Origin of the sequence: Flavobacterium sp. M31R6, assembly GCF_013284035.1 — a bacterium.
Taxonomy (GTDB): Bacteria; Bacteroidota; Bacteroidia; order Flavobacteriales; family Flavobacteriaceae; genus Flavobacterium.
Window position 1 is genome coordinate 3,517,958 of sequence record NZ_CP054141.1, and the last position, 57,671, is coordinate 3,575,628.

Below are 57,671 nucleotides of genomic sequence, written 5' to 3' on the forward strand. Positions count from 1 at the left end.
TGGAAGTGAAAATCCTTGTAAGCCGGGGTTCGGCTTACAAGATTGTAGCGGACAGCGGGACTGAATATGTTTATTAAAATAGATTTTCTGCTCCTAAAAATCATAAAAATCTTCCCCAAAATCTACAATAAATGGAATACAAATTTGAATTAAGGCAGATGCAAAAAATGGCTCTTTTGAAAAAAAATTAAAAAAATATTGATTCTGAAACGCTTGTTTCAAAAATAGTTTTACATTTGCAAAATAATAATGAAGTCTTATGGCTCGATGTGTAGAATTTAACGAGGTCGAAAAAATTGAAAAAGCAATGAATGTCTTTTGGGAAAAAGGATATAATGCTACTTCTATGCAGGACTTAGTGGATGCTATGCAGATCAACAGAAGCAGTTTATACAACACCATTGGCGACAAGCATCAATTATTTATGAAATGCATTGGCAATTATTTCGATAATGCTATGCTGGAAATAAAAGAAAAAGTGGCTAAAGAAACATCAGCCAAAGCTGCACTGATTAAAATTATTACTGATAAGGCTGATTGGGTTGTATCCTGCGACAAAGGTTGTCTGGGTATGAAAACGATTTTCGAAATTGCTCCAGATGATTCCACTGTCCGAAACCAGATGAGTAAAAACAATGAAGTTTTCATCGAATTTATGGCAACAATAGTTCAAAAAGCTATGGATGATGGCGAAATGGACGATACAGAAGATGCTTCATTAATGGCTGAGTACATTGCGACTTCTTTTACTGGATGGAAGCAATCGTATATCCTTCATGGAAATCCTATCAAAATCAAAAAAATGTCAGAATTCCTGATTAAAAATATATTTAAATAAGCCCTTTTTTTTATCTACTTTCTGAAACGTTTATTTCAGAAAACAATACACAATGGCGCCTACAAATTTTTAAATTACAGCATTGATTCTGAAACGATTGTTTCAAAATTATGACTACAGCCAATTACTAACCTTTAAATAAAAAACACCATGAATTCTGAAACGTTTATTTCAAAAACAACTACCATATTTAAGACAAATTTAAAACTAACGCTAATCATGAAAAAAATCATCTTTTTAAGTTTAATGGCTGTATTTTTAATCAGCTGTTCTGATAAATCGCAGGCACCTGCCGCTGCGCCCGCTCCCCTCCTGCCCGTTATGGCAGTCACTACCGAAACCACTACCACTGATGCCGAATATCCTGCCGCCATACAAGGAACTGTGGATGTTGAAATTCGTCCTCAGGTAAGCGGTAACTTAGATCGCGTTTTGGTCGATGAAGGTGCTTATGTAACCAAAGGACAGACTCTATTCAAAATAAACGAACGCCCTTACCGCGAGCAATTAAATACTGCTTTGGCCAGTCTTCATGCTGCCGAAGCGTCATATATCAACGCACAACTTGAAGTTGATAAACTAACGCCGTTGGTTCAAAACAAAGTCGTTTCTGATTATCAATTGAAATCGGCTAAAGCTTCCCAAAAAATTGCCGCTGCCAATATCGAACAGGCGAAAGCAATTGCCGCATCAGCAAAAATCAATTTAGGATACACCAATATTACTGCTCCCGTAAATGGCTACATTGGAAGATTGCCAAAAAAACAAGGGAGCTTGGTTGCTGCAACAGATGTTGAGGCATTAACAACTCTTTCGGATGTTCAAGAAGTGTATGCTTATTTTTCGTTGAGTGAAACTGACTTCATCCAATTTAAATCAAAATATGCCGGAAACAGCATTGGTGACAAAATCAAAAATCTTCCTCCAGTAACTTTGATATTAGCTGATAACAGCGATTATCCGCAAACTGGAAAAATCGATATGGTCGATGGACAGTTTGACAAAACAACTGGTGCTATTACCGTTAGAGCAAAATTCTCCAATCCTAACAAAACATTACGTTCTGGAAACACAGGGAAAGTTCGTTTAGGAATGGAGCATGACGATGCGATTTTGGTACCGCAATCGGCTACAATAGAAATGCAGGATAAAGTTTTTGTCTTTACGGTAAGCAAAGAAAACAAGGTTACCAAAATGCCAATTACTGTTATCGGTAAAAGTGGTGCAAACTACCTCATCAAAGACGGTGTAAAAACAGGCGATCAAATTGTATTAAGCGGTATCGACAAACTTCAGGAAGGACAACTAATTCAACCTGAGAAATCAGCAACTAAACTTGCTCAAATCATTAACAAAAAATAATTTTTACAGATGTTCAAAATATTTATACAAAGACCCGTACTGGCAACCGTTATCTCCATTTTACTGGTGATATTAGGAATACTTGGTCTTACGAAATTGCCTTTACAACAGTTTCCTGACATTGCTCCTCCCTCGGTTCTGGTCACGGCGGTTTATCCGGGAGCCAACGCAGAGACGGTGTTGCGATCTGTTGCGCCATCGCTTGAAGAATCCATAAATGGTGTGGAGAATATGACTTATATGAGCTCCACCGCCAGTAATGATGGTACGTTAGCCATTACCGTTTTCTTTAAATTGGGTACCGATGCCGATCAGGCTGCGGTAAACGTTCAGAACCGAGTTGCTCAGGCTACAAGCCAATTGCCTGCAGAAGTGGTTCAGCAGGGAGTTATCACTGCCAAACAGCAAAACAGTTTTATCATGGCGATCGGTATGTTTACCGAAGATGAGTCCAAATACGATCAGACTTTTGTTGCCAATTATGCACAGATTAATATTATCCCTGAAATTAAGCGTATTCCGGGAGTTGGTGCTGCCAGTATTTTTGGAGGTGTAAAAGATTACTCTATGAGAGTTTGGCTGAATCCAACACAAATGTCCACTCATAATGTGACGCCAAATGAAGTTATGGCAGCGATTCAGGACAAAAGTTTGGAAGCTGCTCCGGGTAAATTTGGAGAAAGAAGTACCGAAGTTTTCGAATATGTGATTAAATACAAAGGAAAACTATCCAAACCCGAAGATTATCAAAATATTGCCATACGTTCCAATTCTGATGGTTCCATACTTCGATTAAAAGATGTCGCAAGAGTTGAACTTGGCGCCTACTCCTACAACAGTTTAACACGTTTGAATGGTAAAAAAGGAATCGTTATTGGTGTTATTCAGCTGGCGGGTTCTAATTCGAATGATATTCAGATTGCGATTAACAAATTGATGGTTAAAGCCTCCAAAGATTTTCCTGCCGGAATAAAACACAATATTTTCTACAGCACAAAAGTTTCTCTAGATCAGTCTATTGAGCAGGTGGAGCATACTTTACTTGAAGCTTTTATATTGGTATTTATCGTTGTATTTATCTTCCTTCAGGATTTTAGATCGACTTTAATTCCAGCAATTGCAGTACCTGTGGCTATTTTAGGAACGTTCTTCTTTATGCAGTTATTCGGATTTTCGATCAATCTTTTAACGCTTTTCGCTTTAATCTTGGCCATTGGTATTGTGGTCGATGATGCCATTGTCGTCGTCGAAGCCGTACATGCAAAAATGGAACACAAACATTTGTCTCCAAAAATAGCAACACACGAAGCGATGCACGAAATTACCGGTGCGATTATCTCGATTACGCTGGTAATGGCAGCGGTATTTCTGCCTGTCGGTTTTATGGAAGGTTCAACTGGGGTTTTCTATCGTCAGTTTGCTTTCACTATGGCAATTGCAATTGTAATTTCAGCAGTTAATGCTTTGACATTGAGCCCTGCCCTAGCCGCTTTGTTCTTAAAAGACAATCACGCTAACGGAGATACTCCTTATGAGAAAAAAGGATTTAAAGAGAAATTCTTTACTGGATTCAACAATAGTTTTGATTCATTAACAAATCGTTACGTTGGCGGATTAAAATTCTTAATTCGTAACAAATGGGTTAGTTTAGGCGGATTAGCTCTAATTACAATTGCAACAATTGTAATGGTAAAAACGACTCCTTCAGGATTTATTCCAACAGAAGATCAAGGATTTATTGCCATTGCAGTGAACACTCCTTCGGGAACTTCTTTAGACGGAACTCAAAAAGTAATGACTAAAGCCGAAAATACTTTAAGAGGTTTGGAATCTTCACGATTTGTAACTGCGATTTCAGGTTTCAATTTATTGACAAATTCTACAAGTCCGTCATCGGCAGTTGTTTTTGTATTGCTTAAACCAAATGAAGAACGTGGCAGCATTAAAAATATTGATGAAATAATGAATCAGGTTCGTGGCAAATTAGGCGCGATTTCAGATGGTAGTTTCTTTGTATTCAGTTTCCCAACTGTTCCCGGTTTTAGTAATGTTGAAGCTTTGGATTTAGTATTACAGGACAAAACGGGTGGCAAGCTAGATAAGTTTAGCGGTATTTCTCAAAACTTCATTGGTGAATTAATGAAACGCCCAGAAATTGCTGTTGCTTTTACCAGTTTCAAAGCTGATTATCCTCAATTGCAATTGGACATCAATGACGAGAAAGCCGATCAATTGGGTGTAAAAGTCAAAGATATTCTGCAGACTATGCAGGCGTATTTTGGTAGTGCACAAGCATCCGACTTTAACCGATTTGGGAAATATTACCGAGTGGTTGTCCAAGCAGATATTGCCGACAGAGCAGACCCAACGGCTATCGACCGTGTATTTGTAAAAAACAAAAACGGCGAAATGGTTCCAATAAATACTCTGGTAAAACTAAGCCGTATTTATGGTTCTGAAACAGCTTCGAGATACAATTTGTTTAATTCAATTTCGGTGAATGCGATTCCGAAACCTGGATTTAGTTCTGGAGATGCGATTAAAGCAATCGAGGAAGTTGCAGCGCAGCAATTACCCGCAGGCTACAGTTATGAATTCTCAGGGCAAACCCGCGAAGAGATTTCTTCGGGAGGACAATCAACTACGATTTTTCTATTGTGTCTGATATTTATTTACTTCCTGCTTGCAGCACAGTATGAAAGCTACATTTTGCCTTTGGCAGTAATTTTCTCTATTCCAGCTGGAATCTTTGGAGTATTTGTAGCGATTGGCTTGACCGGAATCGAAAATAACATTTATGTGCAGGTTGCCTTGGTAATGCTTATTGGTCTGCTCGCCAAGAATGCGATTCTGATTGTAGAGTTTGCTGTCCAAAAAAGAAAATCAGGACAGCCATTAGTCAAAGCTTCGATAGATGCAGCCAAACTGCGTTTGCGTCCAATTATCATGACATCGCTGGCTTTCGTTGTTGGATTAATTCCAATGATGTACGCCACAGGTCCATCGGCTCAAGGTAACCACTCCATCAGTATTGGTGCCGCCGGAGGAATGGTTTCGGGAGTAATTCTAGGGTTGTTGATCATCCCTGTTTTATTCATCGTATTCCAATATTTACAAGAAAAAGTTACTGGAAAACCAGTAGCTGTAACTCATAACTACGAAAACAAAAATGGAAAATTACATCACAACAATTCTGGTGACAATCATCATCAGCCTCACGTACATAGCGTATAAAGTGTCAAAAGATCTTGAAACAAAAAAAGATAGCTGTCCAGAAATTTAATTACGAAAAAGTAAAAATGAAAAAGTATATAACCAAAACCGTGATGATCGCCATTTTGATCACCACAATAATATCCTGTACTGTTTCGAAGGATATTGAAACTCCAAAAAATGCATTTCCTGAGAATTTCAGGAATGCATCGGTTTCAAAAGACACCGCAAGCATCGGTGATTTGGAGTGGAAAAATTTCTTCACAGAAAAAGATATTATTCAGCTTATTGACAGTGCCGTGGTCAGAAACAATGATTTGCAGATTGCGACTAAAAACATTGAAATTGCGCAATACAGATTCACGCAATCTAAATGGGGAAATGTACCGCAAGCCAATTTATTTGTGACTGCCAACACCAATAATCCTTCTGATAACAGTTTTACTGGAAGAACTCTGGATCAGGCTTTGGGCGCAAAACATATTGATGATTTCTCGACTGGCGTTTCACTTTCGTGGGAAGCAGATATTTGGGGTAAAATCAAAAACCAGAAGAAAGGAGCTTTTGCCAATTATCTTCAATCGGAAGAAGTAAAAAAAGCACTGCAGACTACTGTTGTGGCCAATGTTTCAAATGGATATTACAATCTTTTGATGCTGGACGCACAATTAGAAATCGCCAAGAAAAACGTGCAGTTAATTGACAGCACCACCACTATAATCAAATTGAAATTTGATGCCGGACAAGTAACTTCATTAGCCATTCAGCAATCGGAAGCGCAGAAATTAAATGCGGCGCAATTAGTTCCTTTATTGGAACAAAACATTGCGATTCAGGAAAATGCTTTGAGTGTTTTGACGGGTTCATTCCCTAATTCGAAAAAAAGAAGCATCGCTCTTAGTGCTGTTGAAGTGAAAAATAATGCTTCAATCGGGATTCCCTCTTCAATAATAAGTCGAAGACCTGATGTAAAAAGCGCTGAATTGGCTCTGAAATCTGCGAATGCAAATGTTGGAATCACAAAAGCCGATTTGTATCCTGTATTAAGAATTACAGCTCAAGGCGGATTAAATTCGTTTGAATCTAGTAACTGGTTCAACATTCCGGCTTCCTTATTTGGAACTGTTGCCGGAGGTCTAACACAGCCATTGCTGAATAATAAAAAACTAAAAACGCAATATAATATCGCTGTAGCCGAAAGAGAAAAAGCAGTTTTAAATTTCAGACAATCGGTTTTAGTAGCGGTTAGTGAAGTATCGGATGCTTTGGTGAAAGTGGAGAAATTGCACCAACAAGAATCGTTTTTGCAAGAGCGTGTGAAGACTTTGCAACTAGCCATTAAAAACGCAAAAATGTTATTCAAAAACGGAATGGCAGAATACCTTGAAGTACTTTCAGCACAGGCAAGTTTATTGCAAAGCGAACTGGAACTCGCCAACATAAAAAGAGAACAATTATCTGCTAATACCGAATTGTATCGTGCATTAGGTGGAGGCTGGAGATAATATTCCTCAATCTCCAACGGTTGAAACCTGCTATGCGTTATAATGGGACACGGATGAAACGGATCGAAAAGATTGACACGGATTCTTTTATGAAGAAAAGAGACCTATTTTATATTTTGCCTTTTGAATTTACCATAGCCAACGGTTTCAACCGTTGGATGCAATCGTTGCATTTTTAAAACGTTTCCCACGGTTGAAACCGCGGGCTATGGTTGAGATTCAGTCTTTTTTGAATGATTATAAAAATACCAAATGTTTTCTTTTAGCCCCGATAGTAGTGGAAATCCTTGTGAGCCGGGGTTCGGCTCACAAGATTGTAACGAATAGCGGGACAACTGTTGATGAAATATCAAATGTTCTGCTCCTAAAAATAAAAATTAATAACACCTAAATTATAAATAATATGAGTACAACTAATTTATTTACGCCTTTCAATCTGAAGACGCTAAATCTTAAAAATAGAATCGTAATGGCGCCAATGACGCGCTCCTTTTCTCCAAACGGAATTCCGACTGATGAAGTTGCTTCCTACTATCAAAAAAGAGCCGAAGGCGAAGTTGGTTTAATTTTGTCCGAAGGAACTGTTATCGACAGACCTTCGTCATCCAATGATGGAAATGTCCCTCACTTTTATGGCGATGAAGCACTAAAAGGATGGAAAAAAGTGATTGATAAAGTGCATACAGCCGGAGGTCAAATGGGGCCGCAGATCTGGCATATGGGAATTATGGACAATCACCATTCGGGCTGGGTTCCGCCGGTGCCTTTTGAAGGTCCGTCTGGATTGAATCGTCCTGATTTCAATAACGGAAATACAATGTCTGAAAAAGATATTGAGGACACCATTATTGCTTTCGGAAAAGCTGCTGCCGATGCCAAAAGATTGGGTTTTGACACTATCGAAATTCACGGTGCGCACGGTTATTTAATTGACCAGTTTTTTAGAGCGGAAACTAATTTACGCACTGATATTTATGGCGGAAAAACATTAAAGGAGCGCAGTCGATTTGCAATTGATGTCGTGAAAGAAATCAGACAACAAGTCGGAAATGATTTTGCGGTTATCATGCGTTTCTCTCAATTCAAACCTTCTGATTACAATTATAAACTGGCGAAAACACCGCAGGAATTAGACGCTTGGCTTACGCCTCTTGTGGATGCGGGAGTTGATATTCTGCATTGTTCACAACGCCGTTTCTGGGAACCCGAATTTGAAAAATCGGATCTGAATTTTGCAGGATGGGCTAAAAAAGTAACCGGAGCTCCAACCATTACTGTTGGTTCTGTTGGACTTTCTGGTGATTTCTTTGGTGCTTTTGCTGGCGAAAGTTCTCAGCCTGCCTCTTTGGATGAACTGACAAGACGTTTCGACAGAGGCGATTTTGATTTGGTTGCCGTTGGAAGGCCTTTACTTTCTGACCCAAATTGGACTGCAAAAATAAAATCTGGAAAAACTAATGAGCTTGTAGGATTCAGTAAAGAAGCGTTAGCCGAATTAATATTGTAATAAATTTGCAGACAAGTAAGCTGTGTCAGCAACTGAACAGCCCAGATAATACCCTTTTTTTATTATTTAATTTGATGAACGCTGTAAGACTTCGGTTTGACAGCGTTTTTTCATTTAATAAGGTTTCCAATTAGTAACAATAGTATAGGACACAATTGTTTAGGAATTGAATTATGCAACATTTAAAAATAATTATATAAAGAGTTTCAGTAAAATGTGAAATACATTTGAGTTTAACTTTAAAACTTCAATGTTATGCCATTAATTACCGTATTGCTCGTATTAATTGTTGTAGGTGTCCTTCTTTGGCTCGTTAACACTTATATCCCGATGGATTCTAAAATCAAAAATATCTTTAACATAGTCGTTGTAATCTTTGTTATTATCTGGCTGCTTAAAGTATTTGGGCTTTTTGATAATATAATGAATATACATGTGTAAAGTATAACTTGAAGCATGATATAAAAAATAAGAGGCATGAAAAAACAATCCTTTAAAAATCACATTCGATATTATACGCCGCATCATTTTATTTATTATCCGGTTGTAATGACATTGTTGGTTTTTAGTGTGTATTTCATTTTTACTTCAGAAGATCAATTGATTTGGACTTTTATCAGTGCTATTCTTATTGTGTTGTTTTTTCTAGCTTTTATGCTGCGTCAACATTATGCACTTACTTTACAAAATAGAATTGTACGCTTGGAACTCCGATATCGATATTTTTCTCTTACCGGAAAAAAAATGGAGAATTTCGAAAAACGATTAAAAGATAATCAGTTATTTGCTTTACGATTTGCTCCGGATGATGAATTTGTAAAACTGGTTGAAAAGACGCTTTATGAAAATCTTTCAGGAACTGAAATTAAAAAAGTAATTAAAAACTGGAAAGGGGATTACAATAGAGTTTAAATGCTAATAACTGCAGACAAACTTGTATAATCTAATTATTCAACTTCCCTAGCCCTTCACCATCATCTGCTTGGCTTACATTCTGAAAAAATGTATGCAGGCCTTTGGAAGACCTTCACTTTCTGATCCAAATTGGCAGTATAAAAAATAACTAATTCTTTTACCACAAATGGTAGTTTTAGGATACTGTTGAGTTAATTGTATGTACGAACGAGAAGCTCTTGCCAGTATGAAGCATAACAATACAATTGGCCAAAATTTTTATGAAAAACTAAATTCCTCGTTTAGCCCCGATGGAAACGGCATCTCCCGATTTAGAAAAACAAGGTTTTTTTGCCGTAGTTTTTTCTTAATCGGGAATATAGTAGACAGCGGGACTGAATATGTTTATGAAAATGGATTTTCTGCTCCTAAAAACCATGAAAAAACTTTTGTTAATTCTCACAATATGAAATAATTAACCAAAAACTCAGTATCTTTATGTGCCTTGAAATAACATATTTAAAAAAATAATTTAAAATCTAATCGAATGGAAACCACAAATGTAAAAGCTTACGGCACTGAGGCATCTGATGCTCCTTTAAAACAAATGGATATCCAACGCAGAAACGCAACTGCGAAAGATATTGAAATCGATATTTTGTATTGTGGCGTTTGCCACTCGGATTTACACACCGCCAGAAATGACTGGGGATTTACGACGTATCCGACTGTTGTTGGCCACGAAATTGTGGGGAAAGTGACTAAAGTAGGAAGCGAAGTCACCAAACTAAAAGTGGGTGATTTTGCCGCTGTCGGCTGTTTGGTCGGTTCTTGCCACACTTGCGATAACTGCAAACACGACTTAGAACAATATTGCTCTAATGGGTGGATTGGTACTTATAACAGTCCGGACAAATATTTGGGAGGTATGACTTATGGAGGCTATTCTGAAAAAATTGTGGTCGAAGAACACTTCGTTCTGAAAGTGCCTGCCAATCTTGACCTTGCCGCCACTGCGCCTTTGTTGTGTGCCGGTATTACGACTTGGTCACCACTTCGTCACTGGAAAGTTGGAAAAGGAAGTAAAGTTGCCGTTGTAGGTTTAGGCGGTTTGGGCCATATGGCCATAAAACTGGCCAAAGGTTTGGGTGCAGAAGTCACTTTATTTTCAAGAAGTCCAGGTAAAGAAAAAGACGCTTTGGACTTGGGTGCCGATGCTGTTATAATTTCAACTGAGGATGATCAAATGAGTGCTGTAGGCGGAAAATTCGATTTGATTATTGATACTGTTCCTTATGTTCACGATGTAAATCCTTATGTGGGGACTTTGAATACCAATGGAACTTTGGTTTTGGTAGGATACTTGGGCGGTCTGGAACCGTTTTTAAATACTGTTCCGATGATAATGGGAAGAAAATCGGTAGCGGGTTCTTTGATTGGCGGAATCGCTGAAACACAGGAAATGCTAGATTTTTGCGGTAAACACAACATTGTATCCGAAATTGAATTAATCAAAATGCAAGACATCAACGAAGCATACGAAAGAATGCTGAAAAGTGATGTACGCTACCGTTTTGTAATTGATATGGCTTCGCTTAAAGGATAATCTAAGATACTAAGTTTCTGAGATTCTAAGTTGCTAAGATTTTTTGACTCTTAGTAACTTAGAATCTTAGTGTCTTAGAAACTATAAAATAAAAAAATATGACCACAACAGATAAAATAGAACAAAACCATCTTTTCCCTCAGGGAGACAAAGCCAATCCTGATTATTTTACGGGAAATGCCTGGGTTAAATTATTGGTGAATGAAAATGAATTCAACAGTGTGATTGGTAACGTAACTTTTGAAGCGGGAGCCCGAAACAATTGGCACACCCATCCGGGAGGTCAAATCCTTATTGTAACTGATGGTATTGGATATTATCAGGAAAAAGGTAAACCGATTCAATTGATTCAGAGAGGCGATGTAATCAAAATACCTGCCGATATTAAACATTGGCATGGTGCTTCACGAGATCATGCACTAACTCATTTAGCCATTACTGCTGTTACTCCAAAAGGAGCTGTTGATTGGCTGGAGAGAGTAACCGATGAGGAATTCAATAGTTACAATCACTAAAAAAGGTAATTAATTCAAAATTCACACCTTCAAAAAACGGTATTACTCAAGACTTAAGTAATACCGTTTTTTTTGTATTTAAAGAACTAAAAAACTCATTCAATTACTTCATAGGTGTTTACGGATACCGATTTGTTTTTTAGAACATATTCACCATTTAGTTCACACTTAAAAGATTCTTTTACAGTATTAAAAACTGCTTCTGAAATAAGGATTTGACCTGGTTTGGCAACACTTTGCAACCTTTGTGCCGTATTTACTGCATCGCCGATAACGGTATAATCAAATCGCTTTAAAGATGCCGAACCAATATTTCCGGAAACCATTTCCCCAGAGTTGATACCAATTGAAATTTCCGGTTTGTATTTTTTATCTCCAACTGTTATTTCTTCTATGTTTTTGATTTGATTTTTTAAAGCAAGTCCTGCATCAATAGCCCTGTCCAGATGATATTTTCCTCTAAAAACAGCCATAACCGCATCGCCCATAAATTTATCTACATGGCCTTCCTGGGCAATAATTTCTTTTACGATTGTATCAAATAATCCGTTAAGTAAATTCACGATTGTATTTGCCGGGAATTGCTCTGTAATTGAAGTAAAACCACAGACATCTACAAAAAGTACCGTGGCTTCCAGCATTTCATTTTTAAGAAGACTGGTTTCAAACTCCTTATTGGTCATAAAATTTATTACATTTTCATCTACGTACATCTTAAGAATATTATTCTCCTTGATTGCTTTTATAGTTTCCTGCAATTGTTTGACATGCAATATGGTTTTCTCCATAGTTAAATCCAAGTCATCAAAATCAACGGGTTTACAGACAAAATCAAAAGCACCTCTATTCATTGCTGTCCTTATATTTTGCATATCGCCATAAGCAGACACCATAACCGCTTTCAGCATAGGATTGGCCTCGGGCAACCTGCTCAACAAAGTTAGTCCATCCATTATTGGCATATTAATATCACTCAATATGATATCCAAGTCTGGATGTTCCGAAACTTTCTGCAAAGCCTCTTCCCCATTCTGGGCAAAAATAAATTCGTAAACATTCTCCCGAATCTTTTTTCTAAACTTTTGCTTTACCAGAATCTCTAAATCTGCTTCGTCATCAACTACAAGTATCTTAGCCATTGTCCATGATTTTTTTTAGTTTCTCTTTTAATAGATTAAAATCCAGCGGTTTTGTCAAAAAATCATCCGCACCTTTTTCCATTGCCTGTTTGTAATTTTCTTCATCCCCATAAGCGGTAATCATCATCACAACCGGTGAGAAGTCTTTATAATCATGTCGGATTTTGCATAATAAATCAATACCGCTCATTCCTGGCATATTAATATCAGATAGAATTAGCACCACTTCCAAGCTATTACCATTAAGATATTCCACCGCTTCTTCACCCGAAAGAGCAAAGTCGAATTCGAAATCATGATGACGTAATTCTTTGCGAAAATGCTGCAAAAAAAGCGGCTGTATATCGGCTTCATCGTCTACTACTAATATCTTCATTTAAACTTATTTAAAATTATTATTATTTAAACAGCAACCCATAATCACTAACTATCAATCATTTAAGCACCATTAAATTTACAAATTTTATTATTTGAATATTTTACTTTTCTTCCATTGGAAGAAAAATTGTAAAGACAGTATAGTCATTTTCTCGACTATCAACAGTAATTCTACCACCATGCGCCTTAACAATAATATCATAACTCAGTGACAAACCTAAACCGGTTCCTTCCCCTGTTGGTTTGGTGGTAAAGAACGGTTGCATTATTTTATCTTTGATAGCTTTTGGAATTCCTATACCATTGTCTTTTACTGTTATCTCAATTCCTTTATCTTTTAGTACTGTCTTCACACTAACCATTGGTTTGTAGGTTTCTCCTGATTTCTTCTGCATTTGCTGTGTAGCATAGAAAGCATTTGTGAATAAATTCAGTAATACACGGCCAATTTCTTGTGTTAACACATTTATTTTAGGTAGGTTTTCATCGAAATCAGTAACTAGGTCAGCATTAAAACTTTTGTCTTTGGCTCGAAGTCCATGATAAGCAAGCCGCAGGTATTCATCGGCAAGTTTATTGATGTTTGTGGGTTCTTTTACATTATTCCCTATTCGGCTATGCTGCAACATTCCTTTTACAATACTATCAGCACGTTTGCCATGAAAATTGATTTTTTCTAAGTTTTTTTTGATGTCGCCAGCTATATTTTTTACTTCTTCAAAATCTCCTTTTTCAATTTCTTCATTCATTTCATCCAGAAGTTCACTACTCACTTCGCTAAAATTATTGACAAAGTTTAATGGGTTCTGGATTTCATGGGCAATACCTGCGGTGAGTTCACCAAGCGATGCCATTTTTTCAGATTGTATCAATTGTACTTGCGTAGTTTTGAGTTTATCAAGTGCCTTTTGCAATTTTTCTTTTTGACCAAGGATTTCAGCTGTACGCTCTGCTACTTGTTTTTCTAATTTTTCTTTTAAAATTTCAGACTGTTGAAACTCTTTTTCAAACTCAATGGCTTTTAACTGTTCTTTTTCCATTTCTTTTCGTTGTTTTCTGGTAATGAAAAACATGGCAAAAAACCAAACGATTGAAAAAAAGATTGCCGTATCAAAATAATTATTCCATTCATCATGAAAAGGAGAATTGATCAACTCAATACAATCTTCTATAAAATTTACAACTACAAAAGGTAATATGGAATAAATAAAAGACTTAACAGATTTAAATTCTTTTTGAGTAAGGCAAAAGTAGATTAGAGAAAATAACATTGCATGTGCTATCCAAGCAGTAATACCTTTCTGGGAATCTAAAATAAGTTGCGCAATCATAAGCGCAATCGAGAACCAAAAACCTATTGCCAAATATTTATCTATTTTCGGTAATAAAATTTTACTTTGCAATGCTCTTCGCAAATGACTAAAAACGATTAGTAATAGGATATAATCAAAGTTCATATTTAGTTTTTTTTTTAAGTTTCTAAGAAGCTAAGTCTCTAAGATTCTAAGTGTGTGTTTTTAGTGACTCAGAATCTTAGTTTATTAGCAACTTAGCATCTATTCAGTCTCCAATAATCTAAAAATCAAACAGGTAATGTTATAATAAAAGTGGCTCCACTGCCTTCTTCCGTTTCCACATTGATAGTGCCTCCATGTCCTTTCACAACAATATCATAGCTCAATGACAATCCCAAACCGGTTCCCTCCCCAGCAGGTTTTGTGGTAAAAAATGGTTGCATTATTTTATCTTTAATTGCATTTGGAATTCCTGTACCATTATCTTTTACCGTAATTTCGATAAAATTTCCTTTTTGAACTGTTGTCACACATAAAACTGGTTTGTATTCTTGCGTCGTCATTTTTTGTTTTTGGTGTGTGGAATAGAAAGCATTGGTAAACAAATTGAGTAAAACCCGACCTATATCCTGCGGAATTACATCAACCTTTGGAAGTTTTGCATCAAAATGAGTTTCAATTTCAGTATTGAAGCTTTTGTCTTTTGCTCGTAAACCATGATAAGCCAGTCTTAAATATTCATCGGCAAGTGCATTAATATCCGTCACTTCTTTTTGTCCCGAACTAACGCGGGAATGCTGTAACATCCCCTTTACAATTCCGTCGGCACGTTTGCCATGAAAGATTATTTTTTCTAAATTTTGTTTGAGGTCGATTGCTATTGTTTTGGCTTCCTCCGTTTCGCCTTTATCCATTTCATCATTCATTTCGTCAATCAGTTCCAAACTAACTTCGGAAAAATTATTGACAAAGTTCAATGGATTCTGGATCTCATGGGCAATCCCAGCAGTAAGCTCCCCAAGCGAAGCCATTTTTTCGGATTGAATGAGTTGAAGTTGGGTGGTTTTTAGTGTATTAAAGGCCTTTTCGATTTCACGAGCATGGGCAAGTTCTTTCTCTTTAGCCAAAGCATGCTCTTTTTCAAGAATTCTTTTTCGTTGGAAGCGGTCTATCAAAAATACAACTAACATAAAGAATACACCATATAACGCATACGCCCACCAAGTACGCCACCAAGGTGGAGTAATACTAAAGGCCACCGAGTCTCCTATTTTGTTCCAAACACCATTACTATTCGCCCCTTTTACTTTAAAAATATAGTTTCCTGGGGGCAGATCATAATAATAAGCCGTGCGAACATTCCCTACTTCACGCCAATTGTTATCATAATTCTCCAATTTATAGCTGAATTTATTTCTGCTAGGGTTAGCATAATGTATTCCTGTATAATTGACGGAAATACTGTTTTGATTGTACTTTAGAATAAAATCTTTGGGTAATGATCCTTTATATTTTTGAATAGAATCACTGCCATAATACATTGAAATATCACCAATTTTAAAATCGGTAATATATACTTTCGGTGGGGTTGAGTTTTTAGATACATTATTTGGATTAAAAACAGTGATACCATTACTACCACCAAAAAACATAAGGCCTCCAGATGTTTTAAGGCATGATCCATCGGCAAAAAGACGCCCTTGTATACCTTCTTCCATCGAAAAATTATTAAATTGTTTTTCTTCAATACTGAATCTGCTGATTCCATCAAAAGTACTAAGCCAAAGTGCTTTGTTTTTTTCGTCTGACAAAATACCTTGGACACCCATAGAGGGCAAACCATCTTTGGTACTATATGTTATAATTTTTCCTGTTTTGATATTGTATCTGCTAAGACCACCACCCCAAGTCCCAACCCAAACTATTCCTTCTTTATCAACGTAAAGCGAATTGATGTCTTGCGATTTTAAAACATCACCTTTCTTCTTATCAAATGCATGTCTTACTATTTTATCGGTATCATAATTATATAGAAATAATCCATTATTGGAAAGTAACCATATTCCCTGACCAGGGCTCTCATAAATATTGGCTACATCATTACTGTTATTACCAGATCCAAACGTCTTTGACAAATCAAAATGAATAAATACATGGCTATTTTTAGCTTTTAAAAAAACACCATTAACCGTGCAATACCATTGATTTCCCCTACTATCATTAAATAGACTGTAAATATGAAGCTTATACATTCTAGGATCCAGAATAGCTTTTTTACAAGTCTTTGTACTTGTATTAAAAAGAAAAAAACCAAGGTTCGTTTGGAAGAGAATTTCATCGGGAGAATTTAAACCAATACCAAAAAACCAAATTACCCCTGATTGTATTTTCGAAATCGGATAAGGTGTTACAGAATTGGTAACAGGATCAAAAAAATTAAAACCCCCATCGTTAGTCATCCAAATTTTACCATCCCCACTTTCAAATATTTTATTGACCCAGCCTTGAGTAATGGATTTTTTTTCATTTTTTTTATAGACATAGGATTTCAACACAACTCGATTAGTATATCTAAGTAATCCCTGAGCTTCTGTTCCGATCCAAAGATTATCGAAAGAATCCAAATGGAGACAAGTAAGAACATTTTTTGTCAATCTTTGATTTTGATCTTCATTCAACACTTCAAATTGCTCTTTTTTCAGATCAAAATATATTAAACCATAAGTAGTACCTAACCAGATATTCCCTTTTGAATCAAACTCTATTTCAGTAATAAAAAAATCATTATTCTTAATGAATGGTGCTTTAAAAGGATAGGATTTCACTTTACCTGTATTGGGATTCCAGACACTCAGAACTGAATAGACTTCACTACTTGAACTCATCCAGACATTCCCTTTATCATCGCATTTAATTGTGCTATAGTATTGATTACTCAGATACTCGGGTATTGGCCACTTCGCTTTATGAATATTTTTATTTTTGTCAATCCTAAAAAAACCATTATCCGCAAATACCCAGATATTGTCCAAATGGTCTGTAGCAGCTTTATAAACATTTTTTATTTCTTGATCATTGGGTGAATCAAAACGTTTGAGTGCATTACTTTTTTCATCTTTATAGAAAAGAGCATGAGTAGATTTTAAACCAACAAAAGAATCCACTCCAAAATAAATCCGCCCTCTCGAATCCCCATTTATAGTCATTATAGAGGGTTGTGAACCCAAAGGAAAATCCGTTAGCTTTAAAAAATCATAGTTTTTGAATGTTTTTGTAACGGGATTATATTCACTGAGTAGCTCTGTGCAGCCAATCCAAATATGGCCATCCTGAGCTTCAAAAAGTTTTTTGGTTAAAATGCTGCCCATTTTTTTGGGATCTTTGGGATCTACATCATAATGTTTAAATTCATATCCATCATATTGCACAAGTCCATTACTGGTTGTTATCCAGACTATCCCTTGCTTGTCAGTGATAATATCGGTGATAAAAGTGCCTCCCAAATCAGGATAAGCAGTGAAATTACTGGAAATAAGTTGTGCGGAAACTGAGGAATAAAATACCTGAAAACTGACTAATAAGATGATAAAAAAGTGCTTTTTCATAATCCAGCTATTTTTATTAATTTGTTTGAGTACAACCTCACTTACTAAATCTTCTTAGGCCTCTTTTTTCGATTATCAACATCTTTGCTTATTATGGCATAAGCCTAAGACATTCGAAAACCGATATTTTGCAGGATAGATTGGGTACCAAAAAATAAAAAAACTTAACTAAATCTATATCAACAGATTAAACGTCTTAAAATTACATAAAAATTAACAAACTTATTACTCCATTTTCAATTTTAAATGCAAACACGCTTATAAAGAGGAATTTCAGTACAGTACAAAAAATTAGATTATTGAATCAAATGAGTTCCATTTAATCCACAAAAAAAACCGTCACCTCTTAAGTATAAGTGGCGGCGGTTTCCCTTAAAAAAAAATTTATTTCTTTACTAATTCAAAACTATTTTTTTTCTAATTCTCGTATATAGTTGACCAATTTCCATCGTTGGTCGTCTGTTAAAAGTTCAAAGTAAGTAGCCATTGGAGCTTTCCCGTTGGTTATCTTCCAAAAAATAGCACCATCGGGTTGGTTTTTTACATTCAGAGCTAAAAAATTCGCAGGATGGGGTTGCAAAGTAAGTCCTGCTTCTCCATTTCCTTGTCCTTTTACACCATGGCATAATACACACATCTGATTGAATATTTCTTTTCCTTCATCGGTTGCCTTCTGATTTCCTACAAATGGATTTTTCAATGAGTTAGAATATTCTGGTGCAACCCAGCTTATTTCTTGCGCAATACATTTTGTCCCTGACACAATTAGTAAAGCTAATACTACGAAAATTTTGAATGCTACTTTCATGGCTTTGTGCTATTAAATTATACGTCAAATTTAAGAAAACGTTGTAGCAATAAAGCTGACATTTATCATGAAATCAGCACTTTTTTAAGTAAAAAGCAGAATAATTAGAAAAAATTAATAAATATCAGATATAATCAAAATTTACTGATTATTCCATAAATTATTTAACGGAGTAGCATCCATAAATATACCATTATCAATAGAAATTGATTTTATTGTTTTATTTGATTTTAAAGAAATTACTGTATTTTTTTGATTCGCTTGCCAAATGGCAGGGTTTTGATGTAAAACCTCTTTTGTATCATCCTTATACACAACAACAACATCAAAAGGAATGGCAAAACCACCTACATTTTTAACCCAAATTGTATTTTTTGAATTACCATTTTCCACTTTTTCAATCATTAAATCAATGTAGTTATTGGTAAAAAACCAATTGTTGAAAAACCAATTTAAATTTTTACCTGAACTAGTATTTATACAGTTGAAAAAGTCCCAAGGAATTGGATGTTTCCCATTCCATGTATCCATATAAAAATGCAGTGATTTTTTAAATTGCTCGTCTCCAAGCATGTCTTTCAAGGCCAGATAAGAAAGGGAAGCTTTACCGTATGAATTATTGCCGTAACCTGCATCCGATACTTGAGTTGACATCGAAATTATAGGCTGATCCTCCTCTGTTGAAGAATCATTGATGTAATAATTGACTCTGAACTCCTTATAAAATTTATCAGCTGCCTCTTTACCATGTTCAGCTATACCAATCAAATATTCAAAAGTAGTAGCCCAACCTTCGTCCATAAAAGCATATCGGGTTTCGTTTATTCCCATATAAAAAGGAAAATAGGTATGCGCGATTTCATGATCCTGAACCAATTGTGCAAAAACGGCATCTCCCGTTTGAGAATCATTAACCATCATAGGATACTCCATATCGGCAAATCCCTGAAAAGCGGTCATCTTAGAGAACGGATACGGCACACCAGGCCAATTATTGGAGAACCAAGACAACGCATAATTGTTATTTTTAACAGAGTTTATAAAATCGGTTCCTTTTACTAAATCATAAGCGGCTTGAGTACTGGTTCTACGATTGGTTTTGGTATCTACGATAACACTTCCGGCATCCCATACATAATGATTGCTTAAAGCAAAACAAACATCGGTAATGTTGTTAGCCTGAAATTTCCAGCTGTTCCAATCTTTCTGTTGAGTTACACGTCCTTCACTCATTTCTTTGTCATTGGCTACATGTATTACCTCATCTGTTGTGTATGATTTTTTTAAACGGGCAGCAAACTCAGGTTGCAAAACTTCGTCTGGGTTCAATAAATCACCTGTTCCATAAACAACATAATTTTTGGGTGCTTTTACCGTATAGGTATAGTCATTAAAGTCATTATAAAACTCTTGACGGTCAGTATGGGGCAATCTATCCCATCTATTGTAATCATCAAAAACAGATACTCTAGGATAGCTGTAAGCAACATAAAAAGTAGTTTCGTCAATTTGTCCCTCTCTACCGCTTTCTTTAGACAAAGGGTAATTCCATTCAATTTCAAGAGTTGCTTTGGATTTTGGAAGAATAGGCTTTTTCATCTTTACATTACCTACCGTTCCCCATTTTCTGGCATCTTCCTTATAAACTTCTCCATTTATTTTTAAAGAAGTAATCGTTAGTCCATTTGATAAAAAATCATCACTTACATTACCACTTCTGGGAGAAGACGGTTTGTGCAAATTATTTACAAAACGTATTGGCATATTCTTCAAAGTGTCCGTACTGTTATTTTCATACACAATAGTTTCTATTCCGCTTACTATTTTGGTAGTGGCGTCTACCGTAATATCCATGGTGTATTTACCGTGATTCTGCCAATAGTTTTTGCCAGGCAAACCATCCATAGAGCGGGTTCCTTTTGCATAAGCATCTTTGATGTTTCTAGGCATATAAAGTTCTTGTGCAAAACCGCTTTGCGCAAGAAATAGAAATGCTAATAATAATTTTAAGAAGGTTGGTTTTTTCATTTTTAGATTTTTGGTTTTGATGATTATTACAAATAATAACCAATAAGTCTAAAAATAAAGATTTTTGTAACAAATTTTTAAAGATTTTTTACCTCATTCGCCATTACAAATGATAAAACGCTTTTATCAAAAAGTTTATCAGTAAATACAAAATAGTAGCTACTAAAGCAAATGCTATAATAAAAGTGATAATATTAATTACAATATTAGGAATAAAGCTCAGTTTGGCATGCATATAATAAGGTTCACTATGCAAACGTTCATGAATACTTTTGGCTGCTATTTTTATTTTTCTTTTGATGGCAATTATTTTTAAAAATTTATAAGCAAGAGTTAAACTGCAGTTATCCAATAATCCACATTAAAAAATAGCATGTGTCTATTTATACAAATATAAACAATTTAAAGCCAAATTTTATAGACCATTATAAAACAAACAATTACAATAACACCATTCTCTTTTACGCTAAAAAAAAACGCCTCATTCCAAAAAATGAGACGCTTTTTAAATTGTATAAAAATTGATTACAAAATATAATCGGTATTGATGAAATTAGATTCTTTGCTATTCAACAATTCCTGCAAAATTTCATTGTTGTAGGCATTGTCTTTTGAAGCCACAAAAGTTCTAATTGAAAATGAACGTAAAGCATCATGAATACTCAATGTCCCAAAAGCGGAATCTTTTCTTCCTGTAAATGGAAAAACGTCTGGACCTCTCTGGCAGGAACTGTTCAAGTTTACTCTACAAACCAAATTCACCAAAGTATCGATAAGCGGCGCAATGGTTTTAATATTTTTACCGAACAAACTCACTTGTTGACCATAATTAGATTCGGCCATATCGTTTAATGGTTCTTGGATATCTTTGAAAGTCAAAACAGGTACCACTGGACCAAATTGTTCTTCATGATACACTCTCATCTCTTTATTTATAGGAAACAAAATGGCTGGGAATATAAAATTATCCGTGTGTTTCCCTCCTTTTGCATTAATCACTTTTGCACCTTTACTGGTAGCATCATCAATCAATTCCTGGATATAAGCCGGTTTTTCAGTTTCTGGAAGTGGAGTCAATGACACTCCTTTTTCCCAAGGATTTCCAAAAGCAAGAGCATCTACTTTTTCGGCAAAACGTTTGTTGAATTCAGCAGCTATATTTTCGTGTACATATATAATTTTCAATGCAGTACATCTTTGACCATTAAAAGATAAAGTTCCTGCAATACATTCTTGAATTGTCAAGTCCAAATCGGCATCCGGTAGAATAATCGCTGGATTCTTCGCTTCTAAACCTAATACCAAACGCAATCTGTTTTTGTTTGGATGTTGGTCTTGCAAAGCAATCGCCGATTTACTATTTCCAATCAAGGCCAAAATATCGATTTTTCCAGATTTCATTATTGGCGAAGCGATTTCACGCCCTCTACCATAAACAATGCTGATTACTCCTTTTGGGAAACTGCTTCTGAAAGCTTCCAACAATGGAGAAATTAATAGAACTCCATGTTTTGCCGGTTTGAAAATTACGGGATTCCCCATAATCAAAGCAGGAATAAGCAATGTAAAAGTTTCATTCAATGGATAATTGTACGGTCCAAGGCACAGCACCACTCCAATAGGTCCTCTACGCACCATCGCATTTATACCTTGCACTTTAGAAAAATGAGCCGAACGACTGTTCAATTCTTTATAGCTTTCGATAGTGTCTATAATATACTCTACCGTTCTGTCAAATTCTTTTTCGGAGTCACCAAGTGTTTTTCCAATTTCCCACATCAAAAGTTTTACCACTTCGGTACGGGTTTCTTTCATTTGGGCAACAAACTTTTCCATACACTTAATACGGTCAACAACTTTCATCGTTGGCCATAAACCTTGTCCGTTATTGAAAGCAGCTTTTGCAGACTCTGCCACTTCTAGCGCTTCTGCTTCTCCCATATAAGGAATTGAACCTAATAGAGTTGGTTCATATTTTTCGGTTGAAGAAATTGTAGAATAAACTTCAGTTGTTTTTCCTGTCCATTTTTTCAATTTTCCATTTACCAAATAAGTATCTTGAATAAGTGGTGCTGTAATTTGAAATTCTTGAGGTATTGTATTCATTCTGTGGTTATTTTGGTTGTTTTTTTAATAGATTTAAAAAAGAGGCTGAAGCCTCTTTTTTGTATTGTTTGTGATATTATACTATATCACCATTCCATTCTATGATACCACCAAGTAAATTATAGGCATTTTCTATCCCTAACTCGTTCATGATTTCACATGCTTTTGCACTTCTCATTCCTGAGCGGCAGTATACATAATAATTTTTGCTTTTATCCAACGCTGCAATAGCATCTATAAATTCCTGTCCTTTATGAATATCGATATTAATAGAACCTTCAATTATACCTTGATCGCATTCGTCTTCAGTTCTTACATCTAATATTACTGCATTTTCATCGGCTTCAAATTGAGAAACCCATTGCTCTTGTGTCAAATTCATAATATTTATTTTTTCGTAAAAATACAAGATTTTCCTCAAACAATACACCCCTTTTTTGTGAATTAATCAATAAACTAAAGAAAACGTTTTCGTAAAAATCAATATTCAACAAATGCAAACATCTGTTATTTATAGTTTAAAATCAGGACTTAATTATCCGATTCTTTTCTGTATTTCATAATTTATTACAGCTACTTCCCTTTTCATTTATCAAAGACTTCTCCTTTTTTATTACTTTTACAGTATTGGAATTAAAACTCATTTCAAAATAAAAATAAAAATGCCAGAGCAGCTCAAAAAAACATTCCCATCCTTTTCAAAAGAACTGATTCAAGATATAAAAGCAACTGAAATTATCAAAAATTTCAATTCGGGTGAAGTCATCATGCGTACTGGACAATATATCAAAAACACAATTCTGGTAACCAAGGGAACCATCAAAGTCTATCGTGAAGATGACGATGGTGGTGAATTTTTTATGTATTATTTACAGCCCGGACAAGCCTGTGCCTTATCTATGGTTTGTGCAGCTAAGAATGAAAAAAGCCAAATTATGGCTAAAGTGGTTGATGATGCCGAAGTAGTTATGGTTCCGTTGTCGCTTATGGACAAATGGATGATGCAGCATCGGTCTTGGTATGAATTTGTCATTGGCACTTATCGAAATCGTTTTGAAGAAGTACTGGAAGTTATAGACAGTATTGCATTTAGAGCTATGGATGAACGTCTGGAGTTTTACCTTAAACGACAGGTTGAAGCTTGTGGTTGCAAAGAACTTAAACTTTCCCATCAAGAAATCGGTTCTGATTTGAATACTTCCAGAGAAGTTATTTCGAGACTGCTCAAGAAAATGGAACAAAGAGGCTTGGTGGTTTTACATCGCAATCAGATTGAGATTTTGATGTAGTTGTCAGTCTTCTGTTATGAGTTATCTGTTATGAGTTATCTGAAAACCGATAACTGAAAACCGATAACCGATAACCGATAACTGAAAACTGAAAACTTTTTAAAAAGTGACAAAAGTTACAGTTTACAAAAAATAGTCTTCGCATCTTTGCTCCAAACAAAATATAAAACATGGAATACTTCGGTTATTTGGCATCTGTCATAATAGGTCTCTCTTTAGGTTTAATAGGCGGTGGAGGTTCTATTTTGACTATTCCCATATTGGTTTATTTATTCAAAATAGACCCAAAATTGGCCACTAGTTACTCTTTATTTATCGTCGGAATTACGGCTTTGTCCGGATGTTACACTCATTACCGAATGGGAAATCTCAAAATCAAATCGGCAATGTATTTTGCAGTTCCTTCTGTATTTTCAATATTGGTTATCCGAGAAGTAATCATTTTAAAGATTCCCAATATCATTTTTACGATAAATGATTTTCAGGTCACCAAGAACTTTCTGATTATGATCATTTTTGCAGTATTAATGATGGCGGCCTCATTTTCTATGATTAATAAAACTAATTCTCAAATACAATCTACTGGTACCAATTATCTGCAATTGGCAATAATTGGTTCTGTAGTTGGAATTGTAACTGGTTTTTTAGGTGCTGGCGGAGGATTTTTAATTATTCCTGCTCTTTTATTTTTTGCCAATTTACCCATGAAACAGGCTGTTGGAACTTCATTATTAATTATTTTTGTTAATTCCTCCATTGGTTTTATTGGCGATTTATATATTGGCACACCCATCGATTATCCTTTCTTATTAACTATTTCAGGCATGGCTTTTATCGGAATGATTATTGGCACACAATTGTCTAAAAAAATAGACGGCGACAAACTAAAACCCATTTTCGGTTGGTTTATTTTGGTAATGGGAATTTATATTTTTGTTAAGGAATTTTTTGCTATTTAGAATATTCAAAGCTACTAAGCCGATGAGATTCTAAGTTGCTGAGATTAAAAAAAGAAATATTCATCAAAATCTTAGAAACTTAGTGGCTTAGAATCTCAGTCACTCATTAAATTAAACTTACGTTAAAGTAATTTTTGTCACAGATAGTATCATAAAACAGAAGTAACTTTGTATCACATTAAAAATAAAAACACAATGCAAATAGAACAAATATATACAGGTTGTCTGGCACAAGGCGCATATTACATCACTTCCAATGGTGAAGCGGCCATAATTGACCCGCTGAGAGAAACACAACCTTATTTGGATCGAATCGAACGTGACGGAGTCAAGCTGAAGTATATTTTTGAAACCCATTTCCATGCCGATTTTGTTTCGGGACATTTGGATTTAAGCAAAGAAACAGGAGCTCCAATCGTTTATGGACCAACAGCCCAACCAGAATTTAAAGCCACCGTTGCGAAAGACAGCCAACTATTTGAAATAGGAAATATCAAAATAAAAGTACTGCATACTCCTGGTCACACCATGGAAAGTTCCACCTATTTATTAATAGACGAAAACGGAAAAGATTATGCTATTTTCTCCGGTGACACTTTGTTTATTGGTGATGTGGGAAGACCTGATCTTGCCCAAAAAGCAGCTTCGATGACACAGGAACAATTGGCTGGATTATTATATCATTCGTTAAGAGACAAAGTGATGACGTTGGCAGATGATGTCATTGTTTATCCTGCTCATGGTGCGGGTAGTGCCTGTGGCAAAAACATGAGCAAGGAAACTGTTTCTACCATCGGTAACCAAAAAGCAACCAATTATGCTTTGAGAGCCAATATGACCGAAACTGAATTCATCAAAGAAGTGACCGATGGACTACTGCCTCCCCCAGCCTATTTTGGAATGAATGTGGCTATGAATAAAAAAGGATATGCCAGTTTTGAAAATGTATTGGATCTAGGTATGAAAGGTTTATCCGCTAATGAATTTGAAACAATCGCAGAGGAAACGGGTGCTTTAATTTTAGACACAAGAAACAACGGCGATTTTGCAAAAGGCTTCATTCCGCAATCCATAAACATCGGAATCAATGGTGATTTTGCTCCTTGGGTGGGCGCTTTGATTGCCAATGTAAAACAGCCTATCATATTAGTGACCGAATTAGGACGAGAAAAAGAAACTGTGACACGTTTGAGCCGTGTGGGTTTTGACAATTTAGTGGGACATTTAGAAGGTGGTTTTGAGGCGTGGAAAAAAGCGGGCAAAGAAATTGATACCGTAAACCGAATCACTCCAGACCAATTCAAAGCGCAAGTGAAAATTGGCGAAAGCAAAATCATCGACATCCGTAAACAAAGTGAATACAGCGCTGAACATATCGAAGAAGCTTTCAGCAAACCGCTGTCAAACATCAACGATTGGATAAAAGACATTGACCCTAAAGAGCATTTCTTTATGCATTGCGCTGGTGGTTACCGCAGCATGATTGCAGCATCGATTTTGCAAGCCCGTGGTTTTAGAAATTTCAGTGAAATAGAGGGTGGATTTAACGCTATCGCCAAAACCGATATTCCAAGAACTGATTTTGTGTGCCAAAGTAAAATTCAATAGCAATTTCAATAGCAATGGCAATTTTAAAAAATACAATTCATTAACCAATAAATACTTTTATCATGAAAAAAAATATGGGTGCTACAGACAAGTTGATTCGTTCGATAATTGGAATTATCATTGCAATATTATACTATGCCGGTATTATAACTGGTACACTAGCCATTGTTTTATTAGCTTTTGCCATCATCTTTTTACTAACCAGCTTCATTAGTTTTTGCCCATTGTACACACTTTTAGGCATAAACACCAATAAAAAACAATAATATGGAAGAACTACAATGCTGCGTGGTGTCCTGTGAAAAACCTTTGGATAAAGTCTATTGGGACAACCAATATCAATCCAATACAACTGGTTGGGATTTGGGAGAAGTATCCCCTCCCATAAAAAGTTATATTGATACTTTAGAAGACAAAGCCATTCAAATTTTAATCCCTGGTTGTGGAAATACCTATGAAGCGGAATATCTTCTGGAACAGGGTTTTACAAACGTTACCGTAATTGACATTGCTCCAACATTAATAGAAAATCTAAAAACCAAATTCAAGAATAATTCCAATATCAATATCGTATTGGGAGACTTTTTTGAACATCAAGGTGAATATGATCTAATCATCGAACAGACATTCTTTTGTGCTTTGCCTCCTATAATGCGTCAAAAATACGTCTGGAAAATGCATCAGCTTTTGGCCAACAAAGGAAAAATTTCGGGATTATTATTCAACCGAACATTTGAAAGTGGCCCTCCTTTTGGCGGAAGCCAAGAAGAATATAATTTGCTTTTTCAACAGGCTTTTAATTTTCTAAAAATGGAAGTTTGCCAAAATTCTGCCACGCCGAGAGCTGGTTCCGAATTGTTTATCGAATTGCAAAAAAACAGTGAAGTGCTAGTCAATTTATACCCATTTGAAGGAATCACCTGCAATGGTTGCAAGAATACAGTTTCCGAGAAATTCTCGGCACTTGAAAGCGTTTTAAACGTAAGCATGAGCAGTAATTTTGCAGAAGTATTAATTGTAAGCAAAGTTGAAGTTGCATTGGAAATATTGCAAAAAGAAATCGCTTATGATGAAAAATATAAAATTAAACAAAAATTATAAAAATTTCCTCCAGCTGAAGCAGGAAGCAACTCAAATAAACTTTCTTAAACACAAAAAATGAAAGATTTACTATTTACCAACTGGCATATTATGCGAATTTTTCGATTGGCTTTTGCCGTATTTTTATTCGCACAAGCTTATTATACGAACGAATGGTTCTTCATCGCCTTCGGGTTATTTTTCTTTATTCAGGCTATTTTTAATACGGGTTGCGGACCAAAAGGCTGCACAATTCCTAAAAAATAAATACATAAAAAATGAGTACTTTCAACGATATCATTCAATCCGAAAAACCAGTCTTGGTTGATTTTTTTGCCACTTGGTGTGGGCCTTGCCAAACATTGGCTCCCATTCTGAAACAAGTAAAAGACAATTTAGGTGACCGTATATCCATCATCAAAATTGACGTCGATAAAAACCAGCAAATCGCTTCGCAATATCAAGTTCGAGGCGTTCCTACGATGATTCTTTTTCAAAACGGAAAACAATTGTGGAGACAATCTGGAGTTCTAAGCACCTCCGATTTAATCAAGGTTATTGTAGAAAAAAGTAACTCATGAACCGAAAAGCAATTATCATAACAAGCATCGGAATTGTCGTTGGGGCTATTTCCGGTTATTTATATTATCACTTTGTGGGTTGTGCTTCGGGCAGTTGCGCTATAACCTCAAAACCTGTAAACTCCACTCTTTATGGCAGTTTACTAGGGGGATTGTTGTTTAATATGTTTGTGAAAGAAGAGAAAAAGCAGAAATAAAACGTTAACTGCTAAATTAGAACGCAGGATCATAAAAATAAATCATAAGTATTTCAACCCGAAATACTTTTTTTATCTATCTTTGTTAACCAAACGGTTAAACCATACAGTTAGCACCAATGACTACCGAAGAAAAAATATTCAATGCCGCCAGAATAGTGTTCCAAAAAAAAGGATTCGCCGGGGCACGCATGCAAGAAATTGCAGATGAAGCAGGTATCAATAAAGCGATGCTGCATTATTGCTTCAAAAACAAACAATTGCTTTTTGAAGCAGTTTTTATGAATGCCTTCAGCCAATTGGCTCCGCAGATTAATGAGATCTTCAATTCGGATGCAACAGTTTTCGAAAAAATTAAAAAATTCACAAACAGTTATATTTCATTTGTCATTATCAACCCTTATTTGCCGTCGTTCGTAATTCAGGAAATGAATAACAATCCTGAATTTGTACTATCCTTTCTAAATCATAAAAACCGCCCCAATCCTACTCCATTATTAGCGCAAATCGAAAAAGAAATAGCAGAAGGAATCATTAAACCTATTCCTCCAAAACAGCTTTTATTAGATATTTTTTCGATGACGGTTTTTCCTTTTGCAGCCAAAACAATGGTAAAAGGAATCATTCAGCTTTCAGAAACTGAATTCAATGAAATGATGGAAGAACGAAAAACAAGCATAGCCGAAACTATTATTAATTCGATTAAAAAATGAGAACTTTAAAATATACTTTTAACATCCTTTTTTTATTCCCGCTTTTTGCTTTAGCGCAGCAAAAAATGACGCTTGAAAATTGTTATTCTTTAGTTCGGCAAAATTATCCAACCGCCAAACAAATTACTTTATTACAGCAAAAATCCGATTATGAAGTAAATGCTTTGCAAACCGGAAAATTGCCAAAAATAGATTTGAATGCCCAAGGAACCTACCAAAATCAAGTAACCGAAATTCCAAATCCTTTTATATCCCCACTAAATAAAGACCAATACAAAGCCTCATTAGACATTAATCAGTTGCTTTACAATGGAGGCTTGATTGATGCCAATACCAAACTCAAAGAAGCCCAAACCAAAACCCAACAGCAACAAGTAGAGGTCAATTTATACCAACTCAAATCTAGAATCAATCAGTTGTTTTTTTCTATTTTACTTTTGCAGGAGCGAAAAGACCTTTTGATTGCCAAACAAAAACAATTGGAATCCAAAATAAAAGAAGTCAAAACGGGAATTCAATTTGGTGCCATTTTACCTGCCTCCGAAAAAGTATTGGAAGCCGAAAACCTGAAAATCAAACAGCAGCTTTCGGAAATTCAATACGACAAGAAAAAGTTGTTTGAAAATCTTTCTTCCATAACATACTCCAACATTCCGGAAACAACAGAATTGGACAAACCAATTATTACAACACCAACAAATACAACTATAAACCGACCTGAAATACACTATTTCGAATTACAGGAACAGCAAATCGATGTTTCAAAAAGTATATTGACTAAAAACAATTTGCCTAAAATAAATGCCTTTGGAATAGCAGGTTACGGTAATCCGGGACTAAACATGATTGAAAATTCTTTTGAACCCATTTTTATGGTAGGATTGAAAGCCAATTGGAATGTATTTGATTGGAATAAAACTAAGAATGAAAAAGAAGCTTTAATTGTTTCTGCAAGCATTGTAAATACCGAAAAAGAAACTTTCTTACTCAATAACAAAATACAATTGCAAGAAATCAATGCCGAAATACAAAAAGCAGAAGCCAATATTGCAACCGATACCGATATAATTTCTTTACGTGAATATGTTGAAAAATCGGCCAGTTCACAATTAAAAAACGGAGTCATTACCGCCTCCGAATATTTGACCGAATTCACCAATTTGTACGAAGCCAAAAACAGTCAAAAAATTCACGAAATACAATTGGAACTCGCCAAGGCCAATTATCAAGTCTCTATCGGAATCAATTAGCAATCCTGTAAACCTTTAAACAAAATGAAAAACATATTTATACTAACACTCCTACTAAGCCTGCTTTCGTGCAGCAACAGCGACAACAAGGCAGATGGTTATGGCAATTTTGAAGCAACCGAAATCACTATTTCGGCAGAAGCCAATGGGAAACTGGAGTTTCTAAATCTTGAAGAAGGCGATATCATTGAGCCGAATACTTTGGTAGGATTGGTCGACACCATCCAATTGCATTTGAACAAACAGCAGCTCATCGCTTCAAAAGCGACGGTGTATTCCAAGTCAGAAAATGTGTTGTCTCAAATCAGTGTCTTACAGGCACAACTCAAAACCACACTTATCGAACAAAAAAGGATTCAGAATATGTTTGCCGAAAATGCAGCAACCAAACGCCAAGTAGATGAAATAGAAGGAAAAGTAGATGTCATTAAAGAACAAATAAAAGGAGTTCAAACCCAAAACGCACCTATTATAAATGAAATCGCTTCGATTGATGTTCAGATTAAAAAAATCAATGACCAAATCAAGAACAGCAAAATCATTAATCCGATAAAAGCAACCGTTTTGGCCAAGTATGCTGAACCCAATGAAATTGCTTCATTTGGAAAACCGCTTTATAAAATAGCCAATCTCAGCCTAATGACGCTGAGGGTTTATATAAGTGAAACCCAACTCCCACAAATAAAACTAAATCAAAAAGTAACCGTAAAAATTGACAATGGAACTGGAATGAAATCCTATCCTGGGACTATTTCCTGGATTTCATCGGTAGCAGAATTCACTCCAAAAATCATCCAAACAAAAGAAGAACGAGTAAATTTAGTTTATGCCGTGAAAGTGGATGTGAAAAATGACGGCAGTTTAAAAATAGGAATGCCTGCCGAAATGTGGTTGAAATAAACCAACGAAACTACAATTTTCAAATTGATTTTTACCATTAAAATTACCATTGAACATGAGTATAAAAGTCCAAAATATTTCTAAATCCTACAACAAAATAAAAGCTATTGAAGCCATTTCTTTTGAAGTAAATGAAGGTGAAATATTTGGTCTCATTGGACCTGATGGTGCAGGAAAAACAACGCTTTTCAGAATATTGACCACTTTGTTGTTTGCCGATGAAGGAACTGCCTCCGTTGCGGGTTTTGATGTTGTAAAAGAATTCAAATCCATACGAAACTGTGTGGGTTACATGCCCGGAAAATTCTCTTTATACCAGGATTTGTCCGTCGAAGAAAACCTAACTTTTTTTGCTACACTTTTTGGCACCACCATTGAGAAAAATTACGATTTAATCAAAGATATTTATATTCAAATAGAACCTTTTAAGACTCGAAGAGCCGGTGCACTTTCGGGCGGAATGAAACAAAAACTAGCTTTATGCTGTGCTTTAATTCACAAACCTAAAGTCTTATTTCTGGACGAACCCACAACGGGAGTGGATCCCGTTTCCCGTAAAGAATTTTGGCAAATGCTAAAGCGATTGCAACAAAAAGGAATAACGATTTTGGTTTCAACACCTTATATGGACGAAGCGGCTTTGTGTGACCGAATCGCATTAATCCAAAAAGGAACGATCCTTAAAATTGATTCTCCCCAAAACATTATTGAGAAATACGACAAAACTATTTATGATGTCCGAGCAAAAAATACGTATCAGCTCCTACTCGATCTAAAAAACTATCCGAGTCAATACAGCGTTTATGCCTTTGGTGAATCCATACATTACACGGACAAGGAAACAGAATTTGATTCTGATGCATTAAAGAAATATTTAGAAGATAAAAAACATACCGAAATAGAAATCCAAATGACAAAACCAACCATAGAAGATGTTTTTATGGATTTGTAATCTCTGCCCAAATAATTTACATCAAAAATGAATCAAGAAAAAATCATCACCGTAAACAAGCTCACCAAAGAATTTGGCAGTTTCACAGCAGTCAATAATATTTCTTTTGATGTGCATAAAGGGGAGATTTTCGGGTTTCTTGGTGCCAATGGTGCGGGAAAAACGACCGCTATGAAAATGCTTATCGGGATTTCAAAACCTACTTCGGGCGAAGCAATCGTAGCGGGATTTGATGTAAAAACCCAAGCCGAAATGGTCAAGAAAAGCATTGGATATATGAGTCAGAAATTTTCCATGTATGACGATTTGACCATCAAGGAAAACATAACTTTCTTTGGTGGAATCTATGGTTTGTCCCGTGCCCAAATCAAAGTAAAAACAGCACAATTAATTCAGGATTTAAATTTACAGGACGTCGCCGATAAACTGGTAAAATCCTTGCCCCAAGGTTGGAAACAAAAACTATCTTTTTCAGTGGCACTTTTGCATGAACCCAAAATAGTGTTCCTTGATGAACCCACAGGAGGTGTTGATCCTATAACAAGACGGCAATTTTGGGAAATGATTTACGCCGAAGCACATAAAGGTACCACGCTATTTGTCACCACTCATTATATGGACGAAGCCGAATATTGTGACCGAGTCTCAATAATGGTCGAAGGAAAAATAGAAGCCCTTGACAGTCCGAAAAATTTAAAACAAAAATACAATGTCGATTCCATGAATGACGTATTCCTGAAACTCGCGCGAAATGTTGAAGCCCCCTAACCCCAAAGGGGGAACAAAACTAAAACCTTTTTTAATTCCCATAATGATTCAAAACCTAAAACTTTAAACAATTAAACTTTTAAACATTTTTTTGAAATGAAAAGATTCATCGGTTTTGTAACAAAAGAATTCTACCATATTTTTAGGGACAAACGAACTATGTTTATCCTTTTCGGGATGCCTTTGGTTCAAATTATGTTATTTGGATTTGCCATTACCAATGAAATTAACAATGTCAATATCGCTATTTTCGACCAATCCAAAGACAGCGAAACCCAACAAATAATCAATAAAATAAGTGCTTCCAAGCATTTTAAAATCGTGAACCAAATCACGTACGAAGCCCAAATAGAAAGTGTTTTCCGAACTGGAAAAGTCAAAGCTGTTTTGGTGTTCGAAAAAAATTTTATCCAAAACCTACAAAACAAAAAGAACTCCAAAGTACAAGTCATCACAGATGCCACCGACCCGAATATGGCCAATACCATCACCAATTACATCAATGCCATTTTGCAAAACTATTCGCTGGAAGCCAATGCAAATAGCAAACCCATTTATCAAATTCAAACCCAAACACAACTGTATTACAACCCAGAACTTAAGAGTGTCTTCACTTTTGTACCCGGCGTGATGACTGTAATTTTGATGCTAGTTTCGGCTATGATGACCTCTATTTCTATCACACGGGAAAAAGAAATGGGCACTATGGAAGTGCTTTTGGTTTCGCCAATAAAACCCTTTCAAGTGGTAATTGGAAAAGTGTTTCCGTATATTTTTCTGTCCATAATCAATGCAACCATCATCTTGCTTTTAGGTGTTTTTGTCTTCGAAATGCCCATTGAAGGCAGTCTTTTTCTATTAGCATTAGAAAGTATATTATTCATCATCACGGCACTATCGTTAGGAATTTTAATCTCGACCATTGCCCAATCGCAACAAACCGCCATGATGTTTTCCTTAGCAGGATTAATGCTCCCAGTAATCATCCTGTCGGGATTCATCTTCCCCATTTCGAGTATGCCGCTGCCGCTACAAATCATCAGCAACATCATCCCGGCCAAGTGGTTCATCATTATCATCAAAGCCATCATGCTCAAAGGAGCCACCATATATACGATCTGGAAAGAAACCTTAATATTGATAGGAATGACGGTGTTTTTTATCGCAATAAGCATCAAGAAATATAAGATCAGACTGGAATAAATCACAATTTCAATGGTAATCAAAATAAAAAAATCCATATAAATCTGTGTCATCTGTGTGCCAATAACATAAGCGATAAAAAACATGAAAACAATCCTATTCATCATCCAAAAAGAATTCAAGCAAATCTTTAGAAACAAAGGAATGTTGCCTATCATATTTGTTTTACCGTTAATTCAATTATTAATCTTGTCCAACGCCGCCAGCTTTGAAATCCAAAATATCAAGTTCTCTTACATCGATCACGACCATTCCGCTGCTTCCAGGGAACTCATCAGTAAATTTCAAGCTTCAAAATCATTCCTAATTGTAAACCAGTTCAATACCAAACAAGAAGCCAACCTCGAAATGCAAAAAGGGAATGTAGATATTATCCTCGAAATCCCCACACAATTCGAACGTAACCTCATCACTGATAAAACCACCACACTCTCCGTAAGTATAAATGCCATCGATGGAGCATCCGCCGGAGTAGAAAACGTCTATATTTCGCAAATCATTGGAACTTACAATCAAAAAATTCAAAGCCAACTTTTGCAATACAAGGATGATTCCTTTGTAGCGCCACAAAACATAATCACCATCCCTTCCTTTTGGTACAACAACACCCTGAATTACAAAACCTACATGGTGCCCGGAATTTTGGTATTATTAGTCACTATGATAACTCTTTTCCTTTCGGCCATGAATATTGTTCGGGAAAAGGAACTAGGCACTTTGGAACAAATCAATGTAACTCCCATTCAGAAACATCAATTTATAATTGGCAAACTATTTCCTTTTTGGATACTCGGTTTAGTGATTTTAACAGTGGGCTTACTCATTGCCAAACTCGTTTTCAATGTTCCCATGTTAGGTAATTTGGGATTAATTTATGGATTTACAGCGGTGTATTTATTGCTCATACTTGGCATGGGATTGTTTATCTCCAATCACAGCGATACCCAGCAACAGGCAATGTTCATTTCTTGGTTTTTTATGGTCATTTTTATTTTGATGAGCGGCCTATTTACCCCAATAGAAAGTATGCCACAATGGGCACAAAACATTACATTATTCAACCCGATTCGGTATTTTGTCGAAATAGTTAGAATGGTGATGCTCAAAGGAGCTACGTTTTCAGATATCACAACTCAATTTTTTATCATAACAACTTATGCTGTAGTTTTGAATACTCTTGCCGTATTGAGTTATAAAAAAGTTAATTAATATCCGTGATTCAAAAAAAACAATAATTTTGACTCATCATTAAAATCAAAAAACCAAAAATTATGAAAAACCTAATCACAGTTTTGGCAGTAGCACTTTTTTCGGCAGGTATGAATGCAAGCGCTCAAGAAACAAAACCAAAAGAAACCCCTAAAAAAGAATGTACCGCTAAAGAAAAAAAGGCGTGCGACAAATCCAAAAAATCTTGCTGCACAGCAAAATCTGAAAAGAAAATGTAATGTAATTAATTTATAATACCCTAAAAGAGTGTTTGTTTATTCAAGCACTCTTTTTTTATGCAAAAAACTAATTTTACAGGCAATCTATTATTAAAAATCCCTTTGCTCCTATTTTATAATTCTATATTTTTGAGAAAACATATTCTTCATGCTCAAAAAATCATCTATTGTCGTAGCAATTCTTCTTATTCTCTTTGCCATTTTTAGAGTTTTTATTGTAGACAGTTGCAGTTCAAAAGATACAGAATATAGCGAAGTTCTCTCAGACAACAATGCTTATGTGGGCGATAAATCTTGTGTAAAATGTCATACCGCCGAGCATCATCAATGGAAACAATCCGACCATTATATGTCAATGCTTCCCGCTAATGATTCGACTGTAAAAGGAGATTTCAACAATGTGACTTTCACTGCGGATGGCATCACCAGTAAATTCTATAAAAAAGGGTCCAAATTTTTCATTAATACCGAAGGAAGTGATGGTAAAAACCATGACTTTGAAGTGAAATATATCTTTGGATACGAACCTTTGCAACAATATCTGGTTCAATTTCCAGGAGGAAGAATGCAAGTGCCTCGTGTGAGTTGGGATGTCAACAAAAAAAGATGGTTCAACCAATATGCAGGCCAAAAAATACCTTCACACGATTGGTTACATTGGACAGGAAACGCCCAAAACTGGAATACCATGTGCGCAACTTGCCATTCGACGAACTTACATAAAAATTACGACACCAAAACAGACACTTATAAAACGAGTTATAGCATCATCAATGTTAGCTGCGAAAGTTGCCATGGAGCAGGACAAAAACATTTGGGATACATTAATAGTTCCGATTATAAATCAGGAGATAAGGTAACCGGCAGTTTTATGAAATTAGGTAAAAATTCTGGGCAATTGGAACAAATAAACACCTGTGCTCCTTGTCATGCCCGCGTATCCGAGATCAGTCCTAAACACATCGACAGCAAAGAAATCATGGATAATTACATTCCGCAAATTCCAGATACTGAGTATTTCCAAGCCGACGGACAGGTCGATGACGAAGATTATATTTATACTTCTTTTTTACAAAGTAAAATGTACAGTAAAGGGGTAAAATGCAGTAATTGTCACAATCCACACAGTACAAAATTGAAACACATCGATAATCAAACGTGTGTGCAATGCCATATTCCAAAAAAATATGACACTTCAAAACACACTTTTCATACAGCAGGTTCAAAAGGTTCACTTTGCGTAAATTGTCATATGCCCGGAAAAATATACATGGGTAATGATTTACGCCACGACCATAGTTTTAGAGTGCCCAGACCCGATCTTTCTGTGAAATACGGAACTCCAAATGCGTGCAGCAACTGTCATAAAGATAAATCCGAAAAAGATTTGGCAACCGCTGTCGTAAAATGGTTTGGCCCAAATCGGAAATACCATTTTGCCGATGATTTGATACCAGGGAGTCAATTGGACGCCAATAGCGAACCACATTTAATCCAATTGATCAATACCAAAACCACTCCAAATATGATCAAAGCCACTGCGGCTTTCTACTTGGGTAGCTTCAACACACAAGCGAGTTTAAATACGTTATTATCCTGCTTAAATCATAATGATGCCCAAGTTCGCTATAGAGCTTTACGCAGTTTGTCTAGTTTTCCTCCAAACAGTTGGATTGAGAATGTTGGACCTTTATTATCGGATAAAGTGAGAGCGGTTCGTATCGCAGCGGCTGATCTTTTTGTGAGTTTGCCGAAAGACCAAATTCCAAGTCAATACACTAGTACTTTTGAATCCGCAAATAAAGAATTGGTTAGTTATCTTCGTTATCAAACAGACTTTTCTGTTGGAAATGTGATGCTTGCTGATTATTATCTAAAGATTCAAGACTATGCTAATGCCGAATCTTTTTATCTAAAAGGCCTTAAAAAAGACAATAAGATAAATTACGCCTTGCTTAATTTATCCTCTTTGTACAATGCAGTTGGAAAAAATGATGCTTCGTTGCAAGTATTACAAAAAGCACTAAAAAATGACCCCAACAACGAACGCATTTATTACAATTTGGCATTGCTTTATAATGAAATGAACAATACTATTGCGGCCGAAAGCTCTTTTGCGAAGGCAATATCCTTAAAATCGCAAAATCCAAGAGTGTATTATAATTATGGTTTGATGCTGAATGCCAAGAAAAAGTTCAAAGAAGCCGAAGCTGTTCTGCAAAAAGGAATTGCCATAAACCCTGATACACCCGATTTATATTATGCACTTACTTTTGTGTACATCCAAACCGGGAACCAAGCAAAAGCCCAGCAAACGGCTTTTCGATTAAAGCAGATGGATCCAAGTAATCCAAATTATCAGGAATTGTTTAAAAATTTGGGATTGCAATAATAAAACAATTAAAATACCTTTAGACAACCTATGACAATTGCTTTTTGGGCAGCCATTTATGAAGTATAACATCCAGATCATCTTCGGTTATTGGTTTGGAAACATAATCATTCATTCCAAACTCTAGGCATTTATCTTTTTCACCTACCATGATTCCTGCTGTTAATGCGATAATGGGAATTTTTTCTCCTTTTTTATGGCTTCGAATTTCAACAGTGGCGTCATATCCATTTTTAATAGGCATTTGGATGTCCATCAAAATCAAATCGGGATTATTGATTTCAAATTGCTCCACCCCTTCCTGTCCGTCTATGGCTTCCAAAATAATGGCATTCGGAATAATTCTTTTGACTAATGTTTTGGCCAAGAACATATTTATTTTGTTGTCTTCCACAATCAAAATACGCAGTGCATCCAAATTATTTGTACTTGGAACCTTTCGAATTGTCTTATGGGGCATCAATTCGACAAAAGTATCTTTAAGAGGTTGCGCTTTTTTAAATTTAACAAAAAAGAAAAAATCACTACCATCACCATATTTACTTTTCAGTTGCAAATTACTATTCATTAATTCAAGAAGCAAATTAGAAATAGCCAAGCCTAAGCCAGTTCCTCCAAATTTTCTTGAAGTTGCGCTGTCTTCCTGTACAAAAGAATTGAAAATTTTCTTTTGATTGTATTGCTTGATTCCAATTCCGGTATCTTTAATTGAAAATTTTATGGTAGCATTTTTTTTGCCTCCTTTTACTTGATCAACATCCAAATGAATATGTCCAAAAGAGGTGAATTTTAAGGCATTACTAATTAAATTCACTAATATTTGTTTCAATCGAATCGAATCTGCATATATGTATTGTGGTACGCATTCTTCAATAGTTAGTGATAAAGCAATGTTCTTAATATTGGCCTGATGTTTAAACAAATCAATGACTTGGTGCAACAGCCTAAAAAGATCAATATCCTCTAAATGTAATTCCAATTTACCGGATTCAATTTTGGAGAAATCAAGTATGTCGTTGATGATTTCCATTAGTGAATTTGCAGAAACATTCACTGTGGACATGTATTCCAACTGATTTTTTTCGAGATCGGTTTTCATCAATAAATCGGTAAAACCAACGATACCGTTTAATGGAGTTCGGATCTCGTGACTCATATTGGACAAAAAATCTGATTTTGCCTTATTTGCTTCCTCGGCCTGAATTTTTGCTTTTTTAAGTTCTTTATTGGTTTGTTTTAATTGCTCATTGATTTCTTCGTATTCAATGTATTTTACATATAAATCTTTTTCGCTTTCTTCCGCTTTTTCTTTGGCACGTATCAATTCCAATTCCAACAATTTATGGTCAGTTATGTCCCGAATAGTTCCAACAACAACGGAAGGATTGTTATCTTCATCCCATTTTAAAGTTCCAATTCCATGCAGCCAGCGTTCGGCCCTATCGTTTACCCGTATGATTTTGTATTCCTTGTCAAATGGTTTTCTCTTGTTTATGACTTCTTCTCGAAAATACGTCTCCAAGTTCTCCCTCCAGTCTGGATGCACCAAAGCCCTAAAAGATTCCTCATTCAAATCATAGTCAGCATCTATTCCTAAAATAGTGTTCAGTAAATCGGTTCTCGTCCATTTTCCCGTATGCATATTGATGCTGTAAGTTCCCAATTGTGCAATGATTTGCGTTTCTTTCAAAAAAAGTTCGCTTTCCTTTAATTTAATTTCGGCATTTTTTCTTTCAGTGTTATCGATAATACTGGCTCGTATCAACATTTTATTTTCAGCAGGCAAACGTACGAATCTAACATCACAGAACAGAGTTTTACCCTCGCTGTCTAAGTTAATCCATTCAAAAGATGGTTTACCGCCAGCTATTGCCTCATTATACTTTTCATTTGCCATATCAACAGACAAACGGCCATTGGGTTGATATTCTGGACTCAAATTTCTAAGTTCCATTCCTAACAGCTCTTTTTCCGACATTTTAAATAAAGTCATTGCACTCTGACTGACACTAACGAATTTTTTTTCTTCCAAATCGATAACTACAAGTGCTTCTGGTGCATTTTCTACCAATATCCTAAAACGTTCTTCCTTTTCTTTCAATGCCTCTATTGTTTGTATTCGCTCGGTCACATCTTTGACAAACAACAAAACTTGCTTTTCTGATAATTTAATAGCATCAATAGACCAACAACGTATTGATCCTTTTTCATGCACAAAAGGAACTATATCGTTTGAAGTTCCTTGCAAAAAAAGGGTTTTAAAAATACACTCAATGCTTTTTTGAGCATTTGTAGGTGTTAAATCATAAAGTGTTTTTTTTAATAATTTATTTTTGGAGTAACCCGTTATTTTTGTAGCTGCAGGATTTACTTCCAAGAAAGCCCCTTCTTTATTTACTACTATTACGCCATCTGGCGCATTCTCCACATAGTTTCTAAATTTGGCATTACTTTGTTGCTCTCTCTCTTTCTCTTTAATAGCCGACACTTCTTTCTCTTTAGCCAAAATTTCACTCTCAATTCGCTTTTTTTCGGTTATGTCTTGAGCAACTCCTCTCAAAATAATAGTTTCTCCTTTATCGTTCAGAATTGGAATTCCAGTACCGTAAACCCATTTGAAACGGTTGTCGGGAAAGAGTAGTTTATGGGTAATTTCATAAGGCAATTTTGTTCTGACTGATTCACTTATTTTTTCATTGATAATCGCTTTATCTTCCTCTGAAAAATGGTTTAGATATAGTTGATATAAGTTTTCATTAGTGTCATTGGGAATCTCAAAAATACGATACAATTCTTTGGACCAAGTCAGTTCTTGCGTTTTTAAATTAAATTCCCAGCTTCCTATTTTGGCAATTTTCTGAGCATCATTTAATGAGTTTTCACTAGCAATTAGTTGCTCTTGAATATTTCTAATTTCAGTGATGTCTCGTCCAATGGAATAAACGAGATTTTTTGAAGGATTTATAATGGATGTCCATTGAACAGATAAGATTTCTCCTTTTTTTGAAATGATTCTATTTTCAAAAATTACTGAAGTCTTTCCATTTAAAAGTTCTTGAAGTGCTTCCCTTGTTTTGGCAACATCTTCAGGATAAATGTATTTGATATAGCTATTCAATAATAACTCTCTTTTGGAATAGCCTAATTTTTTAATAAATACAAGATTGAATTCCTTGAAATAACTATTTAAATCTGAAACACAAATGAAATCTGAAGTTTCTCTGGTAAAAAATTCAAAATTAGCAATCGAATCAATTTTCTTTTGTAATAGCGAAATCTTATTCTCTTGTTTTTTTATTTTTTGCAGTAATTCTTCAATAGATGGTATAGTTTCTTTCATAATCTCAAAACAAAATTGAATTAGTAGACAAAACCAAATGACAAAAAACACAAAACTAAAGATATAAAATTTATATCACATAATGTACTAATAGATAAACAATTACAAAACTGCCAACACATTAGGACAAAAAAAAAATCTTCCTTCACTATTTTCAGAAAAGAAGATTTATTATTACTAAGAAAATATTTTCAAAAGAAAGAAATGATAACTATTTAGACTAATTATTCAACCATTTTAATAATACTTTTTCCAAATCGGATTGAATAATAGGCTTTGTAATATAATCAGACATTCCGTGTTCCATACACTTTTCTTTTTCTCCGTTCAAAACTCCAGCCGTTAAGGCAATTACAGGTATATGCTTGGTGTTTTCTGATTTTCTGATTTCTAAAGTAGCATCATAGCCATTTTGAATTGGCATTTGAATGTCCATTAAAATTAAGTCCGGTAAATTTTCTTCTGCCAAGACCACTGCATCGTAGCCATTTGTGGCTTCTAGTAGATCACAATTTTTTATAATTTTACGTACCAACGTTTTAGCCAAAAGCATGTTTATTTTATTGTCTTCAGCAATTAACACCTTGAAATTATTGAGTGAATTTGACAAATGCGAAGTCACATTTGAAATCAAATTATCTTTAACCGATAAATCATTTGTCTCGGAAAGTATTTTCTCAAAAGCAACCGTGAAAAAGAATTCGCTTCCCGCTCCATAAGCACTGATTAATTGCAGTTCACTATTTTTTAATGCTAAAAGTTGACTTGAAATCGCCAATCCCAGCCCTGTTCCTCCATATTTTCTGGTAGTGGTATTATCGGCTTGAATGAATGATTGAAAAATTTTCTTTTGATTATGGTCTTTAATTCCAATTCCCGTGTCTATTACCGAAAACTTAATTTTTGAAATCGTTTTGTCCTTTTCAACTTGAGTTACTTTCAATTTTATGTGACCCGAAAAGGTAAATTTCATCGAATTACTTAGCAAATTCACTAGTATCTGCTTTAATCGAAAAGAATCGCCATTGATGTATTTCGGCACATTGGGATCAATATCAAGCAATAACTCAATTTTTTTGTGATTGGCTTCGTATTTGAATAAATTGATAATTTGATTTGACAATTGAATAATATCAATTTTCTCAGTACTCAATTCCAGTTTACCTGACTCAATTTTTGAAAAGTCCAAAATGTTATTTATAATTTCCATCAAAGTATTGGCCGATTCATTCACTGTTTTGAGATATTCCAATTGGTCATTATCAAATTTTGTCTTCAATAACAGATCCGTAAAACCAACTATCCCGTTAAGTGGCGTACGTATTTCATGACTCATATTGGCCAAGAAATCCGACTTGGCTTTATTGGCTGCTTCGGCTTTCTCTTTGGCCTTGATAGTATCATCAATTTGCTTTTTTTGGGTAATATCCTGAACCACACCTTTTAATGCCACTACATTATTATTCTTATCCATTATGGGAACTCCACTGCAAAAAACCCATTTTGTTTTTTGATCTGTTAAAACAATTCGATGCTCCATTTCATATGGTACCTTATTTGAAATGGTATTATATACATTTTTATTTAAGTTCTCTGCGTCCTCGGGTAAAAAACAGGATAAATATTTGGCATATAACTCCGAATCATTAGGGAAATTCTCTATTTCGAATATTTCATATAATTCATTGGACCAATTTAATTCTTGAGTCACTAAATTAAAATCCCAACTTCCTATTTTTGCAATTTTCTGAGCTTCATTAAGTGATTTTTCACTGGATAAAAGTTTTTCCTGTGTTTTTCTAATCTCTGTTACATCTCGAGCTATAGCATAAACTAAATTATTGGCGGTATGCAAATTGGCTTTCCATTGTAAACAAACCGATTCTCCATTTTTTTTTATATATCTATTTTCAAAATCGACTGTAGGATTGTTTTTGGTCAAATTTCGAACTTCTTCTAAAGTTTTATCTAAATCATCAGGATGTACAAATTCAAGAAAAGGTCTTGATAATAATTCTTCCTTTGAATAGCCTAAGGTTTTGACAAATTCATCATTGACTACTTTGTAATAAGCATTAGTATCGGCGATGCAAACTAAATCCGGGGACTCTTTTACGAAATATTCAAAATTGGTTATAGCAAACTTTTCATCATTTAACTTTTTAATTAGCAATTCTTGCGCCTCAACTTTTTGGAGTAATTCATCATATGTAAACTCCTTTTTCGTCTTTTCCATTATTAGAAATTAAATAATTAATGTTTGCTATTACAAAATTTTTATAAATATAGCACAGTCTTTCAGAAAAAAAAATAACTGTTGATAAAACAAAAAAACATTTCAGTTAATTCATTTAAAAAGCATTGCTTTTGTTCACTCCATTCATTCCTTTTATTTTTTCATTTCTTGTGACTACTGTGACAATTGTTACTGACTATCGCTTTTCATCATTCTAAATTTGCCTCATAATTAAGAAAACCAATTATGAGAAAAATCAATTTTATACTACTGGGAATTATTTCAATCACCCATTTTGGATATAGTCAAGATACCATAGCTATTTCTAAAAAAGACATTTGGGAAAAAGCAGCTGACAAGAACTTGCAAATCAAGATGGCGAATCAAGATTTCAAATCGGCTCAAGCTGATTATCGCCAATCGAATTCGTTGTTCTTGCCGAATATCTCGGCTTCGCACACTTCAATGGCAACAACCAATCCGTTGATGGCTTTTGGTTCCAAATTAAATCAGGGGATTTTAACGCCTTCCGACTTTGATCCTGCAAAACTGAACAATCCGTCACAAACCCAAAATTTTGCGACAAGAATTGATGTTTTGCAACCGCTTATCAACGTTGACGGATTGTATGGACGACAAGCAGCCAAATCAAAAATGGATGCCTATCAATTGCAAACCGAAAGAACCAAAGAATATTTGGAGCTGGAAATTAACAAAGCTTTTATGCAATTGCAAATGAGTTACAAAGCCGTAAAAGTGATTGAAAAAGCAAATGTAACGGCTGAAGCCAATTTGAAACTGATTCAAAATTATTTCAAACAGGGAATTTTGCAAAAAACCGATTTACTATCAATGCAAGTACGCGTCAATGAAGTCCAAAATCAATTGCAATACGCCAAAAGTAACGTACAAAACGCTTCGGATTATTTGGCTTTTCTTTTGGATGAAGGCACTGCAAACAAGGTCTATAAACCCCTTGAGGAATTGGACAATGTCATCATAATTGATGCTTTCAATACTTCATTATCGGATAATCGTAAAGACATTCAGGCGATGAATAAAACAACCGAATCCTATGGCAAAATGTTACAATCGAGCAAAATGAATTTCTTGCCAAGATTGAACGCTTTTGGAAGTTACGAAATGTATGCACAGCAACTTTTCGGATCCAATTCGACTGGATATGTAGTGGGAGCGCAATTGTCTTGGAATGCTTTTGACGGATATAAATCCATTGGAAAAATGGAAAAAGCCAAAGCTGATTTCCAAAAATCGGAAATCGAAACCCAACAATACAAAGCGCAAAGCCAAATGGAATTGAGCAAAGCCAACAGACAACTTAGAGATGCCGAAAACAAGGTGAATTTAGAAAAACTGGCTTTAGAACAATCCAAAGAAGCCTATAGAATAAGAAGCAATCGTTTTACACAAGGATTAGAAAAAACCACGGACTTATTGCTTACGGAAACTCAGATGTATCAAAAAGAACTAGAGTATTTGCAAGCCGTTTTTGAATACAATTATACACAAGAATACTTAGGCTTTTTGACTAAATAAATAATTTTAATGGCAATGGCAAAAATCAATATCAATATCAATATCAATTATAAAAAATATACAATGAAGAACATCTTATTAAAATCAGCTATAATCACTTCACTATTTGTTTTACTGCTTTCCTCTTGTCATGGCGAGAAGAAAGAATCCATTGCAAAAGAACCTGCTATCGCAGTAAAAGTAAGTGGTGTGTCTGAAAACAACAACAGGCAATTTGTAACGGCCAGTGGAAAAATTGAAGCCGAAAACTCGGCCAATTTAAGCACGCGAATGATGGGCTATGTAACCAAAATTCACGTTCAAGTGGGGCAAAAAGTAAATGAAGGACAATTGTTGGTCAGCATCAACAACACCGATTTGCAAGCCAAAAAAGCGCAAGTGGATGCCAGTATTTTGCAAGCAACAGCTGGCTACAACAATGCCAAAAAAGATTACGACCGTTTTGTGAATTTATTTAAACAACAAAGTGCTTCACAAAAAGAACTAGACGACATGACGGCTCGTTTTGAAATGGCAAAAGCAGGTTTGGAAGGTGCCAAACAAATGCGAAACGAAGTAATGGCGCAATTCTCTTACTCGAATATCACAGCTCCGTTTGCGGGTGTGGTAACCAATACTTTTGTAAAAGAAGGCGACATGGCCAATCCCGGTATGCCATTGGTAAGTATAGAAGGAGCATCGAGATTGCAAGTAACGGCTATGGTTTCAGAAAGTGACATTACTGCCATCAAAAAAGGAATGGATGTAAAAGTACTGGTTAAATCCTCTAACGAAAGCTTGGGTGGAAAAGTTAGCGAAGTAAGTTTATCGGCAAAAAATACGGGGGGACAATATTTGGTAAAAATCAATTTGAACAAAACCGATGATACTGTATTATCTGGAATGTTCGTAAACGTTCAGTTTCCTGTTGCCAATACCATACACCCGAGCGATAGCGAACAGGCGAAGCAAACAAAAACAAGCGGAAAAGTTCTGGTTCCCGAAAGTGCTTTGGTGCAACAAGGACAGTTAACCGGAATTTATACTATTGGAACTGGAAATATTGCCATATTAAGATGGTTGCGTGTTGGTAAAAACTTTGGTAATCAAGTAGAAGTTTTATCTGGCTTATCGGCCAATGAGCAATATATCGTTTCGGCTGAAGGGAAATTGTATAATGGAGCTTTGGTTAGTGTTCAGTAGTCTGATTGCAGAAATCAGATTGCAGGTTGCGGATTTTAGAATGCAGATTGCAGATTGCAGTAAGAAAATAGCTTGATAAAATATAGAATTCATCATTAATTCCGCGTGAGGGATAGTAGTGGAAATCCTTTTTATTAATAAATCCCGACAGGGTTTGTTGATAAAAAGATTGAAACGGATAGCCCGACCCGACCTTTTTCGGGAGGGTCACGCCCAAATAAATAAAAGAAATTATGCAAGAAGGAATTTCAGGTAAAATAGCCCATTTTTTCATCAATTCGAAGTTAACGATACTGTTGATGGTGGCTTTGATGATTATAGGAGTGTACAGCTCGTTTCTAATCCCAAGGGAGGAAGAACCACAAATAAATGTTCCGATGGCCGACGTAATGGTGGGTTATCCCGGTGCTAATCCCACCGAAGTTGAGAGTCGTGTGATTAAGCCTTTGGAGAAAGTAATTTCGAATATCAAAGGGGTTGAACACGTGCACAGTATGGCGATGAACGGTCAGGCGATGTTGATTGTACAGTTTTTTGTGGGGCAGGATGTGGAGCGTTCGTATGTAAAATTATATGACGAATTGGCGAAACACGAAGGTATGTTTCCGCAGGGAGTGTACAAACCAATGGTAAAAACCCGCTCGATTGATGATGTGCCGATGTTGGGATTAACACTTTGGAGCGAAAAACAAGACAGTTTTCAGTTGCGTCAGCTTGCCGAAGAAGTGACTTCGGAAATTGAAAAAGTAAAAGATGTGGCCATTACCAAGGAAATTGGAGGCAACAATCGCGAACTGAAAGTGATTTTGGACAAAGATAAAATGGCCGAAAATGGCGTGGATGCTTTGGGCGTTATGCAAATGATTCAGGCCAATAACGGCAGTTCACAATCGGGTAGTTTTGTCAATGACAATAAAGAATATTTGGTTACCACGGGACAATTTTTGTCGAATGCGGAAGATGTAGAAAACCTCGTGGTAGGTGTCAATAAAAACCTGCCTGTCTATTTGAAACAAGTTGCCAAAGTGCAAGACGGCCCCTCTACAGCCATAAGTTATGTGTCGTTTGGGTATGGCAAAGCCAATGAAAAATTCAAAACCGCCAAATCCGAATATCCTGCCGTTACGATCTCTGTAGGAAAAGTGAAAGGTGCAGATGCAATGAAAATATCGGCAAAAATTATTGCCAAAGTAGAACAATTAAAAAAGAATTTAATTCCAAATGATGTACACGTTGAAGTAACACGTAACTATGGGGAAACGGCTTCGGACAAAGTGGGTGAATTATTGATGCACTTGGGAATTGCGATTATTGCCGTGACGCTTTTGGTAATGCTTGCTATGGGCTGGCGCGGTGGATTGGTGGTTTTCTTCTCCGTTCCCTTGACGTTTGCGCTGACGTTGTTTGCCTATTATTTATTGGGTTATACGCTAAACAGAATTACACTGTTTGCCTTGGTATTTGTGGTGGGAATTGTGGTCGATGACAGTATTATTATTGCCGAGAATATGCACCGCCATTTCAAAATGAAGCGACTGCCATTCAAACAAGCGGCGATTTATGCGATTAACGAAGTCGGAAATCCAACGATTTTGGCAACGTTTACCGTAATTGCGGCGATACTTCCCATGGCGTTTGTATCTGGAATGATGGGACCTTATATGAGTCCGATGCCAATTGGTGCTTCGATCGCGATGTTATTGTCGTTGTTTGTGGCCTTGACGGTGACACCTTATTTGGGTTATCATTTGCTTCAGGAAAAAGAAGAGCAACAACACAAAGAATCCGAAGGAATAGAAACGAGTTGGGTCTATAAAATCTACAGCAAACTGGAACGTCCCTTCTTGGAAAGCAGTGCCAAAAGGCGTATTCTGGTTGCGGTAACCGTGTTTTTGCTGTTTGGATCTGTTTTCATGTTTTTTAATAAATCGGTGGTGGTAAAAATGCTACCATTCGATAATAAAAACGAATTTCAAGTGGTGATTGATATGCCCGAAGGAACTACGCTGGAACGTACTGCTGCCGTTACCAAAGAAATTGCTCAATATCTTTCGACAAAACCCGAAGTGGTGGATTATCAAAATTATATTGGTACATCGGCACCTATAACTTTCAACGGTTTGGTGCGTCATTATGATTTGCGTGGCGGTAGCAATATGGCCGACATACAGGTGAATTTATTGCACAAAGAAGACCGTGATTTGCAAAGTCACGCTATTGCAAAAGAAATGCGTCCCGAGATTCAGAAAATTGCCAAGAAATACGGAGCCAACGTAAAAATTATTGAAGTTCCGCCAGGACCTCCTGTATTATCGACTTTGGTAGCCGAGATTTATGGACCTAATTATAAAGATCAAATAAAAGTAGCACATCAAGTAAAATCAATTCTTGAAAAAACCACTGATATTGTTGATGTTGACTGGATGGTTGAGGACAACCAAACGGAATACAAACTGAAAATCGACAAAGAAAAAGCGATGCTGAATGGTATTGCACCTCAACAAGTGGTCGGCAATCTGACGTATTTATTGAAAGAATACCCGGTTTCGAATTTGTACGATCAAAACTCCAATGATAATGTGGGCATCGTTCTTTCGCTTGACGACAAAGACAAAACGAGTTTACAAGACATTGAGAACCTAAAAATCAAAGGAAGTCAAGGAAATATGATTCCGGTGAGTGATTTGGTAAAAGTAGAAATGGACACACTGCAAAAAACCATTTACCGAAAAGACCAAAAACGTGTGGTTTATGTAACCGCTGATATGGCTGGAGCATTAGAAAGTCCTGTGTATGCGATTTTGGGAATGAATGAAAAACTGGCCAAAATGCAATTGCCAAAAGGATATAAAGTCAACGAACTCTATATGGAACAACCTACAGACGAAAGTGATTTTACCGTAAAATGGGATGGCGAATGGCAAATTACCTTAGAAGTATTCCGTGATTTGGGTGTGGCGTTTATGGTAGTTATAGTGATTATTTATATGCTGATTGTGGGTTGGTTTCAAAACTTCAAAACACCAATGGTAATGATGTTGGCCATTCCGCTTTCGCTAATAGGGATTGTGTTTGGTCACTGGTTGCTGAATGCTTATTTCACGGCAACCTCTTTCATTGGTATGATTGCATTGGCCGGAGTGATGGTAAGGAACTCGGTATTGCTTATCGATTTTATCGAAATCCGATTGAACGAAGGTGTACCCTTAAAACAAGCCATTATTGAGGCTGGTGCTGTTCGAACTACACCAATTTTGCTAACCACAGGCGCCGTAGTTATTGGAGCTTCCATTATTTTGTTTGACCCAATCTTTCAAGGTTTGGCGATTTCATTAGTATTTGGAGCCATCGTTTCGACAATATTAACCTTATTGGTAGTGCCTTTGATTTATTATATCACAGAGAGAAATAAATGGGAGAAATAAATAAAAACAATTTTTAAACACATAGAGACATAGATTATAATAGAAAAAAAAGAGCCTTTGCTTAAGATAGTTTTCATAGAACTATGTGTAAAATGTATTTTCTAAAACATTCTAATTTAGAAAAAAACCTATGTTTCTATGTGTTTAATTTTAATCTAATAAACTAAAAAAATGAAATTACTACTCATAACCGCAGTCAAAGAATTTGAAAATCAAATCAAACAATTGCTCAAAAAAGCCTCTGTTCAATCCTTTTCTTATCAAGAAGTAAAAGGATTTAAAAACAGCACTGGAGAAGCTGTTGAGTCCAATTGGTTTGGAAGCGAAATGAACGAAACAGATTCCATCCTTTTTTATGCTTTTACAGCAAAAGAAAAAGTGGATGCTTTATTTGAACTTGTGGAATATTTCAATGTCGAGCAGGAATCGTTATCTCACATCCATATTGCCGTTCTTAACATCGAAAAATCTAATTAATCTAAATTTAAAGTATATGAAAAATAGAATCGTAAGAGGTATTGCAGGTACATTCATCTTAGCCAGTTTGCTGTTATCCATTTATGTCAATCAAAATTGGTTGTGGTTTACGGCCTTTGTAGGTGCCAATTTATTGCAATCGTCTATAACCAAATGGTGCTTGATGGATGACATCCTAAACAAACTAGGAGTGAAAGACTAATATTGGAACAAAATTTTATAAAAGCCGAAACTCACATTTCGGCTTTTTTTACGTCTTGAAATCAAGGTGAAAACTAAAAGATAAAAATTAGACTTTAACCAATTTACTATATCCTATTCAAATCATCCTTTCACTTGGAAATTCCCTTAAGATTTCATTTAAACAAAGCAAAATATAAAACACAAAAAAAATAATTAACACTCTAATATTCAGTATATTTATTATTAAAAATAGCATGTCCCTGTATAAAAAACAATATGGATATTCAAAGACTTTAAAACCCATTAATTCTTTGAATTTTGAAACAAGTTTACAAGTTTAAGATGAAAAATTATTTAAAAATAAGCAGACTAATTAAACATCAAAGTCATGGATAGAAAAACAATAAATTACTTTAAATCGAAACAAAAAACGATTGAAGAACGCTTTGAGGAAGGCAAAGTGCTGCGAGATAAATTTTCTAGAAAAGAACAAGGGGATTACAAACCCGATCCTAAACGTGCGGATCCTGTTTCTATTTTAGAAGAACAAGGGAAAACCCGTCTCACCGAACTGGTGCCTATACGGTATGCCCGTATGCTAACTTCTCCGTTCGCATTTCTTCGGGGAGCTGCGGCTATTATGGCCGCTGACCTTGCCGTTGGCCCAAAAACAACCGGAATAAATGTACAGACCTGTGGAGACATGCATGTGGCCAACTTTGGCATATTTGCATCAGCGGAACGCAACCTTATTTTTGGCATCAATGATTTTGATGAAACCTTGCCGGGTCCATGGGAATGGGATATAAAACGGCTTGTAACAAGTATTGTTGCATCAGGAAGATTCTTGGGTGCCAAAAATAATTTATGTGTTGAAAGTGTTTTGGCTGCGGTTAATTCCTACAAAAAAAGTATGAGAAATTATTCCGAAATGGGTCACATTGAATTGGTTTACGCCACTATGACCGAAAAAGATCTTCAAAGAAAACTGCCTCCAGAAGTACAAAAAGGCTTGAAAAAAATTACCGACAAAGCCCGTGAACGAACCCATTTTCAAGTGCTTGATAAAATGGCCAATATAGTAGACAATAAATATAGATTAAGAGATGATGCACCTTTTATTGTACATGAAACACACACAAAAAGCGGAAGAACAGTTGATGAAGCATTGGGGCTATTTCTTGAATCCTATATGCTCTCCCTTGCAGACGACCGTAAGCAATTGTTGAAACATTACCGCATTGTTGATGTGGCTCGTAAAGTTGTTGGTGTAGGAAGTGTAGGAACACGATGCTGGATTGTTTTTATGCTAGGAAGCAATTCTGAAGATCCTTTGTTTTTGCAGATAAAAGAAGCACAGCCTTCTGTCTTAGAACCTTTTATTTCAAAAAGCATTTATACAAATCACGGACAGCGCGTTGTAGCTGGACAACGATTGCTACAAGCCGCTCCTGATATTTTCCTGGGTTGGGGCGAGCAGGATGGCATTCATTTTTATGTGCGCCAGTTGCGCGACATGAAAGGTGGTTTGGAATTTGATCCTGATAAAGTAAATATTAATAACTATCCTGAATACTGCAAACTTTGTGGAGAGGCTTTAGCATTGGCACATGCCAAATCTGGAGATGCTGCTATGATTTCCGGTTATCTTGGAAAAAGCGATGAATTTGATCAAGCTATGGTTCAGTTTGCTTCTGCGTATGCAGATCAGACGGAAAAGGATTATCAAGCTTTGGAGGCCGCGGCAGCCAGTGGACGAATTAAAGTGGCGCGAGCAGAGTCCTAAAAGTTTTTTCTATTTTAAATAAACGTAAAATCGTTCATTTTTAACTAAATTTGGTTATAATCTAAAAAACATCAACTATGCTGAACGCATTCTTTTGGGGTTTACTGGCTACTTCTTCCTTAGTATTTGGAGGATAAATTGCTTCTTATTTTAACTTAAACAAGAAAGCAATCGGGATTATTATGGGATTTGGAGCCGGAACCTTAATTTCGGCTATTTCCTATGAATTGATTTTTGAAGCAGTAAAAATTGGTCGTGGAACTGGATTTCCTGCTTATGGATTTTTCGTAGGGGCTTTTACTTTTTATTTCAGCGATATGCTGATTGCAAAATTGGGAGCTACAAAATCTTCCACTAGTGCTGGGGCACAATATTCCCATGGTATTGGCCATTATCCTTGACGGAATTGCTGAATCTATAGTAATCGGGTTGGGGATACTTGAAGGCGGAACGATAAGCCTGGCTATGCTATCGGCTGTTTTTATATCCAACCTTCCCGAATCGATTGCGGGATCATCCGGAATGAAAAGCGATGGGTGGAAAAAGAGTAATTTTTTTTTATTGTGGCTTTTCATTGCCTTATCGCTAGCCGTTATCACTATTGGAGGATTCAGCCTTTTTACCACTACATCCGAGAAATGGCTGTCCTTTATTCAAGCATTTGCAGGAGGCGCAATTCTAATGATGCTGGCCAACTCGATGATCCCGGAAGCTTATGAGCACGGAGGAAAACATGCCGGTGTGGCTACCATTCTAGGATTTTCCCTTTCTGTATTTATTATTATATTTGAGTATTCACACTGATTATTCCGGTAACCATTAAATCAAAACACAATTATTCTTTATATATTTTTTAACAAAAAAATAACACAACACTTGTATATACAAATATAAATATGACTACATTTGTATCAACAAATAAGACACCTACAAATATGAAGATTGAAGATGAATTAAAAAGTACGGTTGATTATACTAAATCAACGAGAGTGGTTTTAAATTTGATGTACACGCAAAACGTAATCACTGACAGCTTTAATGAAATCATAAAACCTTATGATATTTCAGGGGAACAGTATAATGTATTACGAATATTGAGAGGACAAAAAGGGCATCCTGCAAATATGTGTATCATACAGGAACGAATGCTTGCCAGAACGAGTAATACAACAAGACTGGTTGATAAATTGCTACTCAAAGATTTGGTCACACGTAATGTTTGTCCAGAAAACAGAAGAAAAATTGAAGTTTTAATCACACAAAAAGGTTTGGATTTATTAACCGAACTGGATCCAAAAGTAAAAGAGCACGAAGAAATATTCTCCAAAAATTTAAATGAAGAAGAATTAGTACAATTGAATACCCTATTAGAAAAATACCGAACTAAATAAACATGAATATTATGAGCAATTTTTTGAATAATCAAAATTAGAGATACGCAACAAAGAAATTTGATGCAACAAAAAAAGTTTCAGCAGAAGATTTAAACACTTTAAAAGAAGCTATCCGTATGAGTTCGTCTTCATATGGTTTACAACCTTACAAAGTTATTATCGTTGAAAATCCAGAATTAAGAGCACAATTACAACAGGCTGCCTGGGGACAATCACAAATAGTAGATGCATCACATTTGTTCATTTTTGCCAATGATACTAATATTGGAGATGAAGCAATCGACGAATATTTAAATACAATAAGCGTTACTAGAGAAACTCCAATGGAATCTTTGGCAGGATATGGTGATTTCATGAAATCTAAAATATCAACTCTGGAGCCAGCAATCAAAAATGTTTGGACCTCAAAACAAACCTATTTAGCACTAGGGAATTTATTGAATGCAGCTGCCGAACTTAAAATTGATGTAACGCCTATGGAAGGATTTGTTCCTGCCCAGGTAAACGAAATATTAGGATTGGACAAACTAAATCTTAATGCTTCACTTATTGCAACTGTTGGATACCGTCATGAAGAAGACGCTACCCAATTTTACAAAAAAGTTAGAAAATCACAAGAGGACTTATTTATCACTTTATAATAATTACTAATTCAAATTAAAATCAATTAAATCAAATTAAACAAATTACACATGAAAAATTTAAAAACAATTGCATTGGCATTCGCAGTCGCATTATCTACATTAACAGTAACTGCACAAACTAAAAAAGTAGACGTTTCAAAAAGTACAATCAACTGGGTTGGAAAAAAAGTAACAGGTGAACATACAGGAACTGTAAACATCAAAAGTGGTGCTTTAGTTTTCAAAAAAAATGCATTAACTGGGGGAACTTTCACTGTTGATATGACAACATTAACTTCTACAGATTTAACCGGAGAATACCTAGGGAAATTAAACGGTCACTTGAAAGCAGACGATTTCTTTGGAACAGACAAATACCCTACTTCAACTTTAGTTTTCAAAACTATTGCTGCTAAAGGAAATGGAGTGTATACAGTTACTGCTGATTTGACAATCAAAGCGAAAACAAATCCTGTTACTTTTGACATTACTGTAAAAGGAGATACTGCTACTACAGCATTCAAAGTTGACAGAACTAAATACGATATTAAATACGGTTCAAAAAGTTTCTTCGAAGGTTTAGGAGATAAAACTATCTACGATGATTTCGACTTAACAGTGAACTTGAAATTTTAATTTTAGAATCCTTAATGGAAAGAGTACCCTCGGCATTTTTGTCGGGGGCATTTTTTTTATGACTATTCCCTGCTTATCCATCTATGTATAATTTTAAACTTGGAGCAGAAAGATTTGGATTTTTTGCTGGCATGGGGCCCGCTTTCCATTGCAATCTTATATGCCGAACACCGGCATATAAGGATTTCCATTTCTATCGGGGCTAAAGGGAAAGCTTTTGCATTTTTGTTTTCATCCAAAAAAACCAAATGCCGAACTCATGTTACTAGAAATAGTGCTAATCACGGGCAGTTATTTTTTTTACGAAAACATAATCTTAGCCTGTCCACAAGCTTCTTAACTTAAAAGTCACAAATAAATAATATTAAGAAAATACGCTAAAAACATTGTTGCGGTACTTTTGAAAAAAAATAAAGAACCAAAAAACACTTCAAAAACCTACAATCATTAGCGTTATGAAAAAAAAACTATTCGTTGTCATTATTATTTTCCTTTCGATTATACCTCTGAATGCACAACAAATAAAAGGAATCACTGGCGACACAAACTGGTTTGCCAATTGGACTAATTTCAAGCCAGCAACTACAGAATATAATGAAGCCAACCAAATATTGGCAGGTACAATCAGCACTGATATGAAACTGACAAGAAACAATACCTATCAATTAGTAGGGACAGTTTATGTGACCAATAATGCTGTTTTGACCATAGAACCCGGAACAGTTATAAGAGGCGATAAGGAATCTTGCGGAACTTTAGTAATTACCAAAGGCTGCAAAATTATGGCAGAAGGTACTGCTACCTATCCAATAGTTTTTACTTCAAACAATAATATTTCTGAAAGAAGACCTGGAGATTGGGGCGGAATCGTAATTCTTGGAGAAGCACCTATCAATAAAATAGGTGGTGTGGGATTTTTGGATTTCAATTTTGACCCGGCAGTTAGTTACTACGGCGGTCAGGATCCCAACAGCAATTCAGGTATTTTAAAATATGTGCGTATTGAATACTCTGGCCGAAAAATAAATGCGCTTAAGGAATTGAACGGTTTGTCAATGGCAGGAATAGGGAAAGGCACGAAAATCGATTTTGTACAAATCAGCTTTTCAAATGATGATTCATTCGAATGCTATGGAGGCGATATCAATTTCAACAACTTGATTTCGTTTAGAGCGACCGACGACGATTTTGATTTCACACAAGGAGTTCAATGTACTATATCCAATAGCATTGCTATTCGAAATCCTTATTCTTCGGATTTTTCTGGCTCTCGCTGTTTTGAAATTGATTCCTATGATAAAATTGAAAATGCCGATGTGAGCAAAAAACTAACCAAAATTACTGCCAACAACATGACATTGGTAAATACTGAAGATAATAATCAAGGACTGGTAAGAGAAGCGGTTTATATCAAGGAAAAAAGTTATTTCAATATAAACAATAGTATTATTGATGGCTTTAGTACTTGTGTTTTGCTCGAAAATAAAATCGGGGTTCTACCAGCCAATTTAGCGAAAATTAACATCCAAGGTTTACAAATTAATCGATGCAATGGAATTGTCCAAAGCGAAAATGCAACAGTAAATCCAGAATTGTCAAACTGGTACAATAGCGATACATTCTCATTAGAAACTACAAAACTGAATAATATTGAATTATTCATTCAGTCGGATGTCAAAAAATCGCCTGATTTCAGGGCAAGAAGCACAAGCCCTTTAGCTAGTTCAAAATAATTGGTTTCCAATAAAATTCACAAAGCCTGATATATAAATATCGGGCTTTTTTACAAACTAATTTCAAAAATAACTTTTACAAATTATTCAGAACTCATACTCCAAAAGCAACATAAAAACCTAATCCTTAAAATAATATATTGAAAATAATTAAAATACATTTTTTTGGATTAACTTTATAAATCATTTAGAATTCCGCTTATCATTATTTAAGATTCCATTTCAAATCGATTTCATGTTTTTTATCAGAATGAAATCAACCTACGTTTCATTAATTTTTTTATTAACTTAATTACTAGAAATATGAGAAACTTAAAATCAGTTAGTATTATTTTACTCGTTCTTTTTTCCTTCAACCAAGGAATTTCACAAACCTATAAAATTGATGTTTCCAAAAGTATCATTAACTGGGAGGGGAAAAAAATAACGGGTCAACACGAAGGAACTATCAACTTCAAAGACGGCTATCTTGTTTTCAAAGACAAAAAAGTGACTGGAGGAAGTTTTACTGCGGATATGAAAACACTATCAAATACAGATCAAACAGGAAGTTCCAAATCTAAATTAGAAGGCCATTTAAGATCGGAAGACTTTTTTAATATTGATAATTATCCTATATCTACTTTAGTGTTTAAGAGTATTGCCAGTAAAGGAAACAACACTTATCTCATAAATGCTGATTTGACTATTAAAGGAATTACAAATAGTATCCAGTTTGATCTAGTTGTTAACGGAAAGAAAGCTACCGCCGAATTAACTATAAACCGAACCAAATATGACATCAAATACGGTTCAGGAAGTTATTTTGATGATTTAGGGGATAAAACTATTTATGATGATTTTGATTTAAACGTGACTTTGGTTTACTAGTCTTAACAATTTAACAAAAAATTAAAAAATTTATCTTTTTTTTTATTTCATTATTTTTGTCAGACCAAATATCATTTATATATTTGCGAA

Annotated in this window: 49 protein-coding genes and 1 pseudogene; 40 read left to right on the top strand and 10 right to left on the bottom strand. The window is 35.5% G+C overall.

Annotated elements, in window-relative coordinates:
• The first annotated feature begins 259 nt into the window (after window positions 1-259).
• The 10 genes from HQN62_RS14465 to HQN62_RS14500 all read left to right on the top strand — a co-directional run bounded on the left by HQN62_RS14465 (window position 260) and on the right by HQN62_RS14500 (window position 11,440).
• Entirely contained in the window at window positions 260-838 is a 579-nt protein-coding gene (locus HQN62_RS14465) for a TetR/AcrR family transcriptional regulator (RefSeq protein ID WP_116797749.1), read from the top strand.
• Window positions 839-1,057: 219 nt separating this feature from the next.
• Entirely contained in the window at window positions 1,058-2,200 is a 1,143-nt protein-coding gene (locus HQN62_RS14470; RefSeq protein WP_173504913.1) for an efflux RND transporter periplasmic adaptor subunit, read from the top strand.
• A 9-nt stretch (window positions 2,201-2,209) separates the two neighbouring features.
• A complete protein-coding gene (locus HQN62_RS14475; RefSeq protein ID WP_254454445.1) occupies window positions 2,210-5,434 on the top strand; it encodes an efflux RND transporter permease subunit in 3,225 nt (1,074 codons plus the stop codon).
• 65 nt (window positions 5,435-5,499) lie between these two features.
• Window positions 5,500-6,918: a TolC family protein gene (locus tag HQN62_RS14480; RefSeq protein WP_173504914.1), complete on the top strand. Its 1,419-nt coding sequence runs from the start codon at window positions 5,500-5,502 to the stop codon at window positions 6,916-6,918.
• Between the two features lie 53 nt (window positions 6,919-6,971).
• Window positions 6,972-7,097 (top strand): hypothetical protein, encoded by a 126-nt coding sequence (locus tag HQN62_RS19040; protein WP_256412176.1) that lies wholly within the window; start codon window positions 6,972-6,974, stop codon window positions 7,095-7,097.
• Window positions 7,098-7,321: 224 nt separating this feature from the next.
• On the top strand, window positions 7,322-8,425 hold the full coding sequence (locus HQN62_RS14485; RefSeq protein WP_173504915.1) for an NADH:flavin oxidoreductase: 1,104 nt from the start codon (window positions 7,322-7,324) through the stop codon (window positions 8,423-8,425).
• Window positions 8,426-8,680: 255 nt separating this feature from the next.
• Window positions 8,681-8,866: a Thivi_2564 family membrane protein gene (locus tag HQN62_RS19065; protein WP_116797745.1), complete on the top strand. Its 186-nt coding sequence runs from the start codon at window positions 8,681-8,683 to the stop codon at window positions 8,864-8,866.
• Between the two features lie 36 nt (window positions 8,867-8,902).
• Window positions 8,903-9,337: a DUF6526 family protein gene (locus HQN62_RS14490; RefSeq protein ID WP_173504916.1), complete on the top strand. Its 435-nt coding sequence runs from the start codon at window positions 8,903-8,905 to the stop codon at window positions 9,335-9,337.
• 529 nt (window positions 9,338-9,866) lie between these two features.
• Window positions 9,867-10,925, top strand: a complete 1,059-nt coding sequence (locus HQN62_RS14495) for an NAD(P)-dependent alcohol dehydrogenase (protein WP_173504917.1) — start codon at window positions 9,867-9,869, stop codon at window positions 10,923-10,925.
• A gap of 98 nt (window positions 10,926-11,023) precedes the next feature.
• Complete coding sequence (locus HQN62_RS14500) at window positions 11,024-11,440, top strand: (R)-mandelonitrile lyase (protein WP_173504918.1); 417 nt, start codon at window positions 11,024-11,026, stop codon at window positions 11,438-11,440.
• A 95-nt stretch (window positions 11,441-11,535) separates the two neighbouring features.
• Here the strand turns inward: HQN62_RS14500 and HQN62_RS14505 are convergent, their stop codons facing one another.
• The 8 genes from HQN62_RS14505 to HQN62_RS14540 form a co-directional block, all read right to left on the bottom strand.
• Window positions 11,536-12,579 (bottom strand): adenylate/guanylate cyclase domain-containing protein, encoded by a 1,044-nt coding sequence (locus HQN62_RS14505; RefSeq protein WP_173504919.1) that lies wholly within the window; start codon window positions 12,577-12,579, stop codon window positions 11,536-11,538.
• Window positions 12,572-12,955, bottom strand: a complete 384-nt coding sequence (locus tag HQN62_RS14510) for a response regulator (protein ID WP_173504920.1) — start codon at window positions 12,953-12,955, stop codon at window positions 12,572-12,574. The genes HQN62_RS14505 and HQN62_RS14510 overlap by 8 nt, the downstream gene beginning before the upstream one ends.
• A gap of 103 nt (window positions 12,956-13,058) precedes the next feature.
• Entirely contained in the window at window positions 13,059-14,414 is a 1,356-nt protein-coding gene (locus HQN62_RS14515) for a sensor histidine kinase (RefSeq protein ID WP_173504921.1), read from the bottom strand.
• Window positions 14,415-14,539: 125 nt separating this feature from the next.
• Window positions 14,540-17,857 (bottom strand): sensor histidine kinase, encoded by a 3,318-nt coding sequence (locus HQN62_RS14520; RefSeq protein WP_173504922.1) that lies wholly within the window; start codon window positions 17,855-17,857, stop codon window positions 14,540-14,542.
• A gap of 406 nt (window positions 17,858-18,263) precedes the next feature.
• Window positions 18,264-18,665, bottom strand: coding sequence for a c-type cytochrome (locus tag HQN62_RS14525; RefSeq protein WP_173504923.1), 402 nt, complete (start codon window positions 18,663-18,665; stop codon window positions 18,264-18,266).
• Window positions 18,666-18,806: 141 nt separating this feature from the next.
• Window positions 18,807-20,693 (bottom strand): M1 family metallopeptidase, encoded by a 1,887-nt coding sequence (locus HQN62_RS14530; RefSeq protein WP_173504924.1) that lies wholly within the window; start codon window positions 20,691-20,693, stop codon window positions 18,807-18,809.
• 525 nt (window positions 20,694-21,218) lie between these two features.
• A complete protein-coding gene (locus HQN62_RS14535) occupies window positions 21,219-22,799 on the bottom strand; it encodes an NADP-dependent glyceraldehyde-3-phosphate dehydrogenase (RefSeq protein ID WP_116797733.1) in 1,581 nt (526 codons plus the stop codon).
• Between the two features lie 76 nt (window positions 22,800-22,875).
• Entirely contained in the window at window positions 22,876-23,181 is a 306-nt protein-coding gene (locus HQN62_RS14540; RefSeq protein ID WP_173505585.1) for a rhodanese-like domain-containing protein, read from the bottom strand.
• 280 nt (window positions 23,182-23,461) lie between these two features.
• Between HQN62_RS14540 and HQN62_RS14545 the strand changes: the two genes are divergently transcribed.
• The 17 genes from HQN62_RS14545 (at window position 23,462) to HQN62_RS14625 (ending at window position 38,139) form a co-directional block, all read left to right on the top strand.
• Window positions 23,462-24,088, top strand: a complete 627-nt coding sequence (locus HQN62_RS14545; protein ID WP_173504925.1) for a Crp/Fnr family transcriptional regulator — start codon at window positions 23,462-23,464, stop codon at window positions 24,086-24,088.
• Between the two features lie 170 nt (window positions 24,089-24,258).
• Window positions 24,259-25,047: a sulfite exporter TauE/SafE family protein gene (locus HQN62_RS14550; protein WP_173504926.1), complete on the top strand. Its 789-nt coding sequence runs from the start codon at window positions 24,259-24,261 to the stop codon at window positions 25,045-25,047.
• Window positions 25,048-25,242: 195 nt separating this feature from the next.
• On the top strand, window positions 25,243-26,655 hold the full coding sequence (locus tag HQN62_RS14555) for an MBL fold metallo-hydrolase (RefSeq protein ID WP_173504927.1): 1,413 nt from the start codon (window positions 25,243-25,245) through the stop codon (window positions 26,653-26,655).
• Between the two features lie 62 nt (window positions 26,656-26,717).
• On the top strand, window positions 26,718-26,921 hold the full coding sequence (locus tag HQN62_RS14560; RefSeq protein ID WP_116797728.1) for a YgaP family membrane protein: 204 nt from the start codon (window positions 26,718-26,720) through the stop codon (window positions 26,919-26,921).
• Window position 26,922: 1 nt separating this feature from the next.
• Entirely contained in the window at window positions 26,923-27,756 is an 834-nt protein-coding gene (locus HQN62_RS14565) for a methyltransferase domain-containing protein (protein WP_173504928.1), read from the top strand.
• 57 nt (window positions 27,757-27,813) lie between these two features.
• Window positions 27,814-28,002, top strand: a complete 189-nt coding sequence (locus tag HQN62_RS14570; RefSeq protein WP_173504929.1) for a hypothetical protein — start codon at window positions 27,814-27,816, stop codon at window positions 28,000-28,002.
• 11 nt (window positions 28,003-28,013) lie between these two features.
• Window positions 28,014-28,316, top strand: a complete 303-nt coding sequence (trxA, locus tag HQN62_RS14575; RefSeq protein WP_173504930.1) for a thioredoxin — start codon at window positions 28,014-28,016, stop codon at window positions 28,314-28,316.
• Entirely contained in the window at window positions 28,313-28,513 is a 201-nt protein-coding gene (locus tag HQN62_RS14580; RefSeq protein WP_116797724.1) for a DUF6132 family protein, read from the top strand. The genes trxA and HQN62_RS14580 overlap by 4 nt, the downstream gene beginning before the upstream one ends.
• Window positions 28,514-28,632: 119 nt before the next feature.
• Window positions 28,633-29,226: a TetR/AcrR family transcriptional regulator gene (locus tag HQN62_RS14585; protein ID WP_116797723.1), complete on the top strand. Its 594-nt coding sequence runs from the start codon at window positions 28,633-28,635 to the stop codon at window positions 29,224-29,226.
• Window positions 29,223-30,476 carry a TolC family protein gene (locus tag HQN62_RS14590; RefSeq protein ID WP_173504931.1) on the top strand — a complete coding sequence of 418 codons (1,254 nt, stop codon included), beginning with the start codon at window positions 29,223-29,225 and terminating at the stop codon, window positions 30,474-30,476. The genes HQN62_RS14585 and HQN62_RS14590 overlap by 4 nt, the downstream gene beginning before the upstream one ends.
• A 24-nt stretch (window positions 30,477-30,500) precedes the next feature.
• Window positions 30,501-31,376, top strand: coding sequence for an HlyD family secretion protein (locus HQN62_RS14595; protein WP_173504932.1), 876 nt, complete (start codon window positions 30,501-30,503; stop codon window positions 31,374-31,376).
• A gap of 55 nt (window positions 31,377-31,431) precedes the next feature.
• A complete protein-coding gene (locus HQN62_RS14600; RefSeq protein ID WP_173504933.1) occupies window positions 31,432-32,328 on the top strand; it encodes an ABC transporter ATP-binding protein in 897 nt (298 codons plus the stop codon).
• Window positions 32,329-32,355: 27 nt separating this feature from the next.
• Window positions 32,356-33,096 carry an ABC transporter ATP-binding protein gene (locus tag HQN62_RS14605; protein WP_173504934.1) on the top strand — a complete coding sequence of 247 codons (741 nt, stop codon included), beginning with the start codon at window positions 32,356-32,358 and terminating at the stop codon, window positions 33,094-33,096.
• 96 nt (window positions 33,097-33,192) lie between these two features.
• Window positions 33,193-34,299 (top strand): ABC transporter permease, encoded by a 1,107-nt coding sequence (locus HQN62_RS14610; protein ID WP_173504935.1) that lies wholly within the window; start codon window positions 33,193-33,195, stop codon window positions 34,297-34,299.
• Between the two features lie 84 nt (window positions 34,300-34,383).
• Complete coding sequence (locus tag HQN62_RS14615; protein WP_173504936.1) at window positions 34,384-35,508, top strand: ABC transporter permease; 1,125 nt, start codon at window positions 34,384-34,386, stop codon at window positions 35,506-35,508.
• A gap of 62 nt (window positions 35,509-35,570) precedes the next feature.
• Window positions 35,571-35,747, top strand: coding sequence for a hypothetical protein (locus HQN62_RS14620; protein WP_165818127.1), 177 nt, complete (start codon window positions 35,571-35,573; stop codon window positions 35,745-35,747).
• A gap of 148 nt (window positions 35,748-35,895) precedes the next feature.
• Window positions 35,896-38,139: a tetratricopeptide repeat protein gene (locus tag HQN62_RS14625; RefSeq protein WP_217362496.1), complete on the top strand. Its 2,244-nt coding sequence runs from the start codon at window positions 35,896-35,898 to the stop codon at window positions 38,137-38,139.
• Between the two features lie 28 nt (window positions 38,140-38,167).
• On the opposite strand, the gene HQN62_RS14630 is transcribed toward HQN62_RS14625, so the two are convergent.
• Complete coding sequence (locus HQN62_RS14630; RefSeq protein WP_173504937.1) at window positions 38,168-41,479, bottom strand: PAS domain S-box protein; 3,312 nt, start codon at window positions 41,477-41,479, stop codon at window positions 38,168-38,170.
• A 220-nt stretch (window positions 41,480-41,699) separates the two neighbouring features.
• Window positions 41,700-43,715, bottom strand: a complete 2,016-nt coding sequence (locus HQN62_RS14635; protein ID WP_173504938.1) for a PAS domain-containing protein — start codon at window positions 43,713-43,715, stop codon at window positions 41,700-41,702.
• Between the two features lie 246 nt (window positions 43,716-43,961).
• Here HQN62_RS14635 and HQN62_RS14640 point away from each other — a divergent pair, with 246 nt between their 5' ends.
• From HQN62_RS14640 to HQN62_RS14700, 13 genes and pseudogenes are all read left to right on the top strand, one after another.
• The gene (locus HQN62_RS14640; RefSeq protein WP_173504939.1) at window positions 43,962-45,272 is read left to right on the top strand and encodes a TolC family protein; all 1,311 of its coding nucleotides are present in this window, start codon (window positions 43,962-43,964) and stop codon (window positions 45,270-45,272) included.
• A gap of 63 nt (window positions 45,273-45,335) precedes the next feature.
• The gene (locus HQN62_RS14645; RefSeq protein WP_173504940.1) at window positions 45,336-46,454 is read left to right on the top strand and encodes an efflux RND transporter periplasmic adaptor subunit; all 1,119 of its coding nucleotides are present in this window, start codon (window positions 45,336-45,338) and stop codon (window positions 46,452-46,454) included.
• 233 nt (window positions 46,455-46,687) lie between these two features.
• Complete coding sequence (locus HQN62_RS14650) at window positions 46,688-49,879, top strand: efflux RND transporter permease subunit (protein ID WP_173504941.1); 3,192 nt, start codon at window positions 46,688-46,690, stop codon at window positions 49,877-49,879.
• Between the two features lie 171 nt (window positions 49,880-50,050).
• Window positions 50,051-50,356, top strand: a complete 306-nt coding sequence (locus HQN62_RS14655; RefSeq protein ID WP_173504942.1) for a hypothetical protein — start codon at window positions 50,051-50,053, stop codon at window positions 50,354-50,356.
• 16 nt (window positions 50,357-50,372) lie between these two features.
• Window positions 50,373-50,558 (top strand): YgaP family membrane protein, encoded by a 186-nt coding sequence (locus tag HQN62_RS14660; RefSeq protein WP_116797711.1) that lies wholly within the window; start codon window positions 50,373-50,375, stop codon window positions 50,556-50,558.
• A gap of 369 nt (window positions 50,559-50,927) precedes the next feature.
• Complete coding sequence (locus tag HQN62_RS14665) at window positions 50,928-52,325, top strand: DUF2252 domain-containing protein (RefSeq protein WP_116797710.1); 1,398 nt, start codon at window positions 50,928-50,930, stop codon at window positions 52,323-52,325.
• Window positions 52,326-52,507: 182 nt separating this feature from the next.
• Window positions 52,508-52,726 (top strand): ZIP family metal transporter, encoded by a 219-nt coding sequence (locus HQN62_RS14670; RefSeq protein ID WP_173504943.1) that lies wholly within the window; start codon window positions 52,508-52,510, stop codon window positions 52,724-52,726.
• On the top strand, window positions 52,683-53,129 hold the full coding sequence (locus HQN62_RS14675) for a ZIP family metal transporter (RefSeq protein WP_173504944.1): 447 nt from the start codon (window positions 52,683-52,685) through the stop codon (window positions 53,127-53,129). The genes HQN62_RS14670 and HQN62_RS14675 overlap by 44 nt, the downstream gene beginning before the upstream one ends.
• Window positions 53,130-53,260: 131 nt before the next feature.
• Entirely contained in the window at window positions 53,261-53,716 is a 456-nt protein-coding gene (locus HQN62_RS14680) for a MarR family winged helix-turn-helix transcriptional regulator (RefSeq protein WP_116797708.1), read from the top strand.
• Window positions 53,717-53,727: 11 nt separating this feature from the next.
• Window positions 53,728-54,360 (top strand): annotated as a pseudogene (locus HQN62_RS14685) (NAD(P)H-dependent oxidoreductase).
• Window positions 54,361-54,411: 51 nt separating this feature from the next.
• On the top strand, window positions 54,412-54,978 hold the full coding sequence (locus HQN62_RS14690; RefSeq protein WP_173504945.1) for a YceI family protein: 567 nt from the start codon (window positions 54,412-54,414) through the stop codon (window positions 54,976-54,978).
• Between the two features lie 455 nt (window positions 54,979-55,433).
• Window positions 55,434-56,711, top strand: coding sequence for a hypothetical protein (locus HQN62_RS14695; protein ID WP_173504946.1), 1,278 nt, complete (start codon window positions 55,434-55,436; stop codon window positions 56,709-56,711).
• 303 nt (window positions 56,712-57,014) lie between these two features.
• Window positions 57,015-57,581 carry a YceI family protein gene (locus HQN62_RS14700; protein WP_173504947.1) on the top strand — a complete coding sequence of 189 codons (567 nt, stop codon included), beginning with the start codon at window positions 57,015-57,017 and terminating at the stop codon, window positions 57,579-57,581.
• Window positions 57,582-57,671 lie beyond the last annotated feature (90 nt).

Excerpts from the sequence above, each read along its gene's own strand:
- HQN62_RS14465 (WP_116797749.1), top strand. The coding sequence starts at position 260 with ATGGCTCGATGTGTAGAATTTAACGAGGTCGAAAAAATTGAAAAAGCA.
- HQN62_RS14470 (WP_173504913.1), top strand. The coding sequence starts at position 1,058 with ATGAAAAAAATCATCTTTTTAAGTTTAATGGCTGTATTTTTAATCAGC.
- HQN62_RS14475 (WP_254454445.1), top strand. The coding sequence starts at position 2,210 with ATGTTCAAAATATTTATACAAAGACCCGTACTGGCAACCGTTATCTCC.
- HQN62_RS14480 (WP_173504914.1), top strand. The coding sequence starts at position 5,500 with ATGAAAAAGTATATAACCAAAACCGTGATGATCGCCATTTTGATCACC.
- HQN62_RS19040 (WP_256412176.1), top strand. The coding sequence starts at position 6,972 with ATGAAACGGATCGAAAAGATTGACACGGATTCTTTTATGAAGAAAAGA.
- HQN62_RS14485 (WP_173504915.1), top strand. The coding sequence starts at position 7,322 with ATGAGTACAACTAATTTATTTACGCCTTTCAATCTGAAGACGCTAAAT.
- HQN62_RS19065 (WP_116797745.1), top strand. The coding sequence starts at position 8,681 with ATGCCATTAATTACCGTATTGCTCGTATTAATTGTTGTAGGTGTCCTT.
- HQN62_RS14490 (WP_173504916.1), top strand. The coding sequence starts at position 8,903 with ATGAAAAAACAATCCTTTAAAAATCACATTCGATATTATACGCCGCAT.
- HQN62_RS14495 (WP_173504917.1), top strand. The coding sequence starts at position 9,867 with ATGGAAACCACAAATGTAAAAGCTTACGGCACTGAGGCATCTGATGCT.
- HQN62_RS14500 (WP_173504918.1), top strand. The coding sequence starts at position 11,024 with ATGACCACAACAGATAAAATAGAACAAAACCATCTTTTCCCTCAGGGA.
- HQN62_RS14505 (WP_173504919.1), bottom strand. The coding sequence starts at position 12,579 with ATGGCTAAGATACTTGTAGTTGATGACGAAGCAGATTTAGAGATTCTG.
- HQN62_RS14510 (WP_173504920.1), bottom strand. The coding sequence starts at position 12,955 with ATGAAGATATTAGTAGTAGACGATGAAGCCGATATACAGCCGCTTTTT.
- HQN62_RS14515 (WP_173504921.1), bottom strand. The coding sequence starts at position 14,414 with ATGAACTTTGATTATATCCTATTACTAATCGTTTTTAGTCATTTGCGA.
- HQN62_RS14520 (WP_173504922.1), bottom strand. The coding sequence starts at position 17,857 with ATGAAAAAGCACTTTTTTATCATCTTATTAGTCAGTTTTCAGGTATTT.
- HQN62_RS14525 (WP_173504923.1), bottom strand. The coding sequence starts at position 18,665 with ATGAAAGTAGCATTCAAAATTTTCGTAGTATTAGCTTTACTAATTGTG.
- HQN62_RS14530 (WP_173504924.1), bottom strand. The coding sequence starts at position 20,693 with ATGAAAAAACCAACCTTCTTAAAATTATTATTAGCATTTCTATTTCTT.
- HQN62_RS14535 (WP_116797733.1), bottom strand. The coding sequence starts at position 22,799 with ATGAATACAATACCTCAAGAATTTCAAATTACAGCACCACTTATTCAA.
- HQN62_RS14540 (WP_173505585.1), bottom strand. The coding sequence starts at position 23,181 with ATGAATTTGACACAAGAGCAATGGGTTTCTCAATTTGAAGCCGATGAA.
- HQN62_RS14545 (WP_173504925.1), top strand. The coding sequence starts at position 23,462 with ATGCCAGAGCAGCTCAAAAAAACATTCCCATCCTTTTCAAAAGAACTG.
- HQN62_RS14550 (WP_173504926.1), top strand. The coding sequence starts at position 24,259 with ATGGAATACTTCGGTTATTTGGCATCTGTCATAATAGGTCTCTCTTTA.
- HQN62_RS14555 (WP_173504927.1), top strand. The coding sequence starts at position 25,243 with ATGCAAATAGAACAAATATATACAGGTTGTCTGGCACAAGGCGCATAT.
- HQN62_RS14560 (WP_116797728.1), top strand. The coding sequence starts at position 26,718 with ATGAAAAAAAATATGGGTGCTACAGACAAGTTGATTCGTTCGATAATT.
- HQN62_RS14565 (WP_173504928.1), top strand. The coding sequence starts at position 26,923 with ATGGAAGAACTACAATGCTGCGTGGTGTCCTGTGAAAAACCTTTGGAT.
- HQN62_RS14570 (WP_173504929.1), top strand. The coding sequence starts at position 27,814 with ATGAAAGATTTACTATTTACCAACTGGCATATTATGCGAATTTTTCGA.
- trxA (WP_173504930.1), top strand. The coding sequence starts at position 28,014 with ATGAGTACTTTCAACGATATCATTCAATCCGAAAAACCAGTCTTGGTT.
- HQN62_RS14580 (WP_116797724.1), top strand. The coding sequence starts at position 28,313 with ATGAACCGAAAAGCAATTATCATAACAAGCATCGGAATTGTCGTTGGG.
- HQN62_RS14585 (WP_116797723.1), top strand. The coding sequence starts at position 28,633 with ATGACTACCGAAGAAAAAATATTCAATGCCGCCAGAATAGTGTTCCAA.
- HQN62_RS14590 (WP_173504931.1), top strand. The coding sequence starts at position 29,223 with ATGAGAACTTTAAAATATACTTTTAACATCCTTTTTTTATTCCCGCTT.
- HQN62_RS14595 (WP_173504932.1), top strand. The coding sequence starts at position 30,501 with ATGAAAAACATATTTATACTAACACTCCTACTAAGCCTGCTTTCGTGC.
- HQN62_RS14600 (WP_173504933.1), top strand. The coding sequence starts at position 31,432 with ATGAGTATAAAAGTCCAAAATATTTCTAAATCCTACAACAAAATAAAA.
- HQN62_RS14605 (WP_173504934.1), top strand. The coding sequence starts at position 32,356 with ATGAATCAAGAAAAAATCATCACCGTAAACAAGCTCACCAAAGAATTT.
- HQN62_RS14610 (WP_173504935.1), top strand. The coding sequence starts at position 33,193 with ATGAAAAGATTCATCGGTTTTGTAACAAAAGAATTCTACCATATTTTT.
- HQN62_RS14615 (WP_173504936.1), top strand. The coding sequence starts at position 34,384 with ATGAAAACAATCCTATTCATCATCCAAAAAGAATTCAAGCAAATCTTT.
- HQN62_RS14620 (WP_165818127.1), top strand. The coding sequence starts at position 35,571 with ATGAAAAACCTAATCACAGTTTTGGCAGTAGCACTTTTTTCGGCAGGT.
- HQN62_RS14625 (WP_217362496.1), top strand. The coding sequence starts at position 35,896 with ATGCTCAAAAAATCATCTATTGTCGTAGCAATTCTTCTTATTCTCTTT.
- HQN62_RS14630 (WP_173504937.1), bottom strand. The coding sequence starts at position 41,479 with ATGAAAGAAACTATACCATCTATTGAAGAATTACTGCAAAAAATAAAA.
- HQN62_RS14635 (WP_173504938.1), bottom strand. The coding sequence starts at position 43,715 with ATGGAAAAGACGAAAAAGGAGTTTACATATGATGAATTACTCCAAAAA.
- HQN62_RS14640 (WP_173504939.1), top strand. The coding sequence starts at position 43,962 with ATGAGAAAAATCAATTTTATACTACTGGGAATTATTTCAATCACCCAT.
- HQN62_RS14645 (WP_173504940.1), top strand. The coding sequence starts at position 45,336 with ATGAAGAACATCTTATTAAAATCAGCTATAATCACTTCACTATTTGTT.
- HQN62_RS14650 (WP_173504941.1), top strand. The coding sequence starts at position 46,688 with ATGCAAGAAGGAATTTCAGGTAAAATAGCCCATTTTTTCATCAATTCG.
- HQN62_RS14655 (WP_173504942.1), top strand. The coding sequence starts at position 50,051 with ATGAAATTACTACTCATAACCGCAGTCAAAGAATTTGAAAATCAAATC.
- HQN62_RS14660 (WP_116797711.1), top strand. The coding sequence starts at position 50,373 with ATGAAAAATAGAATCGTAAGAGGTATTGCAGGTACATTCATCTTAGCC.
- HQN62_RS14665 (WP_116797710.1), top strand. The coding sequence starts at position 50,928 with ATGGATAGAAAAACAATAAATTACTTTAAATCGAAACAAAAAACGATT.
- HQN62_RS14670 (WP_173504943.1), top strand. The coding sequence starts at position 52,508 with ATGGGATTTGGAGCCGGAACCTTAATTTCGGCTATTTCCTATGAATTG.
- HQN62_RS14680 (WP_116797708.1), top strand. The coding sequence starts at position 53,261 with ATGAAGATTGAAGATGAATTAAAAAGTACGGTTGATTATACTAAATCA.
- HQN62_RS14690 (WP_173504945.1), top strand. The coding sequence starts at position 54,412 with ATGAAAAATTTAAAAACAATTGCATTGGCATTCGCAGTCGCATTATCT.
- HQN62_RS14695 (WP_173504946.1), top strand. The coding sequence starts at position 55,434 with ATGAAAAAAAAACTATTCGTTGTCATTATTATTTTCCTTTCGATTATA.
- HQN62_RS14700 (WP_173504947.1), top strand. The coding sequence starts at position 57,015 with ATGAGAAACTTAAAATCAGTTAGTATTATTTTACTCGTTCTTTTTTCC.